Source organism: Mesorhizobium sp. M0571, from assembly GCF_040320985.1.
Taxonomy (GTDB): Bacteria; Pseudomonadota; Alphaproteobacteria; order Rhizobiales; family Rhizobiaceae; genus Mesorhizobium.
Window position 1 is genome coordinate 1 of sequence record NZ_JAMYQT010000035.1, and the last position, 52,188, is coordinate 52,188.

55 protein-coding genes and 2 pseudogenes are annotated in these 52,188 nt (G+C 63.2%); 34 read left to right on the plus strand and 23 right to left on the minus strand.

Features of this window, described 5'->3' with window-relative positions:
• Positions 1 to 252: 252 nt before the first annotated feature.
• The 3 genes from NKI85_RS28095 to NKI85_RS28105 form a co-directional block, all read right to left on the minus strand.
• Complete coding sequence (locus NKI85_RS28095; RefSeq protein ID WP_352779314.1) at positions 253 to 609, minus strand: DUF488 domain-containing protein; 357 nt, start codon at positions 607 to 609, stop codon at positions 253 to 255.
• Positions 610 to 667: 58 nt separating this feature from the next.
• On the minus strand, positions 668 to 1,924 hold the full coding sequence (locus tag NKI85_RS28100) for an aminopeptidase (protein WP_352529304.1): 1,257 nt from the start codon (positions 1,922 to 1,924) through the stop codon (positions 668 to 670).
• Positions 1,925 to 2,006: 82 nt separating this feature from the next.
• Positions 2,007 to 2,921, minus strand: coding sequence for a LysR substrate-binding domain-containing protein (locus NKI85_RS28105; RefSeq protein ID WP_352529302.1), 915 nt, complete (start codon positions 2,919 to 2,921; stop codon positions 2,007 to 2,009).
• A gap of 98 nt (positions 2,922 to 3,019) precedes the next feature.
• Here NKI85_RS28105 and NKI85_RS28110 point away from each other — a divergent pair, with 98 nt between their 5' ends.
• The 3 genes from NKI85_RS28110 (at position 3,020) to sbmA (ending at position 5,927) form a co-directional block, all read left to right on the plus strand.
• Positions 3,020 to 3,229 carry a hypothetical protein gene (locus NKI85_RS28110; RefSeq protein ID WP_502896026.1) on the plus strand — a complete coding sequence of 70 codons (210 nt, stop codon included), beginning with the start codon at positions 3,020 to 3,022 and terminating at the stop codon, positions 3,227 to 3,229.
• Positions 3,230 to 3,373: 144 nt separating this feature from the next.
• Positions 3,374 to 4,528 (plus strand): YbfB/YjiJ family MFS transporter, encoded by a 1,155-nt coding sequence (locus NKI85_RS28115; RefSeq protein ID WP_352529300.1) that lies wholly within the window; start codon positions 3,374 to 3,376, stop codon positions 4,526 to 4,528.
• Positions 4,529 to 4,649: 121 nt separating this feature from the next.
• Complete coding sequence (gene sbmA / locus NKI85_RS28120; RefSeq protein WP_352779319.1) at positions 4,650 to 5,927, plus strand: peptide antibiotic transporter SbmA; 1,278 nt, start codon at positions 4,650 to 4,652, stop codon at positions 5,925 to 5,927.
• Between the two features lie 26 nt (positions 5,928 to 5,953).
• Here sbmA and NKI85_RS28125 read toward each other — a convergent pair whose 3' ends face one another.
• Positions 5,954 to 6,952, minus strand: a complete 999-nt coding sequence (locus NKI85_RS28125) for a polysaccharide deacetylase family protein (protein WP_352529314.1) — start codon at positions 6,950 to 6,952, stop codon at positions 5,954 to 5,956.
• 204 nt (positions 6,953 to 7,156) lie between these two features.
• Between NKI85_RS28125 and NKI85_RS28130 the strand changes: the two genes are divergently transcribed.
• Positions 7,157 to 7,822, plus strand: coding sequence for a tetratricopeptide repeat protein (locus tag NKI85_RS28130; RefSeq protein WP_352779322.1), 666 nt, complete (start codon positions 7,157 to 7,159; stop codon positions 7,820 to 7,822).
• Between the two features lie 65 nt (positions 7,823 to 7,887).
• A complete protein-coding gene (der, locus tag NKI85_RS28135) occupies positions 7,888 to 9,321 on the plus strand; it encodes a ribosome biogenesis GTPase Der (protein ID WP_352529294.1) in 1,434 nt (477 codons plus the stop codon).
• Positions 9,322 to 9,573: 252 nt separating this feature from the next.
• Here the strand turns inward: der and NKI85_RS28140 are convergent, their stop codons facing one another.
• Positions 9,574 to 10,329, minus strand: a complete 756-nt coding sequence (locus tag NKI85_RS28140; RefSeq protein WP_352449941.1) for an SDR family NAD(P)-dependent oxidoreductase — start codon at positions 10,327 to 10,329, stop codon at positions 9,574 to 9,576.
• 190 nt (positions 10,330 to 10,519) lie between these two features.
• Between NKI85_RS28140 and NKI85_RS28145 the strand changes: the two genes are divergently transcribed.
• From NKI85_RS28145 to NKI85_RS28175, 7 genes and pseudogenes are all read left to right on the plus strand, one after another.
• Entirely contained in the window at positions 10,520 to 11,092 is a 573-nt protein-coding gene (locus tag NKI85_RS28145; protein ID WP_352449940.1) for a L,D-transpeptidase, read from the plus strand.
• 199 nt (positions 11,093 to 11,291) lie between these two features.
• Complete coding sequence (locus NKI85_RS28150) at positions 11,292 to 11,426, plus strand: ABC transporter (RefSeq protein WP_352449939.1); 135 nt, start codon at positions 11,292 to 11,294, stop codon at positions 11,424 to 11,426.
• Between the two features lie 148 nt (positions 11,427 to 11,574).
• Positions 11,575 to 12,147 carry a hypothetical protein gene (locus NKI85_RS28155; RefSeq protein ID WP_352529312.1) on the plus strand — a complete coding sequence of 191 codons (573 nt, stop codon included), beginning with the start codon at positions 11,575 to 11,577 and terminating at the stop codon, positions 12,145 to 12,147.
• A gap of 200 nt (positions 12,148 to 12,347) precedes the next feature.
• Entirely contained in the window at positions 12,348 to 12,935 is a 588-nt protein-coding gene (locus tag NKI85_RS28160; protein ID WP_352449963.1) for a protein-S-isoprenylcysteine O-methyltransferase, read from the plus strand.
• An 11-nt stretch (positions 12,936 to 12,946) separates the two neighbouring features.
• On the plus strand, positions 12,947 to 13,726 hold the full coding sequence (locus NKI85_RS28165) for a hypothetical protein (RefSeq protein WP_352449938.1): 780 nt from the start codon (positions 12,947 to 12,949) through the stop codon (positions 13,724 to 13,726).
• A complete protein-coding gene (locus NKI85_RS28170) occupies positions 13,723 to 14,613 on the plus strand; it encodes an SDR family NAD(P)-dependent oxidoreductase (RefSeq protein WP_352449937.1) in 891 nt (296 codons plus the stop codon). The genes NKI85_RS28165 and NKI85_RS28170 overlap by 4 nt, the downstream gene beginning before the upstream one ends.
• Positions 14,614 to 14,652: 39 nt before the next feature.
• A pseudogene (locus tag NKI85_RS28175) lies at positions 14,653 to 14,883 on the plus strand (ribosome biogenesis GTPase Der); the annotation flags it as partial.
• Between the two features lie 341 nt (positions 14,884 to 15,224).
• Here NKI85_RS28175 and NKI85_RS28180 read toward each other — a convergent pair.
• Entirely contained in the window at positions 15,225 to 16,145 is a 921-nt protein-coding gene (locus NKI85_RS28180; RefSeq protein ID WP_352529292.1) for a LysR substrate-binding domain-containing protein, read from the minus strand.
• A 120-nt stretch (positions 16,146 to 16,265) separates the two neighbouring features.
• Here NKI85_RS28180 and NKI85_RS28185 point away from each other — a divergent pair, with 120 nt between their 5' ends.
• The 8 genes and pseudogenes from NKI85_RS28185 to NKI85_RS28220 form a co-directional block, all read left to right on the plus strand.
• Entirely contained in the window at positions 16,266 to 17,576 is a 1,311-nt protein-coding gene (locus NKI85_RS28185) for an MFS transporter (protein ID WP_352529290.1), read from the plus strand.
• 107 nt (positions 17,577 to 17,683) lie between these two features.
• The gene (locus tag NKI85_RS28190) at positions 17,684 to 18,868 is read left to right on the plus strand and encodes a cell wall hydrolase (RefSeq protein WP_352529288.1); all 1,185 of its coding nucleotides are present in this window, start codon (positions 17,684 to 17,686) and stop codon (positions 18,866 to 18,868) included.
• Between the two features lie 256 nt (positions 18,869 to 19,124).
• The gene (locus NKI85_RS28195) at positions 19,125 to 19,523 is read left to right on the plus strand and encodes an AtpZ/AtpI family protein (RefSeq protein WP_352529286.1); all 399 of its coding nucleotides are present in this window, start codon (positions 19,125 to 19,127) and stop codon (positions 19,521 to 19,523) included.
• A 72-nt stretch (positions 19,524 to 19,595) separates the two neighbouring features.
• A complete protein-coding gene (locus NKI85_RS28200) occupies positions 19,596 to 20,354 on the plus strand; it encodes a F0F1 ATP synthase subunit A (protein WP_352529284.1) in 759 nt (252 codons plus the stop codon).
• Between the two features lie 67 nt (positions 20,355 to 20,421).
• Complete coding sequence (locus NKI85_RS28205) at positions 20,422 to 20,646, plus strand: F0F1 ATP synthase subunit C (RefSeq protein WP_006206606.1); 225 nt, start codon at positions 20,422 to 20,424, stop codon at positions 20,644 to 20,646.
• Between the two features lie 65 nt (positions 20,647 to 20,711).
• Positions 20,712 to 21,293, plus strand: coding sequence for a F0F1 ATP synthase subunit B (locus tag NKI85_RS28210; RefSeq protein ID WP_352529282.1), 582 nt, complete (start codon positions 20,712 to 20,714; stop codon positions 21,291 to 21,293).
• Between the two features lie 10 nt (positions 21,294 to 21,303).
• Positions 21,304 to 21,795: a F0F1 ATP synthase subunit B gene (locus NKI85_RS28215; RefSeq protein ID WP_352529280.1), complete on the plus strand. Its 492-nt coding sequence runs from the start codon at positions 21,304 to 21,306 to the stop codon at positions 21,793 to 21,795.
• Between the two features lie 539 nt (positions 21,796 to 22,334).
• Positions 22,335 to 22,490: pseudogene (locus NKI85_RS28220) on the plus strand (ATP F0F1 synthase subunit B); the annotation flags it as partial.
• Between the two features lie 184 nt (positions 22,491 to 22,674).
• Here NKI85_RS28220 and rnhB read toward each other — a convergent pair.
• Positions 22,675 to 23,370, minus strand: coding sequence for a ribonuclease HII (gene rnhB / locus NKI85_RS28225; protein WP_352779332.1), 696 nt, complete (start codon positions 23,368 to 23,370; stop codon positions 22,675 to 22,677).
• 210 nt (positions 23,371 to 23,580) lie between these two features.
• Positions 23,581 to 24,735, minus strand: coding sequence for a PA0069 family radical SAM protein (locus tag NKI85_RS28230; RefSeq protein ID WP_352529276.1), 1,155 nt, complete (start codon positions 24,733 to 24,735; stop codon positions 23,581 to 23,583).
• A gap of 152 nt (positions 24,736 to 24,887) precedes the next feature.
• Here NKI85_RS28230 and NKI85_RS28235 point away from each other — a divergent pair, with 152 nt between their 5' ends.
• Together NKI85_RS28235 and NKI85_RS28240 are read left to right on the plus strand one after the other, a co-directional pair.
• Positions 24,888 to 25,391 carry a glycosyltransferase gene (locus NKI85_RS28235; protein WP_352529274.1) on the plus strand — a complete coding sequence of 168 codons (504 nt, stop codon included), beginning with the start codon at positions 24,888 to 24,890 and terminating at the stop codon, positions 25,389 to 25,391.
• Between the two features lie 184 nt (positions 25,392 to 25,575).
• Entirely contained in the window at positions 25,576 to 26,550 is a 975-nt protein-coding gene (locus tag NKI85_RS28240; protein ID WP_352529272.1) for a phytanoyl-CoA dioxygenase family protein, read from the plus strand.
• 33 nt (positions 26,551 to 26,583) lie between these two features.
• Here the strand turns inward: NKI85_RS28240 and moaB are convergent, their stop codons facing one another.
• The 6 genes from moaB to NKI85_RS28270 all read right to left on the minus strand — a co-directional run bounded on the left by moaB (position 26,584) and on the right by NKI85_RS28270 (position 30,278).
• The gene (gene moaB, locus NKI85_RS28245; protein WP_352529270.1) at positions 26,584 to 27,126 is read right to left on the minus strand and encodes a molybdenum cofactor biosynthesis protein B; all 543 of its coding nucleotides are present in this window, start codon (positions 27,124 to 27,126) and stop codon (positions 26,584 to 26,586) included.
• Positions 27,113 to 28,015 carry a 4-(cytidine 5'-diphospho)-2-C-methyl-D-erythritol kinase gene (locus tag NKI85_RS28250; RefSeq protein WP_352529310.1) on the minus strand — a complete coding sequence of 301 codons (903 nt, stop codon included), beginning with the start codon at positions 28,013 to 28,015 and terminating at the stop codon, positions 27,113 to 27,115. The genes moaB and NKI85_RS28250 overlap by 14 nt, the downstream gene beginning before the upstream one ends.
• A gap of 26 nt (positions 28,016 to 28,041) precedes the next feature.
• Entirely contained in the window at positions 28,042 to 28,227 is a 186-nt protein-coding gene (locus NKI85_RS28255) for a hypothetical protein (protein ID WP_352529268.1), read from the minus strand.
• A gap of 81 nt (positions 28,228 to 28,308) precedes the next feature.
• The gene (locus NKI85_RS28260) at positions 28,309 to 29,166 is read right to left on the minus strand and encodes a S49 family peptidase (RefSeq protein ID WP_352529266.1); all 858 of its coding nucleotides are present in this window, start codon (positions 29,164 to 29,166) and stop codon (positions 28,309 to 28,311) included.
• 87 nt (positions 29,167 to 29,253) lie between these two features.
• Entirely contained in the window at positions 29,254 to 30,054 is an 801-nt protein-coding gene (locus NKI85_RS28265; protein WP_352529264.1) for a tRNA1(Val) (adenine(37)-N6)-methyltransferase, read from the minus strand.
• A complete protein-coding gene (locus tag NKI85_RS28270; RefSeq protein WP_023674082.1) occupies positions 30,054 to 30,278 on the minus strand; it encodes a putative signal transducing protein in 225 nt (74 codons plus the stop codon). The genes NKI85_RS28265 and NKI85_RS28270 overlap by 1 nt, the downstream gene beginning before the upstream one ends.
• A gap of 160 nt (positions 30,279 to 30,438) precedes the next feature.
• Here NKI85_RS28270 and NKI85_RS28275 point away from each other — a divergent pair, with 160 nt between their 5' ends.
• Positions 30,439 to 31,455, plus strand: coding sequence for a polyprenyl synthetase family protein (locus NKI85_RS28275; RefSeq protein ID WP_352529262.1), 1,017 nt, complete (start codon positions 30,439 to 30,441; stop codon positions 31,453 to 31,455).
• A 39-nt stretch (positions 31,456 to 31,494) separates the two neighbouring features.
• Here NKI85_RS28275 and NKI85_RS28280 read toward each other — a convergent pair whose 3' ends face one another.
• Both NKI85_RS28280 and NKI85_RS28285 read right to left on the minus strand, forming a co-directional pair.
• Positions 31,495 to 32,742: an MFS transporter gene (locus NKI85_RS28280; RefSeq protein ID WP_352529260.1), complete on the minus strand. Its 1,248-nt coding sequence runs from the start codon at positions 32,740 to 32,742 to the stop codon at positions 31,495 to 31,497.
• Positions 32,673 to 33,047 (minus strand): hypothetical protein, encoded by a 375-nt coding sequence (locus NKI85_RS28285; RefSeq protein WP_352779339.1) that lies wholly within the window; start codon positions 33,045 to 33,047, stop codon positions 32,673 to 32,675. The genes NKI85_RS28280 and NKI85_RS28285 overlap by 70 nt, the downstream gene beginning before the upstream one ends.
• Between NKI85_RS28285 and NKI85_RS28290 the strand changes: the two genes are divergently transcribed.
• From NKI85_RS28290 to NKI85_RS28300, 3 genes are all read left to right on the plus strand, one after another.
• Entirely contained in the window at positions 33,032 to 33,637 is a 606-nt protein-coding gene (locus NKI85_RS28290) for a TetR/AcrR family transcriptional regulator (protein WP_352779341.1), read from the plus strand. The two genes, NKI85_RS28285 and NKI85_RS28290, sit on opposite strands and share 16 nt — an antisense overlap.
• A 213-nt stretch (positions 33,638 to 33,850) precedes the next feature.
• Positions 33,851 to 35,626 carry a tetratricopeptide repeat protein gene (locus NKI85_RS28295; RefSeq protein WP_352529308.1) on the plus strand — a complete coding sequence of 592 codons (1,776 nt, stop codon included), beginning with the start codon at positions 33,851 to 33,853 and terminating at the stop codon, positions 35,624 to 35,626.
• 70 nt (positions 35,627 to 35,696) lie between these two features.
• Positions 35,697 to 36,764, plus strand: coding sequence for a glycine--tRNA ligase subunit alpha (locus NKI85_RS28300; RefSeq protein ID WP_352529254.1), 1,068 nt, complete (start codon positions 35,697 to 35,699; stop codon positions 36,762 to 36,764).
• On the opposite strand, the gene NKI85_RS28305 is transcribed toward NKI85_RS28300, so the two are convergent.
• Entirely contained in the window at positions 36,761 to 36,934 is a 174-nt protein-coding gene (locus tag NKI85_RS28305; RefSeq protein ID WP_352529252.1) for a hypothetical protein, read from the minus strand. The two genes, NKI85_RS28300 and NKI85_RS28305, sit on opposite strands and share 4 nt — an antisense overlap.
• A 224-nt stretch (positions 36,935 to 37,158) precedes the next feature.
• Here NKI85_RS28305 and glyS point away from each other — a divergent pair, with 224 nt between their 5' ends.
• Positions 37,159 to 39,771, plus strand: coding sequence for a glycine--tRNA ligase subunit beta (glyS, locus tag NKI85_RS28310; RefSeq protein ID WP_352529250.1), 2,613 nt, complete (start codon positions 37,159 to 37,161; stop codon positions 39,769 to 39,771).
• A 107-nt stretch (positions 39,772 to 39,878) separates the two neighbouring features.
• Positions 39,879 to 40,193: an ATPase gene (locus NKI85_RS28315; protein WP_352529248.1), complete on the plus strand. Its 315-nt coding sequence runs from the start codon at positions 39,879 to 39,881 to the stop codon at positions 40,191 to 40,193.
• A 92-nt stretch (positions 40,194 to 40,285) separates the two neighbouring features.
• Here NKI85_RS28315 and NKI85_RS28320 read toward each other — a convergent pair whose 3' ends face one another.
• Positions 40,286 to 40,612, minus strand: a complete 327-nt coding sequence (locus NKI85_RS28320; protein WP_352529246.1) for a hypothetical protein — start codon at positions 40,610 to 40,612, stop codon at positions 40,286 to 40,288.
• Between the two features lie 264 nt (positions 40,613 to 40,876).
• On the opposite strand from NKI85_RS28320, the gene NKI85_RS28325 reads away from it, so the two are divergent.
• The 3 genes from NKI85_RS28325 to NKI85_RS28335 all read left to right on the plus strand — a co-directional run bounded on the left by NKI85_RS28325 (position 40,877) and on the right by NKI85_RS28335 (position 44,040).
• Positions 40,877 to 41,848, plus strand: a complete 972-nt coding sequence (locus NKI85_RS28325; RefSeq protein WP_352529244.1) for an L-threonylcarbamoyladenylate synthase — start codon at positions 40,877 to 40,879, stop codon at positions 41,846 to 41,848.
• A 9-nt stretch (positions 41,849 to 41,857) separates the two neighbouring features.
• The gene (locus NKI85_RS28330) at positions 41,858 to 43,288 is read left to right on the plus strand and encodes an FAD-binding oxidoreductase (RefSeq protein ID WP_352529242.1); all 1,431 of its coding nucleotides are present in this window, start codon (positions 41,858 to 41,860) and stop codon (positions 43,286 to 43,288) included.
• 185 nt (positions 43,289 to 43,473) lie between these two features.
• The gene (locus tag NKI85_RS28335; protein ID WP_023674094.1) at positions 43,474 to 44,040 is read left to right on the plus strand and encodes a DUF6101 family protein; all 567 of its coding nucleotides are present in this window, start codon (positions 43,474 to 43,476) and stop codon (positions 44,038 to 44,040) included.
• Here the strand turns inward: NKI85_RS28335 and ubiA are convergent, their stop codons facing one another.
• Entirely contained in the window at positions 44,041 to 45,024 is a 984-nt protein-coding gene (gene ubiA / locus NKI85_RS28340; protein ID WP_352529240.1) for a 4-hydroxybenzoate octaprenyltransferase, read from the minus strand.
• Positions 45,025 to 45,180: 156 nt separating this feature from the next.
• Here ubiA and purD point away from each other — a divergent pair, with 156 nt between their 5' ends.
• Entirely contained in the window at positions 45,181 to 46,458 is a 1,278-nt protein-coding gene (gene purD / locus NKI85_RS28345) for a phosphoribosylamine--glycine ligase (protein WP_352779348.1), read from the plus strand.
• A gap of 21 nt (positions 46,459 to 46,479) precedes the next feature.
• Here purD and NKI85_RS28350 read toward each other — a convergent pair whose 3' ends face one another.
• Together NKI85_RS28350 and NKI85_RS28355 are read right to left on the minus strand one after the other, a co-directional pair.
• Positions 46,480 to 47,634: a glycoside hydrolase family 25 protein gene (locus NKI85_RS28350; RefSeq protein WP_352529236.1), complete on the minus strand. Its 1,155-nt coding sequence runs from the start codon at positions 47,632 to 47,634 to the stop codon at positions 46,480 to 46,482.
• A gap of 121 nt (positions 47,635 to 47,755) precedes the next feature.
• Complete coding sequence (locus NKI85_RS28355; protein WP_352529234.1) at positions 47,756 to 47,986, minus strand: hypothetical protein; 231 nt, start codon at positions 47,984 to 47,986, stop codon at positions 47,756 to 47,758.
• 237 nt (positions 47,987 to 48,223) lie between these two features.
• Here NKI85_RS28355 and NKI85_RS28360 point away from each other — a divergent pair, with 237 nt between their 5' ends.
• Together NKI85_RS28360 and NKI85_RS28365 are read left to right on the plus strand one after the other, a co-directional pair.
• On the plus strand, positions 48,224 to 49,987 hold the full coding sequence (locus NKI85_RS28360; RefSeq protein WP_352529232.1) for an acyl-CoA dehydrogenase family protein: 1,764 nt from the start codon (positions 48,224 to 48,226) through the stop codon (positions 49,985 to 49,987).
• Between the two features lie 37 nt (positions 49,988 to 50,024).
• Positions 50,025 to 50,780 (plus strand): crotonase/enoyl-CoA hydratase family protein, encoded by a 756-nt coding sequence (locus NKI85_RS28365; RefSeq protein WP_352529230.1) that lies wholly within the window; start codon positions 50,025 to 50,027, stop codon positions 50,778 to 50,780.
• Between the two features lie 70 nt (positions 50,781 to 50,850).
• Here NKI85_RS28365 and NKI85_RS28370 read toward each other — a convergent pair whose 3' ends face one another.
• Positions 50,851 to 51,126: a hypothetical protein gene (locus NKI85_RS28370; protein WP_352529228.1), complete on the minus strand. Its 276-nt coding sequence runs from the start codon at positions 51,124 to 51,126 to the stop codon at positions 50,851 to 50,853.
• A gap of 561 nt (positions 51,127 to 51,687) precedes the next feature.
• A partial coding sequence (locus NKI85_RS28375; protein ID WP_352532801.1) for a transposase occupies positions 51,688 to 52,188 on the minus strand: 501 nt, incomplete at its 5' end.

Here is a 52,188-nt window from a genome sequence, read left to right on the forward strand (position 1 = left end):
CCCCCCCCCCCCCCCCCCCCCCCCCCCCCCATTTTTTTTTTACACCCACACCCCGCAACCGCCTATTGCTGCCGGGCGCGGGGGCGCGGAGTTGTGTAAAAGCCACACACCGCCGGCCGCTGCGCGGCCACCTCTCCCCCGCTTCGCGGAGGGCGAGGAACCCAAGTCTTGAGGGGTCGGAGGGAAGCACCCCCTCTGGCCGCCGCTACGGCTTTCGCCAATCTCCAAAGTCACGGGACGCAGGCTCGCGCTTCAATCCGTCCCGCGCAGATACGCCGCAAGCGCCACCGCATTATTGTGGTTCTCGTCATGCGCGCCGTAGAGCAGCGTCACCCGGCCTTTGCCCAGCAGAACGCGCAGCTGCCCGACCGCCTCGCCATTCCGGTCGAGCTCATCGCGGTATCGCTCCTGGAATTCTTCCCAGCGCGCCGGCTCATGGCCGAACCATTTGCGCAACGCATTGCTTGGCGCGATCTCCTTAAGCCAGACCGTTAGCGCGGCGTCTTTTCCGCGGACGCCGCGAGGCCATATCCGGTCGACGAGCACACGCTGCCCGTCACCGGGCGCGGGCTGCTCGTAGATGCGCTTGACCGCGAGCTCCATTGCCAACTCCACATGGGCCAGCAGGCGCAGCTGCTTGCCGGCCCTATCTAGAGGCCCACTTGGCCTAGACCCACTCGCCCTTGCGCATCACCGGCACGCGGCTGCCATCCTTATGGACGCCGTCTATGTCGATCTTGTCCGAGCCGATCATCCAGTCGATGTGGATGAAACTCTTGTTGCCGCCGCGCGCCGCGATCTCGTCCTGGCTGAGCGAGGCGCCGTCGACGAAGCACTTCGAATAGCACTGGCCAAGTGCGATGTGGCAGGCGGCGTTCTCGTCGAACAGCGTGTTGAAAAACAGCAGCCCGCTCTTTGCGATCGGCGAGGAATGCGGCACCAGCGCCACCTCGCCGAGACGGCGCGAGCCCTCGTCTGTGTCCAGCACCTTCTGGAGCACATCCTCGCCCTTCGTGGCCTTGGCCTCGACAATGCGCCCCGCCTCGAAACGCACCGCAATGCCGTCGATCAGCGTGCCCTGGTAGGATAGAGGCTTTGTACTCGTGACATGACCTTCGACGCGCCTTGCATGCGGCGTGGTGAAAACCTCTTCGGTCGGGATGTTCGGATTGCAGGTAATGCCGTTCTTGGCGGTCGAGGCGCCGCCCATCCACTCGTGGCCATCGGCCAGCCCGACGGTCAGGTCGGTGCCGGGACCGGTAAAATGCAGCGCGTGGAAATTATGGCCGTTCAGCCATTCGGTGCGGCTCTTCAATGCCGCATTGTGTGCCGTCCAGTTACCGATCGGGTCGTCGACATCCACCCGCGAGGCGGCAAAGATGGCGTCGGCGAGCTTGGCCACGGCGACGTCTTCGGCATCGTCCGGAAATACCTGCTTGGCCCAGGCCTTATCGGGATACGCCACGATGTTCCAGTTGATGTCGAAGCCGGTGATCTTCTCCAGCGCCGGCTGGTAGGCCATCGAATTCGCCTTGTTGGCGCGCGTTACCTTTGTCGGGTCCTGCGCCGAAAGCAGCGAGGGATCCTCGCCGCGCACGGCAAGTCTCGCCGCATTGTTGGCGAAGGCTTTCGCCATGCCTTCATAGAGCCAGCCGGCGGCGCGGTCGAAGCCGGCGTCGGCGCCGTAGCGGAAGCGTGCCAATGTGATCTCGTCGTCGTTGAAGATCGGCGTCACCAGGCCCGCACCTGCCTTGTAGGCGTGCTCGACGATCCGCCGCGTCAAAGGCAGCGCCGCAATCGAGGAGGTCAGCACCAGATCCTGCCCCGGCTGCAATTGCAGCCCGACCTTGACGGCGACCTCCGCCAGCCTGTCGAGCTTCACCGGGTCGATGCTTGCGGAAACGCCGCGCGAATGTGTGGTCATGATCCTGCCTGCCGTGATTTGGGGACTGTTTCTTACATAGACCGGCATCGCGGCCCTTTCCACCGGTGATGTGTCGGCAGGCTTAGCCCGCGCTTTCGAGCGACCTGAACTGCGCCATCGTCGCCTCGATCTCTTCGCGGATCCAGATCTTGAAATCCCTGACCTTGCGGCTTTCGCTCTTGCTGGCCGAGGTCACCAGCCAGTAGCCGAGGCCGCTCTGCGCGCGCACGCCGAACGGCGCGACGAGACGGCCGTCGGCCAGTGCGTCGGCGGCCAGCAATTGCCAGCCGAGCATGACGCCGTGGCCGGCAATCGCCGATTCCAGGCACAGCATCGGATCGGTGAAGCGCGCGCCCTTCATGAAGGCGACCGGCTCGACCCCGGCTGCTTCGAACCAGCTTTCCCAGCTGATCATCGACCTTTCGTCGGTGATCGCACAGGTCAGAGCGAGGTCGTCGATCGTCTTCAGCCTGCTGGCGATCGCCGGCGAACAGACCGGGAAGATCTCCTGCGCGAGCAGCAATTCGGCCCGCCCGCCTGGCCATTTGCCGTCGCCGAGCCGGATGGCGACGTCGATGTCCGAACGATCGAGATCGGCAAGCCGCACCGAGGCATCGATGCGCAGGAGCACGTTCGGATGCCGGGCGAAATGCCGCGACAGCCGCGGCAACAACCATTTTGAGGCGAAAGCCGGCGCCACCGAAACCACCAGCGTGCATTCCGAAGTTTCGTCGGCAAGCGCCACCGCCTGCGCGAGTTCGCGAAACCCGGCACTGAGCCGCGCGGTGAAGACGGCGCCGAATTCGGTAAGCACGAGGCCGGCTGGCGTTCGTTCGAACAGCGCCCGGCCGAGCTGCTTTTCGGTCCGGTTGATCTGCTGGCTGACGGCGCTCATCGACACGTTGAGTTCGCCGGCCGCCGCCGCAAGCGAACCCAGGCGGGCGACGGTTTCGACGGCACGCAAGCCGTTGAGATGGACGCGGTTCAGCATAGCCATACAGTTTTTCTAAACTCGAACGGCTGAAATCTCAATTGCCAGACGCTGCCGAACGGCGGATTCTAGGCAGGCGATGCAAATTTGAGGAGGCGAAAGTGGTGAAGATTTTATCATGGCTCGGAGCCTTTTCCCCAATCGGAACGCAGCAGCGCCGACAAGATAGCCATGCCATCAGCTGGGTGGCCGATCCGCTGTCGCATCCGGTCCTCGATACCATGTCGGAACGCGAGCTCGCCGACATGCCGTTCCGGCTGACTGCCCGGCGAACAGCCTATGAGGAGACCTCGGCAGGAACCTGTTGCGGCTGAGCTTCGAGGAACGACGGCTCTCGGCTCGCCATCTTCTGCGCTTGGCGCCGCCGTCGAGCCCGACCGCCGACCGTGGTCGCGAACATTTCTGGCCCAACAAAAGGCGGATTGTCTCACAGGCGGGCGCACCTATTGTGCACTGCGATGAACATCGTTTCGCCTTTGCGCCTGGCAATCGCCGGCATGATTGCCCTGGCCGTCGCCATGGGCATCGGCCGCTTCGTTTATACGCCGATCCTACCCGGCATGATGGAAGAGCTTGGCCTGTCGCCGGCCGATGCCGGCTGGATCGCATCGGCAAACTATCTCGGCTATCTCATCGGCGCGCTTGCCGCCACCGGCGGCTGGGCGCAAGGCCGCGAGCGCCAGCTGATGCTGACCGGTCTGGCCGCCACTGCGATCCTCGCCGGATTGATGGGCCTGACCGGCACGATGGCCGCCTTTCTCGTGATCCGTTTTCTTGCCGGCCTCGCCAGCGCCTTCGTGCTGGTCTTCATGACCAGCATCGTCTTCGGCCACCTCGCAGCGGCCGGGCGAAACGACCTGCAGGCGCTGTATTTCGGCGGCGTCGGTCTCGGCATCGCGGCGTCCTCGGCCCTGTTGGCAGTCCTCGTCACCGAACATGCCGGCTGGGCGGCGGGCTGGCTGTGGTCCGCGGTGATTTCGGCCTGCGGCTTTGCCGCCGTTGCCTTGCTGGCAGGCAACACCTCGACCGCGAACAGCGCCACCGGCCGCGAGCCGGCGCTGCCGAAAGACAGCTCGCTGGTGAAGATCATCGTCGCCTACGGCCTGTTCGGCTTCGGCTATATCGTCACGGCAACGTTCCTGGTCGCCATCGTCCGCCAGGGCGGCGGCGGCCGCATCTTCGAGGCCGTGGTCTGGATGGTCACCGGACTTGCCGGTTTTCCCTCGGTCTGGCTCTGGCAAAAGCTCGCGGCCAGAATCGGGTTTTATGCCACCTATGCTTTGGGATGCCTGGTCGAGGTGGTCGGCGTCAGCGCCAGTGTCGCCATGGGCGGGCGCATCGGCCCGCTGCTCGGCGGTCTTCTCGTCGGCGGCACCTTCATGGCCATCACCGCGCTTGGTCTGCAGACCGGCAGACAGCTTGCTCCGCAAGCACCACGCCGGATGCTGGCGGTGATGACGGCCGCCTTCGGCCTTGGCCAGATCGTCGGCCCGATCGTCGCCGGGCTGCTTGCGCAGGCCTCGGGTAACTTTTTCCTCGCCTCGATCGTGGCTGCCGCCGTCCTGCTCGCGTCCGGTGCTATCGCCTGGTCGGCTGCGCCAAAATCGCCATGATTATGGTCTTGCTCGGTTGCGGGCATCGGGCACGGGCATTTTCTTTCCAGCTAATGTGTGACCTTATGCCCGCTGAACAGCAACGCCGCTGATTTGCGCACCGACCGAGGATTTCCCCACAGTGTTCGTATCCTTCTTCCCGCAGCCGAAGCTCTTTTTCACCTCGGCCGCCGTCTGGAGTGCGGTCATGGTGGCCGTGTGGTTTCTCGGCGGCGACCAGCTAGGCGCTTTGGTCGGATTGCCCCTTCCCGCAGTGGACGCGGCGCCGATCATTGGCGTTTCCGTTTTCTGGTCGCCTCCGTTCCTTTGGTTCTACATCTATTTTACCCTTGGTGTACTGCTCTTTTACGCCTTCTGGCATTGGTATTCCCCGCACCCGTGGGACCGCTGGTCAATCCTGGGTTCCTCGCTGATCTTGTTCACGACCTATTTTCAGGTTCAGGTGAGTGTAGCGATCAATGCCTGGTACGGGCCGTTCTGGGATCTGATCCAGGGCATTGTCAGCAAAAGTGTGAAGGCCATAGAGTATGATGTTTATGCGCAGTTAATAACTTTCCTCGGCATCGCTCTGGTGGCTGTTACTGTTTACGTTCTGACAAATTTCTTTGTGAGCCATTGGGTGTTTCGCTGGCGGACAGCGATGAACGACTACTACATGTCCTACTGGCCTAGGGTGCGGAGCATCGAGGGAGCTTCCCAGCGCGTGCAGGAAGACACGATGCGCTTTTCAAAGATCATGGAAGATCTTGGGACCAGCTTTATTGACTCGATAATGACTTTGATCGCCTTCATGCCGATTTTGCTTGCCTACTCAAAGCACATTACGGCATTGCCTTTCATCGGTCAGGTGCCGCAGCCGTTGGTTTTGGCTGCGATCTTTTGGGCAATTTTTGGGACGGTATGCATTGCCACCGCCGGCATAAAGCTGCCCGGTTTGCAATTTCGCAACCAGCGCGTCGAAGCCGCTTACCGCAAGGAACTTGTTTATGGTGAGGACGATCAGTCCCGAGCGCAGCCGCCGACCGTTTCCGAATTGTTCGGAAATGTGCGCCAGAATTACTTCCGGCTCTATTTCCACTACGTCTATTTCAATGTGGTCCGTTATCTCTACTTGCAACTAAATACCATATTCCCTCTTTTTTTGATGACTCCTTCGTTGATCGCCGGAACCTTGACGTTGGGTCTCGTCAACCAGGTCAGTTCCGCGTTCAGCCAAGTGACCAGCTCGTTCCAATATCTTGTTAATTCCTGGTCAACGATCGTTGAGCTCTTGTCAGTCCACAAGCGGCTGCGAGCGTTCGAAGCCACGATTAAGGGCGAACCGCTGCCGGAGATCGATCAGCACTATCTGGAACGGGAGCAAACTGGGCTACGGCCAGAGGACCAGCCGGCAAGCTGATGATGGCGGGCCGCGATCGCTGCGGCTCAGCCGCCCACCGCCGCTTGCTTTTCGTCTGCGCGGTGCCGCGAAATATAATCGCGAAAACTGATGCACTCGACGTCCGCCTTGACGCAGACCTCGCCGGCAAAGCGCTCCAGCGCGTTCCAGTAGGCGCCGTCGTTCATCAGCGTGAAGTGGAAGCCGAGCTCAAGCGGGATGCGCTTGCCCTGGTATTGCGCATCGAAGGCGGCGCGAAAGGCCTGATAGGTCCGGTCGGCGAACTCTTCTGCCATGCTCGGCCGCTCGAAGCCGCCGGAATGTCTGACATAGAGATTGTAATCCATGGCGATCACCCGCCTTGAACTCGGCCCTTCCGGGATCTGCGGCAGCGAAAAGCGCGTGATGCCGTTGACAGTCGGCGGCTCGACCGGCCCACGCGAAACGCCGCTTGCGTCGAGCAGGAAGCCGGCCACGGGCAGCGCCTCGTAAAGCGCCGTGTTTGCCGACAGATAGGGCGCGCGGAATCCGACCACTGCCTTGCCTGCGAAATCGCGCCAGCCCTTTGGTTCGGGTGCGATGCCGTTGATCGAATAGGCGTTTTCGAGAATGTGCTTGAACGAGCCGAACTCGCTCAGCCAGTCGGCCTTGCTCCAGTCCTTGCCATCGAAATGACCACAGCCATGGCTGCCGATGTCGTGGCCTTCCCTGGCGGCGAGGTTGATCTGCTCGAGCCGCTCGGCAACTTCCTGTTTGGAGGCGCCAAAGCCGATATTCGATTTGCCGGCCGTTTTGCCCGGCGCGGTGTATTCCTTGCGCGTCTCGGGTGACAGCAGGAACACGCAGGAGACGAAATAGGTGAAATGCGCGCCTGTGCGCTGGGCCAGCGCCCGGCTGCGCTGCCATTGCGAAATGTCGCGGGCGCTGTCGAACGAGATGATGACGGTCTGCTTCGGTTTTGCCGGCGCCGCCGGCGGGTCGGCAAAAGCCGCGCCGGTAGCAAGCGCGGCAATCGACAACGCAACAACGCGGGACAAACGGGGCAAAGGCATCTGACCGGATCAAGGAATATAGAAGCACCGCCTACCGGTGAAATATGGCACGGGTGCGATCGACCTGTGCGGCCGCCGTTGGCGGCGGCTGCCGCATGAATGGGCGATTTTCCTGCCGAACCCCTTCCATGCCGGCAAAATTTCGCTAAAACGCGGGCTCATCAACCGCCCCGCCCGGGGCATGAATGGTTTTGATCCATGTCGGACGACAGTTTTATCCGCGAAGTCAACGAAGAGATTCGTCGCGACCAGGCGCATGCGCTGTGGGACCGTTTCGGTCCCGCCTTGCTCGTGCTGGCTGTGCTGGTGGTGCTCGGCACTGCTGCCGTGGTCGGCTACCGCTATTGGGACGAGACCCGCGCCAACCGCTCGGGCGATGCTTTTTCGCAGGCGCTCAAGCTCGCCAATGACGGCAAGAACGACGAGGCGCTTGCCGCTCTGGAGGCGTTGGAGAAGGATGGCTACGGCGCCTATCCGCTGCTCGCCCGCATGCGCGCGGCAACCGTCAAGGCGGACAAGGGCGACGTCGACGCCGCCGTCAAGGATTTCGACGAGGTCGCCGCCGACACCAAGATCCCCTCCGGCATTCGCGACATGGCGCGCCTCAGGGCCGCGCTGCTTCTGGTCGATCACGGCTCTTTCGCCGATGTCTCCAGCCGCGTCGAGTCGCTCACCGCCGACACCAACACGCTGCGCCATACGGCGCGCGAGGCGCTCGGCCTTGCCGCCTGGAAGGAAGGCAAGGCGGCGGACGCGTTGAAGCTGTTCGACCAGATCGCCGCGGATGACGGCGCCCCGCGCAACACGCGCGAGCGGGCAACGTTGATGTCCGAGCTGATCCGCGGCTCGGGCGGTGTATCGTAATGCATGTCGCCCAAAAGTGCGCAGCGGTTTTGGGACAACGACATGCATAGCAGATGTAGGGCCGGATGACCTTCAAAGTCGCCATCATCGGCCGGCCTAACGTCGGCAAATCGACCCTTTTCAATCGGCTGGTGGGAAGGAAGCTGGCGCTTGTCGACGACACACCCGGCGTCACCCGCGATCGCCGTGTCCACGCCGCCAAGCTCTACGATCTGCATTTCGACGTTATCGACACCGCCGGCTTCGAAGATGCTGCTGCTTCGACGCTGCCCGGCCGCATGCGCGCCCAGACCGAGATCGCCATCCGCGAGGCCGACCTGATCTTTTTCACGATCGATGCCAAGTCCGGGCTGATGCCCGACGACAAGACCTTCGCCGAGATCGTGCGCAAATCCGGCAAGCCGGTTGTCGTCGTGGCCAACAAGGCCGAGGCGCGCGGCGCCCAAGGCGGCATGCTGGAGGCATGGGAACTCGGCCTTGGCGAGCCGATCCCGGTCTCGGCCGAACATGGCCAGGGCCTGCCCGATTTGCGCGATGCGGTGATCGCGGCACTGGGCGAGGCGCGCGCCTTCGGCGAGGACGAAGAGGCCGGCGAGGAGGAGATCGCCGCCAGCGAGGTGCTGATCGGCGAAGACATCACTGACCCGGACGCCGAGCCGAGCTATGACGATACCAAGCCGATGCGCATCGCCGTCGTCGGCCGTCCCAACGCCGGCAAGTCGACGCTGATCAACGCGCTGATCGGCGAGGAGCGGCTGTTGACCGGCCCCGAGGCCGGTATCACCCGCGATTCCATTTCTGTCGACTGGGACTGGCATGGCCGCCGGTTGAAACTGTTCGACACCGCAGGCATGCGCCGCAAGGCTAGGATCCACGAAAAGCTCGAGGTGATGTCGGTGCAGGACGGCTTGCGCGCCATCCGCTTTGCCGAGATCGTCATCATCGTGCTCGACGCGACTATTCCCTTCGAGAAGCAGGATCTGCAGATCGCCGACCTGATCATCCGCGAGGGCCGTGCCCCGGTGATCGCCTTCAACAAATGGGACCTGATCGACCATCCCCAGGAGTTGCTGGCCGAGCTGCGCGAAAAAACCGAGCGGCTGTTGCCGCAGGCGCGCGGCATGCAGGCGGTGCCGGTGTCAGCCGAGACCGGCCGCGGCCTCGACAAACTGATGGATGCGGTGATCAGGACGCACAAGGTCTGGAACAGCCGTGTCTCGACCGGCAAGCTCAACCGCTGGCTGGAAGGTATTTTGGCGCATCATCCGCCGCCCGCCGTCGCCGGACGCCGGCTGAAGATCAAATACGTCACGCAGGCCAAGACGCGGCCGCCGGGCTTCGTCGTCTCCTGCTCACGGCCGGACGCGATGCCGCAATCCTATGTCCGCTATCTCTCGAACAGCCTGCGCGAGGCTTTCGACATGCCTGGCGTGCCGATCCGCATCGCCTTGCGCACCTCGGAGAACCCGTTCGCCAGCAAGGCGAAGAAGCGCCGCTGAGCTGCGCGTCTTCTGGGCGCCAGCATCAGGCTACGCTCCGCAGGCCGCTCGCGGGCAGCGCCTGCACATTTTCGGGAAGGCGATTCCACCGACACCTGCAGCAGGATGTCGGCAAGTCGCGCCGCCACCGGGTCTGGCTCGGCCTTCCTTGCGATGCGGCAACAGGCCCATCTCAGGCAGTGCGGGCAGCCCGGCGATCTCCGGCGTCATCGCCCTGACGGTGGCCGGCGCGAGTGGGGGCAGCCTCTGCACCTAATGGGCGGTGTAAGCTCCGTCCACCAGATGGTAGCTCCCAGTGATAAAGCTGGCCTGGTCGGACAAGAGGAAGCATACAAGAGCCGCTACCTCTTCCGGTTTCCCGCGCCTGCCCATCGGCTGAAGACCTGCCATGCGCCGGCTGGCTAATGCCTCCATTTGCTCCGATAAAAGAGGCGTTTCGATCCAGCCGGGGCCGACTACATTGATCCGGATGCCCATCCTGGCATATTCGATCGCCGCAACTTTGGTTAGTCCAACGACTCCGTGTTTCGCTGCCGTGTATGCGGACGCAGTTGGCAAGCCGACGGAACCGAGAACGGAGGACATGTTCACGATGGCGCCTCCGCCTCGATCCAGCATCGCGGCGATTTCGTACTTCATGCTGTAGAAAACGCCATTAAGATTGACGTTTATCAGCTTGTGCCAGTTGTCGAGCGGATAGTCTGCCGTTGCTTTTCGAACGCCGTCGATACCTGCATTGTTTACCGCCATATCCAGTCCGCCGCATTTCTGGACAGTGAACTCGATCAGCTTTTCCACGGCTGCTGCATCCGTGACATCTACCGCAAAGTCGTAGGCCCTGCCTCCTTGCGAGCTTATTTCGGCGGCTTTGCACTGCGCGGCCTCGGCATCAAGGTCGGCGACAACAACCTCGGCTCCTCCTTGCGCGAGTTGCCGTGAAACAGCGGCTCCTATTCCGGAGCCTGCGCCGGTCACAATCGCGACTTTACTATGGAAGTCAGGCTTCATCGTCTCTGTCCTATGCCCATTTTGACATAACCGAAACAGAGGCAGACGGTTATCGCAAGAAGTTTCGCTCCAATTCGCTTGTCAATCCTGTGAATTCATTTTTGCCACCACACAGCGAGACTTGGCCCGCAGCCCTTGGAATGGTAGAGACGAGGGCGGCGGTAGATGACCAGTTTCCTAGCAGGTAGAAATGGAAGAACACCACATTGCGCGCCGGGGGCTCGTGCTGGGTAGTCTGGCTCTGATGGTCTCCGGATGTACGTCGATTTCATCCGCGTTCGGACCAAGGCGTGGCCTGAATCCTCGTTACCGACGGCAGCATGTGCGGTACGACGGAAACGAGCCGGCCGGAACAATCGTCGTCGATACTTCGCAACGTTTTCTCTATGCCGTCGAGACGGACGGGTGGGCGACGCGCTACGGCGTCGGCGTCGGCGAGCAGGGACTTTCGTTCAAGGGTACAGCGACCGTCGGCCGCAAGGCGGACTGGCCGTCGTGGACACCCACCGCCAGCATGATGAAGCGCAAGCCGCGCCTGGTGCAGTATGCAGGGGGGGTCCCTGGCGGACCAAACAACCCGCTTGGTGCGCGTGCCCTTTATCTCTATCGCGACGGGCACGACACCCACTTCCGGATACATGGTACAAACGAGCCATGGACGATAGGCACAGCGGTATCGAACGGGTGCATCCGTATGATAAATGACGACGTCATTGACCTCTACGACCGTACTCCTTTGGGCACGACGGTGGTGGTTGTTTGATGGTGGGCAGGCTTGATCTCCGTTGGATGGTGAACCCTGCCAGCACGTCACCGCAAAGGTGCCGCCGGCAACCGGGTGCCAACTGTGTCATTTCTGCACTAGGCGTTGGTGTAGATCGCAGCTAACTTGGTGGGGCTGCATATCGTTCTAGTTGTGGCGATTCTATAGGCTATTCCGCCCCCGGGGAAAGGATTGCTTGATGAACAGGATATTGATTGCAATGGTTACTGTGCTCGCCGTTGCCAGCCTGAGCGGCTGCGCGAACGACTGGATCGGCAAAGGAAAGGGTAAGGCTCCGGCACCCGCTCCGGTAGAGGAACCAGTGATTAAGTAAGGACCGGCTTGTATGGGGAAGGGGTGCCAAGCCCTTCCCCATATATACGCAGCCGGGGCTTTGGCCGGCTTCATAGCATACGGCGCGGTTGGCGGGCATAGGCCGTTATTAGGTCTGTGCTTCGTGAAGTTCGGGAATGGACGCGGCGATGACGCTTGTAAGTAGCCGTCTCTTGCTTGTGGCGTTGGTGGCCCTCCCGGCAGCGGCATGTCAGACGAAAGACCTGCCGCCCCAGCCGAATTTCGTATCTTATGCCGATGGCGGAGCTGCGCCTCAAAAAAACGACGAGCGGTACTTCATCGAGTTCCGCTCCCGCTACGCCCTAAGCTACGGCCACACCTACGCAGTTTTTGGGCGCCTGGACCGGGCCGGGAGAATGATCGATCCCCAAGTCGCGGGCCTTCACCCGGCTTCGAACAGTGCGGTTCCCTATGTTCTGGGCCATATCGTGCCGGTGCCAGCCGAAACCGGGTGGAGCGACGGTGATCTGGAAGAACCATACAGATCCGCAAGCTGGCAAATCATATTGACCCGGGCCGAATACGACAAAGTCGTTGCCTACATCCGCAAGCTGCAGGCGAGCTCGCATGTCTGGCAGGCGACGGTCTTGAACTGCAACGGCTTCGTGGCGGACATCGCTCATTCCATGGGATATAAGACTCCCGCCATTCAGCTCCGGCCGCAACAATTCATAACCGAGCTTCGGGAGATGAATACATAACCAAGATTCGAGGGATGAATGGGACCGAATGCGATCGGTACTGCCCCTCCGGCTTTCGCGTCTGCGGACTAACTCGGAGAGGATCGCTGCGCCTGAAGGTCGGCCGGTGACGAAATCGAGGCGATGGGTGAACTGGCCATACTCAGGGGCAACTGCTACAGTCGCGATCGCAGAAAGGGCGCTGGTGACCTGAAGTGAGCATTGCGGCAGCCTCACTTGGCGAGGTCATTTGGGTAATCGGCATCGTTGCTTGGTACGTGATCCGGTATCCCTTCGAGCGCCGGGCAAGGCGCGTGCGAATTGTAACTGGCTACCGCTCACGTTCCGACATCGTCGGGCTTGCATCTGCTCTGTTTGGCCTCGCAATCCTGCCTGCCTTCTATGTTGTCACCGGCATGCCCGCAGCGGCTGACCACCCGGCCAGCGCGTGGGCCGTGGCTCTCGGCACAATCATCTTCTGCTCCGCGCTATGGGTTTTTCGCAGGTCCCACAAGGAACTTGGCCGGAACTGGTCGATTACGCTGGAGATCCGCGAACGGCATGAACTGGTCAGCGCCGGGCCATACGCCTTGGTCCGTCACCCTATGTACACCTCTTTCCTGCTTATGGGGCTCGGCCAGGTCTTTCTGCTGCCGAACTGGATTGCGGGCATATCGGGTTTGATTGGGTTCGCAGTCCTTTTCCTGCTGAGAGTGGACGAGGAAGAGCGTATGATGCTGGAGAATTTCGGCCCGCAATACCGTGCCTATATGGAAAAGACCAAGCGAATATTCCCTTATCTTTATTAGAGGTACGTTTGATGCGAGGCCGAGCCCTCAAGCTTTCCGCGCCCCGGCGCCTTGTTGGCGATCTGATGAGGTTTTCGATCGGCGTGCCACGGGTCGCGGTGCAGCGTCAGATGAACCTCGGCCCACTCGTAAGGGCTAGGATGGCGCAGCAGGCCAGGCCCTCGTGGACCGCGATCTTCCTGAAAGGATATGCGCTTCTCGCCCTAGAGATGCCGGAGCTGCGGCGCGCCTATGTCAAGTTGCCCTGGCCGCAGCTTTACGAGTATCCGGCAAGCGTAGCCTCGATTGCCCACGAGCGCGAATATGATGGCGAGCCGGCCGTTCTGCTGAGCTGCATCAAGCGCCCGGAGCGCTACTCCATCACGGAACTTGAGGGATCCATCCACGCGGCTCGATCACGGCCGATCCTGGAGGTCCCGGAGTTCCGGCGTGCCTTGCGCATGGCAGGTGCGCCCGCGCCAGTCAGGTGGCTGCTTATGTGGCTAGGGTTGAACATCGCCCGGCAAAGGTCAAATTACTTCGGTACCTTCCAACTGTCCGTCTATTCTGGTCTCGGTGCGGAATCACTCAACCCGCTGACACCATTGACCACGCTTCTCAACTACGGTCCCATCGGCAAAGACGGATCGGTGAATGTCCGCATCCACTACGATCACCGGGTCATGGATGGAGCGAACGTTGCACGAGCACTGGAGAGATTCGAAAAGATCCTGAACGGCATTGTCGCCAATGAAGTGATGCTGCTCGATCAAAGTGTTGCCGCTCCTGCAGGACAGAGGAACGCGACATGATTTCGCGCTGTGAATTCCGGCCAGCCGTCGTCGTGATTGGCGGCTCGGGTGGAATTGGCCGGGCAATTGCGAGCGTCGCTGCACGGGAGCGCGGTGCGGTTGTGCTGGTTGCCCGCTCGCCCGAGGGTTTGGCCGCTGCGGCGTCTGAGGTTCGGGAGAGGGGTGGCGAGGCATTCACGCTCGAGTTGGATCTCGTGGCAGGCGATGCGCCAACGCGCCTGGAGGGCTTCCTGTCCGCACACGGCCTGGTCTGTGATGTCCTGGTCAACAGCGCCGGCTATGGCCTGCGGGGCGCGACGACGGCGCTGCCTATTGATGGTCAACTCGGCATCATCGATCTCAACATACATTCCCTCACAGAACTGACCCTCCATTTTCTGCCGGGAATGGTGGCGCGCCGACGGGGCGGGGTGCTCAATCTCAGTTCCGTGGCCGGGTTCGTTCCCGGGCCTTATATGGCTCTGTACTTCGCTAGCAAAGCTTTCGTGCGCTTCTTCTCAGAGGCGCTTCACCAGGAATTGCGCCGAACCGGTGTGACGGTCACATGCGTTGCACCAGGCCCGGTGTCGACGGAGTTTCTCGCAAGGTCAGGCGCCAATCAGACGGTGCTCTTCAACATCTTGCCCAAGGTGGATCCGGAGTATGTGGCTGAACGGGCGTGGCGAGGGTTCAAATCCGGTCGTCGCCTCGTCGTACCGGGAATCTCGGCCAAGTTGGCTGCCCTTGCGGCAGCGCTCCTGCCTTCCGCAGCGCTGCTGCCCCTGGTCGGCCGGCTGCAACGCGGCGGCAATGATCAATGTCCTTGCGGTTCAGGTATGAAGTTCAAGAAATGCTGCGGTACCCGCCAGATTCAGCTACGCCGGGGCCCTCGGGGAATTAGCCCCTGACCGCAGCACGCCACCGAAAAACCTCATTGAAGCAAGAGACCGCTCGCCGATGACGGGCGTCGGCTGAAGATCAAATATGTCACGCAGGCCAAGACGCGGCCGCCGGGCTTCGTCGTCTCCTGCTCTCGCCCCGATGCGATGCCGCAATCCTATGTCCGCTATCTCTCAAACAGCCTGCGCGAGGCTTTCGACATGCCCGGCGTGCCGATCCGCATCGCCTTGCGCACTTCGGACAACCCGTTCGCCGGCAGGGCCAAGAAGCGCCACTGAGGGGAGCTTTCAGGGGCGCTGCGCCTGCGCTCGGCTCGGGAGTAACGCAAGAGCGCCGTTGCGGTGCAGGATCTTTGCTAACGCTGGCGGGACAGCACCCCCTCTGTCCTGCCGGACATCTCCCCCGCAAGGGGGGAGATTGGATTTCGCGAATGCCTTCGCCAATCTCTAACGTTGCAAGAAAGGTGCCAAGAACGAAGCTGGCAATCTCCCCCCTTTGAGGGGGAGATGTCCGGCAGGACAGAGGGGGGTGTGAAGAAATTCGACGCAGGATGTGCGGTTCTGGATCGCTGTGCCTTCGGAAGTCCTGCGACGTCGCCTCAAAACTGTCTTGTCGAAACCTAAGCGACGTCTCTTAGCCCCTCATCCATCCGCGCACCTTGCGGCAACGCTTCCAGCGCTGCCTGCAGCAGGATGTCGCCAAGCCGCGCCGCGACCGCGTCGGGCTCGGCCTCCTTGCGATGCAGGAACAGCGCCATCTTGGGCAAGGCGGGCAGCCCGGCGATCTCCGGCGTCATCGCCCTGACGGTGGCCGGCAGGCCGATATCGGTGCGGATCGTCAGTCCGAGTCCGGCGGCGACGGCTGCCCAGATGCCGCCAAGGCTCGGGCTGGAGAAGGCCATCCGCCATGACAGGCCGGCACGGTCCAGCGTTTCAGTCGCCACGCTGCGCAGCAGGCACGGCGCCTCGAGCGCCACCAGCGCTAACGGCTCGCCTTCGCGCAGGCTGGTTTCGATCTGTCTTGCCGGGCCGATCCAGCGCATCTGGACGTCGGCGACATGCCGGCTGCAAGGCAGCGTCGCGCCATTGTGCCAGGCAAGCGCGATATCCAGGCTGCCCGAGGTGATCCGTTCGGCAAGCTCGTAGCTGCGCGCAATCCTGGCTTCGATCTTGACCTTGGGATGGGCGCGGGCGAAGCGCCCGAGCACTTCCGGCAGCACCGCCTCGCCGAAATCCTCCTGCAATCCAAGCCGTACCCAGCCCTCCAGCTCCACATCGTGGATGGCGGAGGCGGCCTCGTCATTGAGCTCGATCAGCCGGCGCGCATAGCCGAGCATGGTCTCGCCCGCCTCCGTCAGCGCCAGGCCGCGTCCCGATTTGCGGAAGATCGGCGTCACCGCCTGCTCCTCCAGTTTCTTCAATTGCGCGCTGATTGCCGAGGTCGAACGGCCGAGCCGGTCGGCGGCCTTGGCGAAACTGCCCAGCTCCATGCCGGTGACGAAGCTGCGCAGGACATCGAGATCGAATGTCACGCGTCGCATGGCAATAATCCTGATATTTGGGACATTACGTCAAAAATTTCCTGATATTCAGTACGAAGCTATGGCGGTAGAGACAGCGCGTCAAGACCGAATGCAGCCGGCCCATGCAGGAGCTGAACCATGTCCGCTGTCGCCACACGAGCAGATTGCAAACCGCTTCGCCCGGCCGCCGTTACCACCCCGTCAGAGGCGGCGGTGCTTCGAGCCAATCATCGCTGGAAGGTGCTGGGCATCGGCGTCGCCGCCAATGCCTGCTTTTCCGCGACCTTCTCCGGCATTCCGGCGACGGCGGTGTTCCTGCGCTCGGGCTACCATCTCTCCAATGGCGAACTCGGCCTGGCGCTTGGCCTTCTCGGCCTGGGCGTGGCGCTGAGCGAATTGCCGTGGGGGCTGCTGACCGATCGCTGGGGCGACCGCCGCGTGCTGCTGACCGGGGTCGGCGCAACCGCGGTGTGGCTGCTTGTCATGGCCGCGCTGGTCGTGCCGTCACCAGCCCATATTCCCAGCATCGCGCTTCTGGCCGCTGCTCTGCTGGTCACCGGATTGCTCGGCGGCAGCGTCAACGGCTCCAGCGGCCGCGCCATCATGGCCTGGTTCGGCGAAGGCGAGCGCGGCTTTGCCATGAGCATCAGGCAGACGGCGGTGCCGCTTGGCGGCGGGCTTGGCGCGCTGGTGCTGCCGTCGCTCGCCTCAGTCCATGGCTTCGCGGCGGTGTTCGGCCTGTTGGCGGCTGCATCCGTCGTCTCGACCTCGCTCGCCTGGCGTTGGCTGCATCAGCCGCCGGCGCATGACGATGCCAATTCGGGCAGCACGGCATTGCCGGCTGGCCCGGCGCCACTGCGCAACCTAGCCGTCTGGCGCATCGCAACAGCCATCGGCCTGCTGTGCTTTCCGCAGGTGGCGGTGCTCACCTTTGCTTCCGTTTTCCTGCATGATTTCGCCGGCAGGGGGACAGCCGTGATCAGCGCCAGCCTGGCTGCCGTGCAGGTCGGCGCCATGGTGATGCGCGTCTGGAGCGGCCGCTACACCGACCGTCACGGCAACCGCCGGTCGTTCCTGCGTCTCTGCAGTATGCTGAGCGTGATCGCCTTCACCGTGCTTGCGGGGATGGTTCTGTTGTCCGCCACCACACAAGCACCGATGCTGTCGCCGGCGATCGTCGCGGTGCTGGTCGTGGCCGGCGTCTGCGTCTCCTCCTGGCATGGCGTCGCCTATACCGAACTGGCGACGCTGGCCGGCGCAAGCCAGGCCGGAACGGCACTCGGCCTCGCCAACAGCCTGGTCTTCATCGCGTTTTTCCTGGTGCCGATCGCCATTCCCGGGCTTCTCGTGCTCTGCTCGTGGGCAGGCGTTTGGCTGGCTGCGGCCATTTGCGCACTGATCGCCTGGCCGATCTTTCTTCCGTCAAGCGATGGCCGCAAAAGCGCCTGACTTCGACATGAGATGGGAAAACAACGTGCTAAGCTGTTAACGCCCCATCAAGGTTAATGCATCATTGTAGCTCTCCAGTGGGGTCCGTTGCGTTTCTGGAGAGTTCCGTGCATCGACGTGTTTTGACGCGGCTTATCGCCGCCGCCGGTGAGAAAAAGCGTTCCTTCCTGTCTCCGTTCATTATTGGCCTTGGCATCTGGGTCGGCTTTCCGACCGTCACCGCCTATCAGGACATGACCAGCCTGGTCTCCGGCCTCGAGGCGCCGAGCGTCCGCTGGAACGCCTATGTCGAGAAATCCGTCGCCGGTTCCGTCCACGCCGCCGAAATGCCGTTCGTCGATTCCAGCAGCACCGGCTCGCTCTCCGGCTCCGGCGTCCAGTTGCCGGGCATCGGTGCCGTGTCGTTTCGCGGCAAGGGCAGCGTCGCCGGCACGACGCCGGACGAGGACCGCATCATCCGCGCCGACAAGAAGGGCCGCATCATCCAGGTCTCGCCCGTCTCGCCGCCGAAGAACTTCAACGCCGGGTCAATCTTCGAGCGCACCTCCTCACTGCTCCGCCCAAGCATGGACAGCGGCCTGAGGATGGCTTTCGCCAAGCCCGAGATCAAAGGCAAGGAAATCCAGATCGCCGCAGCCTTCCACACGCGCGCCGACAAGAAGCCGGATCCCGGCGTGCCGGCGATGCTTGCCGCGCTGGTCAACAACGATCATCCCGACGTGCTGGCGACCGCCTATGCCTCGTCGGCCCCCGATTACGCCAAGGCGTCGCCTTTCGAGGCCTTGCTGCAGGACGAGGACCCGAACGATGGCCGCTTCATTCCACCGCTGAGCAAGGGCGATCATTCGTGGATGCAGACGCCGCTGCCGGCGAGCGTCTTTTCCGAACCGGAGCAGGCTTGTCTCGCCAACGGCATCTATTTCGAGGCGCGCGGCGAATCCGTGCGTGGCCAGGCCGCCGTCGCTCAGGTCATCCTCAACCGCGTCCGCAACCCGGCCTATCCGAACTCGATCTGCGGCGTCGTCTACCAGAACGACAACTGGTTCAACCGCTGCCAGTTTTCCTTCGCCTGTGACGGCAGGAAGAAGCGCATCGACAATCCCGCCTCCTATAAGACCGCCCAGGATGTCGCCATGGCCGTCACAGCCGGCAAGATCTTCATTCCGGAAGTCGGCTCGTCGACCCATTATTACGCCAACTACGTCCACCCGGGCTGGGCGCGGACGATGCAGAAAATGACCAGGATCGGCCTGCACATCTTCTACCGCACCTATGGCGGCGGCTGGAGCTGAGTGCTCGGGTAGCCCTTGCATCTTTCGCGCGAGAGCGGCCGATCGAAGACCCGTCGCCGTGGGGATTCGGCCGCAGCATGCCGGGGACCCGTGTCGGGCACGATGTCGCACCCAAGCAAGTAGCTGATTTATAACAAAAAAATACTTGAGCTTGAACGTCCGCCCGTGGCTTGACGGGCGCGGACCCTCTAACTATGTTGCCGGCGACTTTAAGAAGCGGACGGACGGTGACGGTCTGACCGGGCAGGGGGGTTGCGTGGCCGACAAGAATGGGCCAGACGGAACCGGAAAAACCGGCCGCGGCAAGCAGCATGAAGCCGACAACCGCGACGACGATCTTGAGCGCCGCCGGCGCGACCTTGAAGCATCGCTTGCGACAAGGCGGCCGGATCGGCTCGAGGGGAAAGACGACGCGAAAGCGGGCAGTGCGGTCGGGTACGGCCAGGCGCTCAAGCTGTCCAGCGAGTTCATCGCCGGGATAGTGGTCGGTGCGGCTCTCGGCTGGTTTATCGATCGCGTGGCGGGGACATCGCCATGGGGTCTGATAGTCGGGCTGCTGCTGGGTTTTGGCGCAGGCGTGCTCAATGTCCTGCGTTCAGCCGGGCTTGTGTCGGAATTCGGAACGGGCGACAAGCCGCGCGATCCGAAAGAATGAATTGAGGCGCCGCATGCCGGCGCATTGAACAGGACGCTAAAGCCGCGTGCGGCTTTTGATGGGGATGTGAACGTGGCTGCTGACAAGGTCGATCCGATCCACCAGTTCCATATTACCAAGCTGATTCCGATCAATATCGGCGGTTACGACCTGTCCTTTACCAATTCGGCATTGTTCATGGTTGCGACGGTTGCTGTCGCATCGGCGTTTCTCTACCTCAGCACATCGAGCCGCAGCCTCGTTCCGGGCCGCCTTCAGTCGGTCTCGGAAATGGCCTATGAATTTGTCGGCAATATGCTGAGGGACGCCGCGGGAACGCAGGGCATGAAGTTCTTCCCCTTCGTGTTCTCGCTGTTCATGTTCGTGCTGGTCGGCAACCTGCTTGGGCTGTTCCCGTATTTCTTCACCGTCACCAGCCACATCATTGTCACCTTCGGCCTTGCGGCGCTGGTGATCGGAACGGTCGTCGCTTACGGCTTCACCAAGCACGGTTTTGGCTTCCTGAAGCTGTTCGTCCCGCATGGCGTGCCGGTTTACCTGCTGCCGCTGGTGGTGCTGATCGAAGTGATTTCCTTCGTCTCGCGCCCGGTCAGCCTCTCGGTTCGTCTGTTCGCCAACATGCTCGCCGGTCACATTACGCTGAAAGTGTTCTCGGGCTTTGTCGTCAGCCTGAGCGCGCTCGGCGCGGTCGGCGTGGCGGGCTCGGTTCTGCCGCTGGCGATGGCCGTGGCGCTGACGGCGCTGGAGCTGCTGGTCGCCTTCCTGCAGGCCTATGTCTTTGCCGTGCTGACCTGCATGTATCTCAACGACGCCCTGCATCCCGGGCACTAACAACGTTTCCGGCATTGCCGCCGGATGGAATTTGCAACGGAATTTTAGATCCAAAGGAGTTGAACAAATGGACGCAGAAGCAGCAAAGTACATCGGCGCCGGCATCGCATGCCTCGGCATGGGCGGCGCGGGCATTGGCCTCGGCAACATCTTCGGCAGCTACCTGGCGGGCGCGCTGCGCAACCCGTCGGCGGCCGACGGCCAGTTCGGCCGCTTGATTTTCGGCTTCGCCGTGACCGAAGCGCTGGGAATCTTCTCGCTTCTCATCGCGCTTCTCGCTCTGTTCGGCTGAATACTGCGAAGAATTGAACGGGCCGGCCGCGATCCTGCGGCGGGCCTGAATTTCGGGGATAGTCCATGTTCGTGACATCTGCCTTTGCGCAAGAGTCCGCGCCCACCGCAACGGAAGGCGACACGCATTCCGCCACCGGCGTGCCTGCCGAGGCGCATGGCACGTTTCCGCCATTCGATCCGGCGACGTTCCCCTCGCAGCTTCTGTGGCTGGCGATCACCTTCGGGCTGTTCTATCTCTTTTTAAAACGGGTAGTGATGCCGCGCGTCGGCGGCATCATCGACGTTCGCAACGACCGCATCACGCAGGATCTCGACCATGCTGCCCGGCTCAAAAGCGAGGCCGATGCCGCCGTTGCCGCCTATGAGCAGGAACTGGCGGAAGCCAAGGGCAAGGCCAATGCAATCGGCCAGCAGGCCAACGATGCCGCCAAGGCGGAAGCGGAGGCTGCCCGCAAGACGATCGAAGCAGCGCTTGACCAGAAGCTTGGCGAGGCCGAGGCGCGCATATCTTCCATCAAGGCCAATGCCATGAAGGAAGTCGGCACGATCGCCGAGGACACCGCTTCGGCCATCGTCGAGGCGCTTGTCGGCGGCAAGGCCAGCAAGGCCGAGATCGCGGCCGCGGTCAAATCCGTGGCCGGGTGAGGAGCGCATCATGGACGCAACATCTCTCGCGACGCTTTGGGCAACCGTTGCCCTGATTATTTTCCTCGGCATTGCCGTCTACATCAAAGTGCCGGGCATGATCGCCAAGGCGCTCGATGCCCGTGCCGACAAGATCAGCAGCGAGCTCGAGGAAGCGCGCCGGTTGCGCGAAGAGGCCCAGCAACTGCTCGGCCAATACCAGCGCAAGCGCAAGGAAGCCGAGCAGGAGGCCGCCGACATCGTCGCCGCCGCCAAGCGCGAGGCCGACATGCTTGCTGCCGAGGCGCACAAGAAGACCGAGGACTATGTCGCCCGGCGTACCGCCTTGGCCGAGCAGAAGATCGGCCAGGCCGAGCGCGAGGCGATCAGCGAAGTGCGCGCCAGCGCCGTCGACATCGCGGTGGAAGCGGCGCGCTCGCTGCTGGCCGGCAAGATCGACGCCAAGGCCGGCGCCGACCTGTTCAACGCCTCGCTGCAGGATTTGAAGTCGAAGCTGAACTAAGTGACTTCATCGAGAATTCATCGAAAGCCGCCTGGGAAACCTGGCGGCTTTTTTAGCGAAACCGGCTGAGCGCGTAATCTCCCCCCTCGAGGAGGAGATGTCGCCAAAGGCGACAGAGGGGGTCGGTACGTCCTGGCACGACATCAAAGCCAGATGTGGCGTGCCGGAATAAAAGACCATGAAGAAATTCTTGTTCTTACTGTTAGCCATCGCCACATTATTCGGAACGCTATCGTTTATATTTATATATAGCCCCGTATTGATTCGAATTGACAGAAACAATTTTATTGGAGGAACCCTTTCGTCGGAGATACGAACTTTGTGGAACAGCAAGGGTCAGGCAGAACGTTTCACGTTATTTATATTTCGTCGGATACGGACATTTCTGTCGCATGTGGAGATGGCGCGAATAAATCAATCGATCACGACGGACATCTAACTCCGCAAGCTCAATGGTATATGAGCGTGAAGCTCATCGATTGCTCTTTAGATGATTTTAAGTACATATTGTGATGCTGTGACGAAGACTTAAAAAAGTAGAGGCCGATTGTGAGGCGATCGGCGAAGTGTGCGCCAGCGCAGTCGACATCGCCGTCGAAGCCGTCCGCACACTGCTTGCCGGCAAGATCGACGCCAAGGCCGGCGCCGACCTGTTCAAATCCTCGCTGCAGGATTTGAAGTCAAAGTTGAATTAAGCGGAGCGTAATCTCCCCCCTCGAGGGGGAGATGGCCGGCAGGCCAGAGGGGGTAGCAGCGCGTGGAGCGCCAACCCTCTCCTTCGTCCCTCATGGCGTCGCGCCAGGACGTACCGACCCCCTCTGTCGCCTTCGGCGACATCTCCCCCTCGAGGGGGGAGATATACGGCTAGCCGCTTTCACCTCAATCCAGGCCCGAAAGGCTCTCTTCCTCCAGCACCTCAGTCCCGCCGAACCGGAACGGTGCGAAGGAGGCGCGGTGCAGCCGTGCCACCGGCCCATGCAGATCAATCGCCGTGCGATGGCGCACAGTGGCGTAGCCCATATGCAGCTCGAAGCCATAATGCGCATGATGGCTGCCGCAGCCGCACATCATGCGGTCACGCATCACCTTGGCGACGATCGAGGCTGCGGCGATCGACTGCGAGCGCTGGTCGCCCTTGATCAGCGCTCTGCCCTCGCAGGGCAGGCCGGGCGGCACGTCGCGGCCATCGGCCAGCGCCAGCTTCGGCCGGATTGACAGGCCGGCCAAGGCACGGCGCATCGCCTCTAGGCTGGCCTTGAGGATGTTGCTGGCATCGATGCCTTCCGCGCTGACCGACGCCATCGACACGGCCAAGGCCGAGCCGAGGATTTTCAGGAACAGCGCCTCGCGCTGCAAATGCGTCAGCCGCTTGGAATCGTCGAGCCCATCGGGGATGTTGGCAGGATCGAGCACCACCGCTGCCGCAACGACCGGCCCGGCGAGCGGGCCGCGACCGGCCTCGTCCATCCCCGCCACCGGCCACAGGCCTTCGGCCATCGCCTTCGTTTCGAAGGAGAAGTCGGGTTTCTCGACGATTTCGAAGAGAAGCGGAGAATCGGAACGCGCGCGAGCCATGGTGCGGCGAGGTTCGCATCGGCTCCGATTCTCCGCAAGTCCCTCTGGGTCGGGCGGGGCACCGGACCCGGAGGGTTACCGTCTGAAGCCCGGGGACAGGACAGGCCGGACGGGATTTTTCGCCCCAGCCAATGGCGGCCGGCGCCAACACTGCATGTCGCCCAAAAGTGTGTCGCGGTTTTGGGAAAACGACATGCATAAACAAAGACTTCACAGCAGCATCAGCTGCTCGGTTGCCTTGGCAGCGGGGATGAACTGGTCGGTCCGCAGCGAGCGCCGCTCGGCATTGAGGCCGAGCCGCTTGGCGGCGATCTCGAAGCGCCGTCCGATCTGCCAGGCATAGGGGCCGGAGCCTTTCATGCGCTTGCCCCATTCCGAATCGTAGTCCTTGCCGTCGCGCATCGAACGGATCAGCGACATGACGTGGCGATAGCGGTCAGGATAGTGGCGCAGCAGCCAGTCCTTGAAGATCGGCGCGACCTCCAGCGGCAGGCGCAGCAGCACATAGCCCGACTCGCGCGCGCCTGCGGCCCGCGCCGAATCGAGGATGCGCTCCATCTCCGGGTCGGTCAGTCCGGGGATGATCGGCGCGACCATGACCGAGGCCGGAATGCCGGCATCCGAAAGCTGCCGGATCGCCTCCAGCCGCTTGGTCGGCGTCGACGCGCGTGGCTCCATCGTTCTGGCCAACATCCGGTCCATTGTCGTCACCGACAATGCCACCTTAGCCAGCCCGCGCTCGGCCATGCGCGACAGGATGTCGATGTCGCGTGTCACCAGCGCCGATTTGGTGACGATGCCGACCGGATGCCCGCGCGCCTCCAGCACTTCGAGGATCTCGCGCATGATCCGGTATTGCTTCTCGATCGGCTGATAGGGATCGGTGTTGGTGCCGATGGCGATGGTGCGCGGCTGGTAATTATCCTTCGACAATTCCTTGTCGAGCAGCCGCGCCGCATCCGGCTTGGCGAACAGCTTCGATTCGAAATCCAGCCCCGCCGACAGGCCCATGAAGCTGTGCGTCGGCCGTGCGAAACAATAGACGCAGCCATGCTCGCAGCCGCGATAGGGGTTGATCGAGCGATCGAAGGAGATGTCGGGCGATTCGTTGCGGGTGATGATGGTGCGCGGCTTCTCGACCTGTACCTCGGTCTTGAAGGGCGGCAGCTCCTCCAGCGAATTCCAGCCGTCGTCGAACACATGCCGGCTGACCGGCTCGAAACGGCCGGACGGATTGATGCCCGCCGACCTGCCGCGATTGCGTTCCGGACGCACGCGCATGCCGCTCTGCTCGATCATCGCATTCGCCATCTCGGCCCTGCCAGCTCCGAAGGCTGCAATATCGGCACGCACGATCTGTTCCATTTTGGCCCTCTCCCAGGGACTGTCTGCCCGCTGTCGAATCGCTCTGCTCATGGAAACTATTCCTATTTGATTGGTGAGAACAAAGCAAGAACTTTTTAGCGGCACGCCGCAAAAACTGGCGCAGCCCAGCGCTTTCCGCTATTCGGCTAAAGATGCTCAGCGTTCTGATCGAAACCCTGAATGACGAGGAGGGCCTTGCCCGCACGCTCGCCTCGCTGATCGGCGGCGCGGTCGAGGGCGTGGTGCGCGACGTCGTCGTCTGCGACACCGGCTCGACCGACCAGACGCACCGCGTCGCCGAACATGCCGGCTGCCACTATGTCAGCGGCGGCATCGCTGCCGGCATCAGGCAGGCCAAAGGCGAGTGGCTGCTTTTGCTGGAGCCGGGAGCGCGGCTGGGGGAGGGCTGGATCGACGAGGTCGTCGCTCATACGGCGAGGCAAACCATGGCGGCGCGGTTTTCGCGGGCACGCGGCAGCCGCGCGCCGTTCCTGTCGCGCGTCTTTGCCGGAAATCGCGCTCTCGCCGAAGGCTTGGTGATCAGCAAGCGTCAGGCCGCGGCGCTGTCTAAGAGCGCCCGCAGCGCCGAAGCGATTGCCCGCGGCCTGGCGACAAGAAGGCTCGACGCCGAGATATGGGTGGCGCCGCGGAAGTGACGCCTTACCGTCTCGGTTCGGGGAACTGCCGAAGCGAATTTTTGCCGAGGTTTCATTTATTGTGCATTGCACAAAACGTGGCTGGGGGGTACCATTCCCGGCGAAACGGGCGAATAGGGTTTGGGATGTGCCGGAGCGGCGACGACTATCGTCGATGCTGTTCCCCAGACATTTGAGGACCCCGATGACCCTTTCAAGCCCTGACAAATCCGGCGCTGCAAGCCTCGAGGCGATCGCACGCAACGGCGGTACGCTGCGCCGCATCGCCGCCCGGATCCCGACCTACCTGTCCGACCTTCGCGAGAATCCGGCATGGTTGCCGATGTTCATGCTGGCGCGCACCATGCCGGCGCGGCGGCTGCACTGGCGCGGTGCAAAGCCCGTTCCGCCGGCGCGCAATGTCGGTGAAACGATGTTCGCCGGCGTCGACCGCGATGCCGTCGTCGGCGCGCTGCGCTCCGAGGGGCTCTATTCGGGCCTGACGCTGCCGGCCGCCATCCATGAGGAGATCGCCCGCTTCGCCGAGCGCACGCCATGCTTCGGCAATTTCGACCGCCGGCTCGAATTCCTGCCCGAAAAACACGCCGATGCCGAAAAGCATTTCGGCCGACCGCTGCTCAGCGGTCACTATTTCGAGCGGGTTCTCGACTGCAGCGCTGCGGTCGCCGTGCAGCGCGATCCGCTGCTTCTCGACGTCGCGGCACACTATCTCGGCAGCCAGGCCAAGCTGATCACGACCCGCGTCTGGTGGAGCTTTCCGACCGGTGGCGTCTCGGACGCCGACAAGAACATGGCCTCGCTCGGCAAATACCATTTCGACCTCGACGACTGGCGCATGCTGAAGTTCTTTTTCTACCTGGTGCCGGTCGACGCCGACACCGGGCCGCATGTCTATGTCCGCGGCTCCCACAACCGCCGCATCCTGAAGCATCAGCTGACGCTGCTGGTCGGCCACTCGGCGGAAGAGGTGCTGGGCGTCTACGGCGAGCAGAGCCCGGTCACGCTGACCGGGCCGGCCGGCCTCGGCTTTGTCGAGGATCCGTTCGGCTTCCATATGGGCACCGTGCCGACGCGCACGCCGCGGCTGATGATGGAAGTCGGCTTCGGCGTCTCGCCGCCGTCGCGCCGGCGCTTTCACGGCGAGCCGGTCATTCGCTGAGGCGGTGTCGTCCGGCCGATACCTCGCTCCGTCTCAGCCGCGCCGCAAATGCTCGTCCAACCGCGGCATGATCTCGACGAAGTTGCAGGGCATGTGCCGGTAGTCGAGCTGCGGCTTCAAGATGCCGTCCCAGGCGTCCTTGCAGGCGCCGGGCGAGCCCGGCAGCACAAAGACGAAGGTGGCGTTGACGACGCCGCCAGTTGCCCGGCTCTGGATCGTCGAGGTGCCGATCTTGTCGTAGGAGATGCGGTGGAACACTTGGGAAAAGCCGTCCATGCGCTTTTCGAAGATCGGCTCCAGCGCTTCAGGCGTCACATCGCGGCCGGTGAAGCCGGTCCCGCCGGTGGTGATGACGACATCGATCGCATCGTCCTTCGACCAGCCCAGGACTCTGTCGCGGATCTTTTCCAGGTCGTCGGTGACGATGTCGCGGGCGGCGAGAACGTGGCCGGCCTTCGTGATGCGGTCGGCCAGCGTCTGTCCGGATTTGTCGTCGGCGAGGCTGCGCGTATCGGAAACGGTCAGCACCGCGATGCGCACGGGAACGAAGGGGCGGCTCTCGTCAATCCTGGCCATGGGCCTCAGCCTCCGAGGTCAGGCTTCGCGTTGCTGCGACAAACCAGTCGGGATGGCGGCCGCGGATATCGACGGCCGCGCGCTTGGCCACATTGCCGGTCTCGAACAGCCCGAAGCAAGTGGCGCCGGAACCCGACATCCGGGCAAAACCGGCTCCGGCCTTGTTCAGCACGGAAAGCGCCTTGCCGATGGCCGGCTGGATTGCGCGCGCCGCAGGCTCGAGATCGTTGCGGGTGATCTCCAGCCAGTTGCGGATGCCGTGGAAGTCGACAATGCGCGGCAGCGGCGGCAGCCCCGCATTGTCGCGGCGGCCAAGCGCGTCGAACACTTCGGCCGTCGAGACGGCAGTGCCGGGATTGACGAGCACCAGACCCAGGGCCGGGAAACCCGGCACGAGCGTCAACTCGTCCCCGACGCCGCGCGCGATCAGCGGTTTGGCGGCGAGGCACATCGGCACGTCGGCGCCTAGCGACAGGCCGATCCGCGCCAGTTCGGCGTCGCCGACATCAAGTCCCCAGGTCTGGACCAGAGCGCGCAACACCGCCGCCGCGTCGCTCGACCCGCCGCCGACGCCGGACGCAACCGGCAGGTTCTTTTCGAGCCTGATGGCGACAGCCGGCGCATGCTGGGAACCGGCCTCGCGCCGCAGCGCGTCGCGCGCCCTCACCACCAGATTATTGTCGTCGGCCGGTACCGCGGCGGCGTATTTGCCGGACACGGAAAATCCGTCGCCGTCGGCAAGTTCCGTCTCGATCCGGTCGCCGAAGCGCGTGAATACAGCCAGGCTTTCGATCGTGTGATAACCGTCGGCGCGCCGGCCGGTGACATGCAGCGCCAGATTTATCTTGGCGTGCGCATGCGATGCCCGGATGCTGGCCTCGGAGTTCACTGGCTCGGCCGCGAGGGGGACGACGGTCAATCCTTGGCCAGACGGTATTCGCCGGTCTTCGGATCCTTGACCAGCGTTCCCATCGTGCCGTTGGCGGCCTGCTTTTCGGTACGTCGCACCTTGGCGGTCACCCGGTCGGCTTCCCTAACGAAGGAGCGGTAGCCGAAATAGGCGGCAATGCCGACGACGGCGAAGAAAATGATCTGCGGCATGTCAAACTCCTCCCTCGCAAGGCCGGCAAGGCGGCCGGTCGGGTCGGTTGATGATTTATGCTAGACGCTTTCACCGGCTTTTCAAAGCCCGAAGCGCGCCCAAAGTGCGCGCTCTTCCGCCGCATCGATGACGCCGCTTGCAGCCGCGGCGGCAATATCGGGCGCCGAAAAACTCGAGCCGAAAAGGCCGAACCGGCCGAACAGGCCGCGCGGCGCGGTGATCAGCTTGAGCTGGGTTTTCGGCCCGAAACGGCCCTTCAGCACGCTGCGCATGTCGCCGAGCGCATCGACGAGCCCGAGCTCGAGCCCCTTCTTGGCCGTCCAGAACAGGCCGGTGAACAGGTCTGGATCGTCCTTGAGCTTGGTGCCGCGCCTGTCTTTGACGACGTCGATGAACGTCTCGTGGACCTCGAGCTGCAGCGCCTTCAGGCGCTCGACGTCTTCCTTCTTTTCCGGCTTGAACGGGTCGAGCACCGCCTTGTTCTGGCCGGCGGTGTGGACGCGGCGCTCGACGCCGATCTTCTTCATCAGCTCCGGAAAGCCGAACGAGGCCGACACCACGCCGATCGAGCCGACGATGGAGGACGGGTCGGCAAAGATCTCGTCGCCGGCGACCGCGATCATGTAGCCGCCCGATGCCGCCACGTCCTCGACGAAAACCAGGACTTTCTTGTTCTTCTCCGTCGCCAGGTCGCGGATGCGCCTGAAGATCAGCCGCGACTGCACCGGCGAACCGCCTGGCGAATTGATCGAGATGGCGACCGCCGGCGCTTCGAAGGAAAACAGCTTTTCGATGAGGCCGGCGGTCGACGCTAGCGACAGGCTCGGCCGGAATTGACCGCTGCTGGCCATGATCGTGCCGTGCAGCCGGATGACCGGAATGGTGACGACGGTGGAGCGCCAGGATTTCGGCAGCAGGCGATTGAAAAGGCGTTTCACGAGGGGGCTGTCTCCGGTCGATTTGCTTGAGGCATGTAGGAATTCGCCGGCCAACGGCAATGCCGTCACGCCGGCAATCAAAATGGATCAGTCTCCGAACAGCGATGCCAGCCCGTTATTGATCAGCTCTGTCCGCTCCGAGGGGCCATTGCCTGAATATGCATGCAGCATCAGCGGCGGCTGGATCGACAGCTTTCCGCGTGCGCCGAGAATTGCTCTGACGACGATACGGATCGCCTTCGCCTCGGGGCGAGGGTGGACGGCCAGCATCTCGGCATCGCCGAAGCGGCCGGCGATGGCATCGAGGATGGCGCCGAGCTGTTCCGGCCTGGCGATGACGGCCAGCCCGCCGCCCGGCCTGACCACCGCGGCCGCGCTGCGGACCCAGCTGTCGAACAATCCATCCTCCGAGACGTGCGCGGCCTTTCTCAGCGGATCGGGCGTCGCGCGATCCTCGGCGGCATTGAACGGCGGGTTCATGATGACGAAATCGAAGTTGTTGTCCTCAAGGCCGGCGGCCGTTCGCGCCCGGCCCGACAGCGCGACATCGGCAACGAGCACGGAGGCGCGGTCGCTGAGATGCGCATTGCCGGGATGAGCAAGCGTCGTTGTGGCGAAGGCCGCCATTTCCGGGGAACGCTCGACGAGCACTGCCTCGGCGCCGGGGCAGCGCGATAGCACCGCCAGGCCGGCCGCACCGGCACCCGCGCCAAAGTCAGCAAGCCGCCCGGCGAAGGAGGACGGCACGGCAGCCGCCAGCATCATCGCATCCATGCCGGCGCGGTGGCCTGCCTTTCTCGGCTGCACCAGCCAGAAGCGACCGCGATGAAAGGCATCGACCGTATGAGCCGGCATGTCCGGGACAAGGGCAGCGGGCGACGCGGACATTATTTTTGGCGGATCTCGTTGGCGATGCCGGCATCCGTCAGGATGCGCCGTGCAGCATCGGCCTTGTCGGCGTCCACCATGACACGGCGGGGCAGGATGCCGATCGAGCCGTCGAGCACGCTCATGTTCTGGTCGGCGACGAAACAGCCGATACCGGCATCGCGCATCAGCGATTCGACAAACGAAATGATGACGGCGTCGTTGGTGCGGATGAGCTCTATCATCGGATGAAACTCGCAGTTTGCGGCGTTGATGTAAACGTGGACGTGATCATGTACCAGAGCCGCCGCGCCAATTCGCCTCTTGCCGCATCGGTGGGTGCCGCCCTAGAGTCTGTCCAGGGACCATGTTGCCGTCGTGCATATCGAGGTTGGGAGTTTTGCCGTGGGTGTCGTTCTCAACATTGAAAACGGGAAGCGGGAAGCCGCCTCGATCAAGGATCTCATCGACCTGACCGCAGCCGATATGGGACGCGTCAACGAACTGATCCTGTCGAAGGCCGGGTCCGACGTCGAGATGATCCCGGAGATCGCCAACCATTTGATCTCGTCCGGCGGCAAGCGGCTGCGGCCGATGCTGACGCTCGCCGCCGCCCAGATGTTCGGCTATTCCGGTGACGGCCATGTCAAGCTCGCCACATCGGTCGAATTCATGCATACCGCCACGCTTCTCCACGACGATGTCGTCGACGAAAGCGGCATGCGGCGCGGCAAGAAGACCGCCCGCATGATCTGGGGCAATCAGGCAAGCGTTTTGGTCGGCGATTTCCTGCTCGGCCAGGCTTTCCGCATGATGGTCGATGTCGGCTCGCTGGAGGCGCTCGACATCCTGTCGAGTGCGGCCTCGGTCATCGCCGAAGGCGAGGTGATGCAGCTCGCCGCGGCCAAAAACCTCGAGACCACCGAGGACGAGCATTTCGCCGTGATCAAGGCCAAGACCGCGGCGCTGTTCTCGGCCGCCGCCGAAGTCGGGCCGGTTATCGCGCTCGCGACGCGCAACGATCGCGCCGCGCTGCGCTCCTATGGCATGAATCTCGGCCTTGCCTTCCAGCTGATCGACGACGCGCTGGATTACGGCGGCACCAGCAAGGACCTCGGCAAGAATGTCGGCGACGATTTTCGCGAGGGCAAGGTGACGCTGCCGGTGATCCTCGCCTATCGGCGCGGCACCAAGGCCGAGCGCAGCTTCTGGAAACGCGCCATCGAGGACAATGCAGCCGACGATGCCGGGCTGGAAAAGGCAATCGGCCTGATGCTCCGCCACGGCGCGATTGCCGACACCATCGGGCGCGCCCGCCATTTCGGCGAAATCGCTCGTGACGCGCTGGCGCCGCTCGAGGCGACGCCGCAAAAGTCGGCGCTGATCGACGTCATCGATTTCTGCATCAGCCGGGTGAACTGAGAGACGTCGCCGGTATGTGGCCGGCATGGCGCCCGCCCGTCATTTTGGTTTCCCCGGAAGAACCATTGCAGCGAGCAGGCTGACGACGATACCTGCCGCGGCGAGCCAGAAGGCGACCTGGATGCCGTCGGCGACGGCGATCTTCAAGGCATCCCCTGTCAATCCACCGACATGGCGGTTGGCAATCGCGATCAACACCGCCATGCCGATCGCATTGCCGACATTGAGCATGGTGGAGGCCATTCCCGACGCGACACCTTGCTCGTCATGGGAAACACCCGAAGCGGCGGCGATCCACATGGCGGTCCAGACGATGCCTTGTCCGACACCGGAGATGATAAGGCCAGGCACGAGGGACAGATAGCTGCTGTCGGCGTTTGCACCGGATACCATCACGGCCGTTCCGATCGCGCCGCCAATCATGCCGCCGACCAGCGTGGCGCGTGTCGAAAAACGCGTTGCCAGACGTTCGCCGACCTGCGTGCCGGCCGCGATGGCGACCGATGGCACGAGAAACGCAAGGCCGGCCTGCAAGGCGGTGAAGCCATGCACGTTCTGTAAAAGCACGGTGAGGAAGTAGGGCAGGGCCCCGAACGTCCCCATGAAGAGGAAGGTGATCGTCATGCCGGCGACGAGGCTGCGGTTGTGGTACAGGCGCAGCGGCATCAGCGGGTCGGCGCTGCTTGCCTCTATCGCTGCGAAGGCGATCAGGAAGAATGCCGCCAGTGCGGCACTGACGATGATCGCGGTCGAACCCCAGCCATATTCAGGCCCCTGAACCAGCGTGAAGACGAGCAGCGTCGCGCCGGCGGTGACGGTCAGCGCGCCCGGCAGATCGAAGCTGCGATGTTCATGCCGCTGGCGGTCACGCGGAATGATGGCGAAAGCTGCGATGATGGCGACCCCGGCCAAAAGCACGTTGACATAGAACACGGAGGGCCAGCCGAAGGCGCTGGTGAGAAGCCCTCCCGCCAGCGAGCCGAGCGTCAGGCCACTTGCTCCGGCGCCGCCCCAGACGGCGAGCGCCCGGTTGCGTTCCGGCCCTTCGGCAAACAGGCGATTGATCAGCGACAGCGTGGCCGGGAACAGGAACGCAGCGCCGATACCTTGCACCGCACGGGCCGCGATGATCATTTCCGGCGACCAGGCGAGGCCGCCGACCAGCGACGAAAGCGCATAGAGCCAGAGCGCGAAAATGAAGACCCGGCGCTGGCCGATCAGGTCGGCGGCCCTGCCGCCGAACAGCAGGAAGCCACCGGTGAAGACGGTGTAGGCGCTGACCACCACTGCAGGGTTTGGCCCGAAAAGCCCAGCCCCGCGCCGATTTCCGGCAACGCCACGAAGACGATGTTGAGGTCGAGCGCGATGATAAGCTGCGCGAAGGAGAGCAGCGCCAGCGTTGCACCGCGCCTCGCTCCGACCCCTCCTGTTGCCGCGGCGCCGAACGGCGCGCTTTGATCCAGTGAACTCATGTCAATCTCCATTTGCAGTGATTCTTTATCGATCGACAAAGAATTAAATTTGCAATCCGAAGTCAAGCGGATTATTTGTTGATTGATAAAAAATGGAGGTCGCAATGGCAGGACGGCCAAGGGAGTTCGATCGGGATCAGGCGCTGGAGAAAGCGCGCGACGCCTTCTGGACGCGCGGCTATGAGGGGACCTCGATGGCCGATCTCGTGTCGGTGCTTGGACTGGCCTCGCCGCGCATCTATGCCGCGTTCGGCTCGAAGGAGAACCTGTTTCGGGAAGCTATCGTTCTGTACGAGACCAAAGAAGGAAGCTTTGCCAGCCGCGCGCTTGCCGAGGAGCCAACCGCCCGGCGGTTTGTCGAACGATTGCTGCGTGATGCAATCGAAATCTATGCCCGGCCGGGCCTGTCGCGGGGCTGCATGGTTGTCTCGGCCGCGACCAACTGCGCCGTTGAAAACGACGGTGTGCTGCGCTGGCTGGCCGAGCGTCGCCACGCGCGCAATGCACTGATTGTCGAGCGCCTGAGAAAGGGCGTTCGGGACGGCGAACTCAAACCGGGCACGGACCCGGAGGCCCTCGGCGATTACTACACCACGCTTTTGTTTGGTCTGTCGGTGCAGGCGCGCGACGGCGTGCCGAAAGAGCGGCTGCACGCTCTGGTCACCGTTTCGATGCAGGCGCTGGACGCACGTCTGTCGCTGGGGTCCTGAGTTTCGTGCGCGGAGCGGAAGCGCCGAAGCGGACGCCATGCGGTCGAGGGCCGCAGTTAGGCCCTTTCGGCATGGTTTATTAATTGCTTGACCCGATTGTGAATTCGGGCCGGGTTGAAGCCCGACCCCAAAAAGGCCATGCTTTACCTGGAAAGATCGAGTCTACGGCGATCCCGCTGACGCGGGACATCGCGTTTGGCTGAAAGGGATACGATGCGGCAAGGATGTGCGCGCTGGCTGACTGGGCTGGCAATAGTGACGGGCATGGCGATCTCGGCTCTGCCGGCTCATGCCAAACAGACCAGCGAGCCGGTCAGGATCACGTCCTTCTCGGGAGCCTATCTCGCCGCGCGGATTGCCGAAGGCGACAACGATCTCAACAGCGCCATCTCCTATTACAAGCAGGCGCTCGCCTTCGATCCGAACGATACGGGACTGCAGCAGAGCCTGATGCTGTCGCTGATCGCGCAGGGGCGCTTCGATGAGTCCCTGGTCTATGCCGACAAGCTCAAGGCGGTTCCCGACGTCGAGCGCTTCTCGCGCCTGGCGCTGGCCATCGATTCCTTCCACAAGAAGGATTTCTCGAAGGCCGAATACTGGCTCAAGCTTTCGCTGGAATCCGATCTTGACCGGCTGATCTCCGGCGTCATGACCGGCTGGGCCAAGCAGGGTGCGGGTGACGCCCGCGAGGCCATGGCTTCAATCGACAAGCTGCAGGGCCCCGACTGGTTCGGTCTGTTCAAGTCCTTCCACCGTGCGTTGATTGCCGACGCCTCCGGCCTGCCCGACAGGGCGGATGCGCTCTACACCGCCACCCTGCAGGACACGGCGGCCGGTGGCGCCGCTCCCGAAACATGGATGCGCAACGCGCAGGCCTATGCCTCTTTCCTCGCCCGCAAGGGCGACAAGGCCAAGGCGCTGTCGGTGCTCGACCAGGCCGAGACGTTTGCGCCCGGCAAGATCGAGATCGCAGCGCTTCGCAACAAGATCAACAAGGGCGAAAAGATCGAACCCTTCGTTGCCGGTCCGTCGGACGGCGCCTCGGAAATCCTGCTCGATCTCGCCACCGCGCTCAACCGCGGCGGCGGCGAGCCGTTCGTGCGGCTTTATCTGCAATATGCCCTGGCGCTGAGGCCCGACAACGACGCGGCGCTCGTTCAGCTTGCCGCCGTTGCCGAGCAGTTGAAGGACGGCGAGGGGGCTATCGCCCTCTATCGCCGCATTCCCGCCGGCTCGCCGCTGAAGGAGCTTTCGGACCTGCAGCTTGGCCTCAACCTTGCCGATCTCGACCGCAAGGACGAGGCGATCGCCTACCTCAAGGCCATCGTCGATGCGCATCCCGACGATATGCGGGCCTATCTGGCGCTCGGCGGCGTCTATTCCTCGAAGGAGGATTTCCGCTCCGCCGCCAACCTTTACGACAAGGCGGTCGAGGTGCTGAAGACCCCGACCAGCGCCAACTGGAACATCTTCTACCAGCGCGGCATCGCCTATGAGCGGCTGAAGGAATGGCCGAAGGCCGAGCCGAATTTCCGCAAGGCGCTGGAACTCTACCCCGACCAGCCGCAGGTTCTGAACTATCTCGGCTATTCCTGGGTCGACAAGAACATGAACCTCAAGGAAGGCCTCGCGATGATCCAGAAGGCCGTCGACCTGAGGCCGAGCGACGGCTACATCGTCGATTCGCTGGGCTGGGCTTATTACCGCCTGGGCCAGTTCGATGACGCGGTGCGCGAAATGGAACGCGCCGTTTCGTTGAAGCCGGAGGATCCGGTGCTCAACGATCACCTCGGCGACGTCTACTGGCGCGTTGGCCGCAAGCTGGAAGCCACCTTCCAATGGAACCAGGCCCGCGACCTGAAGCCGGACCCGGACGTGCTTGCCGCCTTGCAGCAAAAACTGATGAAGGGCCTGCCGCCGATCGAATCCAACACGGCGCAGGAAACCCCGAACGTGAAGCCCGAGCCGGCGCCCGCCCCGAAGGGATAACCCGTCGCCTTGACGGTCGCGGAGCGGCACTTTACGAGGTGCCGCATCCCGCCGCTCCGTCGAGGCCGCCGTGACCGCTGATATCCCTGCCCACATGCATCCCAGCCGCTCGTTCCAGGGGCTGATCCTGACTTTGCATAATTACTGGGCGGACTACGGCTGCGTCGTCCTCCAGCCTTACGACATGGAAGTCGGCGCCGGCACATTCCACCCGGCCACGACATTGCGCGCGCTCGGCCCAAAACGCTGGAACGCGGCCTATGTCCAGCCCTCTCGCCGGCCCAAGGACGGGCGCTATGGCGAGAATCCGAACCGGCTGCAGCATTATTACCAGTACCAGGTGATCCTGAAGCCCAATCCGCCCAATTTGCAGGAGCTTTATCTCGGCTCGCTGGCGGCGATCGGCATCGATCCGCTGCTGCACGACATCCGCTTCGTCGAGGACGACTGGGAAAGCCCGACACTGGGCGCTTGGGGGCTGGGCTGGGAGTGTTGGTGCGACGGCATGGAGGTGTCGCAGTTCACCTATTTCCAGCAGGTCTGCGGCATCGAATGCGCACCGGTGGCCGGCGAGCTCACTTATGGGCTGGAGCGGCTGGCCATGTATGTGCAGGGCGTCGACAATGTCTACGACCTCAACTTCAACGGCCGCGAAGGCGCCGACAAGGTGACCTATGGCGATGTCTTCCTGCAGGCCGAGCAGGAATATTCGCGCCACAATTTCGAATTCGCCAACACGGCAATGCTGCTGCGCCATTTCCAGGACGCCGAGGCCGAGTGCAAGGCGCTGCTAGAAGCCGGCGCGCCTATCTCCCCCCTTGAGGGGGAAATGCCCGCGAAGCGGGCAGAGGGGGTCATCTCTGAAGGCACCTCAAGCCAGGCATCGAGCACTGCGCGGGCGACCCCTCCCGGCCAGACTTTGTCTGGCCACCCTCCCCTCAAGGGGGAGGGATACCACCGCATGGTATTCCCCGCCTACGACCAGTGCATCAAGGCCAGCCACGTCTTCAACCTGCTCGATGCACGCGGCGTGATTTCCGTCACCGAGCGGCAGAGTTACATCTTGCGGGTGCGCAATCTGGCCAAAGCCTGCGGCGAGGCGTTTCTGCTGACGCAGGCGGGCGGGCTTGCGGCCTAGCTCCAGGCGATTTCGGCAGGAGCGCTGATTGGCAATACGCCCTGGCCGCTGGAGCCGGCCATTGTCCGCAGCGCTTGCCTGACGCCGGGCATCGAGAACGTGCCATGCACCTGCGCTGTAAAACAGGCGCTGAGCGCAAGGATCTGCAGGAATATCGATGCCGTTTTCATGGTCGTTCAGCCAATAGCTCTCTGCCTGAGCGTTGGTCGCTTCAGCGCTGCGTTCGGTTCATGGAAATCTTTGACCCAAGGACGGACGGGCCGGGCCGTGTCCGACAGGCGGCTGAATTTTTTCGGAAATCGCCGTTGGACGCGCCGATCTTGCAGGGAAGGGTGACAGCGGCCAGCCGAGTTGCTATGCCCCGCCCGGACCATTTGCCGCGTGAGCACAATCAATGCCCGACCTGCTTTTAGAACTCCGTTCGGAAGAGATTCCTGCTCGTATGCAGAGGAAAGCTGCCGGCGACCTGAAGAAGATGATGACCGACGGGCTGGTCGACGCCGGGCTGACCTATGAGGCGGCGCGCGAATATTGGACGCCGCGCCGGCTTGCGCTCGACATTCGCGGCCTGACCGCGCGCTCGAAGGACATCAGCGAGGAGATCAAAGGCCCCTCGACCAAGGCGCCCGAGCAGGCGGTGCAGGGCTTTCTGCGCAAGGCCGGGCTTGCCTCGATTGCCGAGGCGCATGTTCATTCCGATCCGAAGAAGGGCGACTTCTATGTTGCCCATATTGCGAAGCCGGCCAGGCCGGCGGAGCAGATCATCGCCGAGCTGGTGCCAGGTATCATCCGCAACTTCCCCTGGCCGAAATCGATGCGCTGGGGGCCGGCTTCGGCCAAGCCCGGCTCGTTGCGCTGGGTGCGGCCGCTGCAATCGATCCTGTGCACCTTCGGCCCCGAAACCGAGGAGCCGGTGGTGATCGATTTCGAGATCGACGGCATCCGCTCAGGCAACGTCACCTACGGCCACCGTTTTCAGGCGCCGGGCGCCATCACGGTGCGCCGCTTCGACGATTATGTCGCCAAGCTGGAAGCGGCGAAGGTCGTGCTCGATGCCGACAGGCGCAAAGAGATCATTCTTGCCGACGCCAGGAACCTCGCCTTCGCCAGTGGGCTCGATCTCGTCGAAGACGAGGGGCTGCTGGAGGAAGTGTCGGGCCTGGTCGAATGGCCCGTCGTGCTGATGGGCGAATTCGAGCAGGATTTCTTGGCCATTCCGGCCGAGGTGATCCGGCTCACCATCCGCGCCAACCAGAAGTGCTTCGTGACGCGGTCACACAGTGCCGGCGAAGAGCTCTCCAACCGTTTCATCCTGACCGCCAACATCGAGGCCAGGGATGGCGGCAAGGAGATCGCCCACGGCAACGGCAAGGTGGTGCGGGCCCGCCTGTCCGACGCGCTCTATTTCTGGAAGACCGATCAGGGTGACCTGCCGGATCTCGACCAGTTGCGGGGATCGGCGGAAAAGTTCGGGCTTGATCTGAAAAAACCGCTCGACCAGCGCATGGCCCGCCTCGACCATCTCGGCGTCACCTTCCACGCCAAGCTCGGCACCCAGGGCGAGCGGGTGAAGCGGATTGCGCAGCTGGCCGAAGAACTGGCGCCGATCGTGGCGCGCGCAATCTCCCCCCTTGAGGGGGAGATGGCCGGCAGGCCAGAGGGGGTCGCTTCGGCTGGCGCGACGCGATCTGGTCTTTCGAAGAAAGAGGAAGTCGGCACTCCACGCGAGACGACCCCCTCTGTCGCCTTCGGCGACATCTCCCCCTCAAGGGGGGAGATTGCCGCGCTGGCGCGACGCGCCGCCATCCTGGCCAAGGCCGATCTCACCACCGAAGTCGTCGGCGAATTCCCCGAGCTGCAAGGTCTCATGGGCCGCAAATATGCGCTGCTGCAGGGCGAGCATCCGTCCGTTGCCGCCGCGATCGAGGAACATTACAAGCCGCAGGGTCCGTCAGATCGCGTGCCGAGCGATCCGGTTTCGATTGCGGTGGCGCTCGCCGACAAGCTGGATACGCTGGTCGGCTTCTGGGCGATCGATGAAAAGCCGACGGGATCGAAGGACCCCTATGCGCTCAGAAGAGCGGCGCTGGGGGTGGTCAGGATTTTGGTCGAGAACGGGGTGAGTTTGGCCGGTAGCCCGATACTAATTCGGCTCTTCAACCGAGTACTGACAACCCTATACCTTCGCGGGAAGTCTGAATCCTTCTCTCAAATAGAGGCGCTACCGAAGTCGGGAATTTCAGACGATTTTGTTGAGGATTTGGAAGGACGTTTTGGCGGGTCAGTGAAGGCAGTAGACGATAGCGACGATCTGGGAGTTGCGGAATTTTATCCCGGTTGGTCGGAGGAAAAGTGTTCAGATCTCCTCGCCTTCTTCCACGATCGCCTAAAAGTCTATCTCCGCGATCAGGGCGCGCGGCATGATCTCATCGATGCTGTGTTGGCAAGCGGCGCTGCCCCCTCATCCGGCCCTTCGGGCCACCTTCTCCCCGCTGGGGAGAAGAGGCGGGCGCCGGCGTTGGCGACCTCTTCTCCCCTCGGGGAGAAGGTGGCCGCGAAGCGGCCGGATGAGGGGGCTTCGTCCAACGACGATCTCCTCCAGATCGTCCGCCGGGTCGAGGCGCTCGGCTCCTTCCTTGACACCGACGACGGCAAGAACCTGCTTGCCGGCACCAAGCGCGCGGCGAACATTCTGGCGGCCGAGGAGAAGAAGAAAACGACGATCGCCGAGCATGTAGAGCCGGCTCTATTTCGCGAGGATGCCGAGAAATCGCTGTTTGCGGCGGTCAATCAGGCCGAGAGGCAAGCCGGCGAAGCAATTCAAAACGAAGACTTTTCCGCCGCCATGCTGGCGCTTAGCGTGTTGCGCGAGCCGGTTGATTCATTCTTTGAGAAAGTCCTCGTAAACGACGAGGACCAGGCCGTGCGCGCCAATCGCCTGGCATTGCTCGCCCGCATCCGTGCGGCGACCGACCGGGTCGCGGACTTCTCGAAGATAGCCGGCTGACATCCGAGAAAAAATCATCGCTGCCGGCCATTCGAGCCGGCTTACAGTCATATGCCGATGATCTCTGCGTGGCAAAAGGGACATGTTCCCAACCCACGGAGGCTTTCATGAATTCCGCTCACGACATCCAAGTGACAGAAGAGACCGAGACGCTTGAACCCACCTCCGAAACGACGCTCGACAAGGCCGCTGCCGTTGCGGTCGAGGCCGCCGATCTGTCGGACGATGAGGACGGCGACGACGAAGACACCGACGACGAAGGTACCGAAGACGATAAGTCGGCTACCCTCTCGGACGACGACGAAGAAGACGAGGAAGACGACGACGACAGCGTGAAGGCCGAAAGCGCCGGCGAAAAAGACGCTGATGACGACGAAGAATCAGACGACGCCGACGATACGGACGAAGAAGAAGCAGCCTGAGATTTCAGGCGCTTCACTCCGCTTCAGTCAGTGAACCAGGGAACCAGGGCGGCGCACTCGCGCGGCCCTGGTCTCCAATGTTTCTTCAGGCGTTATTGGGGCTTGTCGGCGGCGGGGAGCGGCGCAGGCTGCGGTGTTGCGGCCTCGGGATTTTGGCTTGCCACCTTTGGATCGGCTTTGCTGTCCGCGGCGGGCGCGGCAGCAGTGGCCGGCGCGGCTTTGGGCGCGGGCGTTGCAAAGGCATCGCCGACGATACCGCCGCGAATGATCATCGGCTTTCCGGTGAAGCCATGGCTCGGCTGGCTCGGGATCGCCGCGACCTTTTCATCGGTGATGTTTTCATCGACGTTGGGCAGCGTCTCGCCGGACGCGATGATCGACGGTGTTTTCGCCCGTTCGAGCGCGCCGGCACTGACCACCGAGGGGGTCGCCGTCGTTTGCCCGAGAAAAACGAGCGACGAAGCCTGTGCCGTGCTGGTGATAGCCGCCAGACCAAGCGCTCCAAGGATACGCACCGAAAGCATGACAATTCCCCTTGCCCAAGACGACGGCACCCTAGCCGAGGGCAATTGATGCCGGCTTGCGAGGAAACATTGCATTTTAGCGATTTGCGATTCGCCGACGCCCGGACTTGCTCCGCCGGCGTCGCCGTATTAGGCACCCGCATCCGTGAGGTGACGACAGTGGCTGAAATTTGTGCCGTCGGCGAGGCGATGGAAAGGGCGTTGGCGCTGCTCGAGAGCGGCGATGTCGTCGCCATCCCGACCGAGACCGTTTATGGGCTGGCCGGCGACGCGACCAATGGCGTTGCCGTGGCTCGTATCTTCGAAGCCAAGGGCCGACCTCGCTTCAACCCGCTGATCGCCCATATAGCCGATCCGGCGATGGCCGAGCGCATCGCGCTGTTCGACCCGCTGTCGGAAAGATTGGCGCAGGCATTCTGGCCGGGGCCGCTGACGTTGGTGCTGCCGCAACGGCCCGGCAACGGCATTCATCCGCTGGTCACCGCCGGCCTGGAAACGATCGCGCTGCGCATGCCGAAAGGCTTTGGCGGCGAGCTGATCGCCAGGTTCGGCCGCGCGCTGGCAGCGCCCAGCGCCAATTCCTCGGGCAGGATCAGCGCCACGACGGCCGAAGCCGTGGCCGCCGATCTCGGTCCCCGGATCAAGCTTGTGGTCGACGGCGGCGCGGCGCCGGTCGGGCTGGAATCGACCATCGTCAAGGTCGAAGCTGGAAAGCTGCGGCTGCTGCGGCCGGGCGGGATTGCCGCCGAAGAGATCGAAGCAGTGGCCGGGACAAAGTTGCTGCGCGGCGCTTCGGGCATCGAGGCGCCCGGCATGCTCGCCTCGCACTATGCGCCAGGTGCGGCAGTGCGGCTCAATGCTGCGGAGGTCGCACCGGGCGAAGCCTTGCTGGCCTTCGGCCGCCGCCGTGCCGAAGGCTGGCGCGATGCAGCCGCCCTGCGCAACCTGTCGGAGACCGGCGACCTGCGTGAGGCGGCGAGCAATCTCTTTGCCTACATGCAGGATCTCGATGCCAGCGGTGCCAAAACCATCGCCGTCGAGCCGATCCCGTTCGACGGGCTGGGCGAGGCGATCAACGACCGGCTTTCGCGCGCCGCCGCCCCGCGTGACAAGATCGATCGAGCACCATAGTTTCCACCCATGAACGACATTTCGCCGGATATCGACCCCGCCCTCATCGAGCGCTTTGCAGCCATTGTCGGCGACAAATATGCGCTGCGCGACCAGCAGGACATCGCGCCTTACCTCGCCGAGCGCCGCGGACTTTGGCACGGCAGGACGGCGCTGGTGCTGAGGCCGGGCAGCGTTGACGAGGTTAGCCGCATCATGCGGCTGGCGACCGAAACGGGCACGCCCATCGTGCCGCAAAGCGGCAACACCGGGCTGGTCGGCGCCCAGGTGCCGGACGCTTCCGGCCGCGAGATCGTGCTGTCGCTGTCGCGGCTGAACCGCATTCGCGAGATCGATACCCTGTCCAACACGGTGACGGTCGAAACCGGCGTCATCCTGCAGACGCTGCAGGAAGCGGCCGACGCCGCCGACCGGCTGTTTCCGCTGTCGCTTGCCGCGCAAGGGTCCTGCCAGATCGGCGGCAATCTTTCTTCCAATGCCGGCGGCACCGGCGTGCTCGCCTATGGCAATACGCGTGAGCTCTGCCTCGGCGTCGAAGTGGTGCTGCCGACCGGCGAGGTCTTCGACGATCTGCGCAAGCTGAAAAAGGACAATACCGGTTACGATTTGAAGAACCTGTTCGTCGGCGCGGAGGGCACGCTCGGCATCATTACCGCCGCCGTGCTCAAGCTTTTCCCCAAGCCAAAGGGGCGCGAGGTGGCGTTTGCCGGCCTGTCATCGCCGCAGGCGGCACTCTCGCTGTTCAGCCTGGCGATGGATCGCGCCGGAGCAGCTCTCACCGCCTTCGAGCTGATCGCCCAGAGGCCTTACGACTTCACGCTTCGCCACGCGCAAGGCGTGGTGCGACCCCTGACCGGGGATTGGCCGTGGTATGTGCTGATGCAGATCTCGTCGGGGCGCTCGGCGGAGGATGCAAGGGCACTGATCGAGGAGGTGCTGTCGGCAGGCCTCGAGCAAGGGATCGTCGGCGATGCAGTGATCGCGGCAAGCATTGCCCAGGGCGACGCGTTCTGGAATTTCCGCGAAGTGCTGCCCGAGGCGCAGAAGCCGGAAGGTGCCTCGATCAAACACGACATCTCGGTGCCGGTGGCGTCAATCCCGCCGTTCATCGAAAAGGCCGCCGGCGCCGTGCAATCGGTCAGCCCCGGCGCACGCGTCGTCTGCTTCGGCCATATGGGCGACGGCAACCTGCACTACAACATATCACGGCCGGTCGGCGGCGATGACGAGGCGTTTCTCGGTCTGTACCACGCCATGAACAAGGCCGTGCACGACGTTGTGCGCTCGTTTCACGGCTCGATCTCGGCCGAGCACGGCATCGGCCAGTTGAAGCGGGACGAATTGATCGCGACGGCCCCGCCGATGGCGATCGAGCTGATGCGCAGAGTGAAGGCCGCTTTCGACCCGGCCGGCATTATGAATCCCGGTAAGGTTATCTGATCCTTTCGCTGGCTTGCGCCGGTTCGCATTCCGATAACCATCCGCCCCAGATCAGCAAAATTTAACCGACTTTCTTAAGCGCGGGGATAAGAAGCCCGCGCTAATGTTTCTCCACAACGAGGCTGGGAAAACCGGCCCGGAGAACCGGAAACACCGGCTCTCAGGAGAAACAGGAAAGGCACGATATGAACACTGGACTGAAGCCAGTCTGGGCCGGTCGCAATATGCGCCTCGACCCATTCCGCCTGCCGCAGGTGGTGAGCTACGCCACGCGCGACGACTATGGCGACGTTACCTTCACCATCGACCAGCGCGGCGCGGTTATCCGCCGCACGCTGGAGATGAGCGGCGTGCCGGCGATCATCGCTCTGCCCGCCAACGCATTTCGCGGCGTCGCCGCCCGCGCGATGGAGGATCCGGATGGCAATGTCACAGTGACGCTTGAGCTTCTGCACAACGACCCGATGCTGTCGGTGCCGCTGCTGGTGGCCGACGATCTCGACGATGTCGCCGCCGACTGGCGCGCCTGGGCCGATGCCTACCGCCTGCCGATGCTTCTGATCGAGGCCGACGGCATTGCCCGCACGCTGGAAGAATCGCTTGGCGCCGCCATCAAGGCGCTGCCGGCGCAGGACCGCCGCAAGGGCCGCGTCTCGACCATGCGCCGCCCACGCTTCCTGGCCCGCCGCCGCGCCGGCGACCTCGGCCTCAGGCTGGTCATCGGCGGCGAGGAGCTCATTTCGCGGGAATAGCTACACCAGCGGCTTCAGCGCCACCCAGACCGCGCCGCCGATCAGGCCGAGGAAGATCAGCCAGCCGACCTGGTTGTTCGATCTGAACAGCCTTAGGCACTGGTCCGGATCGTCGATGTCGAGCACGGCAATCTGCCGTGCCATATGGGCGCCGGCGGCGATCAGCCCGGCCAGTGCCGGCACCGGTGCCTGCGCCGAGGCAAAGGCGATGGCGAAGCAGACCAGCGCTCCGCCATAGAGCCCGACGAGCCAGGCCTTGGTATTGTCGCCGAACAGGCGTGCGGTCGAGCGCACGCCGACGATGGCATCGTCTTCCTTGTCCTGATGCGCATAGATCGTGTCGTAGCCGATCACCCACAGGATCGAGCCGATATAGAGCATGACGGCCGGGCCATCGAGATCGCCGAACTCGACCGCCCATCCCATCAGCGCACCCCAGGAAAAAGCAAGGCCGAGAACCAGTTGCGGCCAGTTGGTAAATCGCTTCATGAACGGGTAGATCGCGACGATGACCAGCGAGCCGATGCCGAGCAGGATGGCGAAGCTGTTGAACTGCAAAAGCACGGCGAGCCCGACCAGTGCCTGAACGACGACAAATATCCAGGCCTGCCGGCGCGTGACCTTGCCGGCCGGCAGCGGCCGTGAGCGTGTGCGTTCCACCTGATTGTCGATATCCTCGTCGACCAAATCATTGTAGGTGCAACCGGCACCGCGCATGGCGAACGCGCCAAGAAAAAACAGCAGCAGATACCACGGCGCCGGCAGCAGCGAGAGCAGCGGATCCGTAGTGCGCGGATAGGCGCTCGCGGCAAGTGCAGCCGACCACCAGCATGGCCACAGCAGCAATTGCCAGCCGATCGGCCGGTCCCACCGGGCAAGCTGCGCATAGGGCCACAATCCCCGCGGCAGCGCGCGATAGACCCAGTGGCCGCTCGGCGCATCGGCGACGCGGCCCTGGGCCGCTTTCGACTGGACGGTTTCCATTTTGCTGGAGTGGCAGCAGAGGCGAATGCCGTCAAGCGTGAAGCATGCCCGGCACGCTCGCCACGCGCAATCGCCGCAGGAGCATCCAAATGTCTTGACCCGTCGGGCGGGGCGCAATAGCGCAGTCTTGATCGTGGAACGGTGAGGAATCTGGGCATGCGTGTTTTGCTGATCGGCTCCGGCGGACGAGAACATGCGCTGGCATGGAAGATCGCGGCGTCGCCGCTGCTGACCAAACTCTACGCTGCCCCCGGCAATCCCGGCATCGGCCGCGAAGCCGAGCTGGTGCGGCTCGATATTGCGGATCACGCAGCGGTGGTCCGGTTTTGCCGCGAGAAAGAAATAGACCTCGTCGTGGTCGGGCCGGAAGGGCCGCTGGTCGCCGGCATTGCCGACGATCTGCGCGCCGAGGGCATCCGCGTCTTCGGCCCGTCAAAGGCAGCGGCACGGCTGGAAGGCTCGAAGGGTTTTACCAAGGACCTTTGCGCCAGATATGGCATTCCGACCGCCGCCTATGGCCGCTTCGGCGATCTGGCTTCGGCCAGGGCCTATGTCGAGAAGGCGGGCGCGCCGATCGTCATCAAGGCCGACGGCCTCGCTGCCGGCAAGGGCGTCACCGTCGCCATGATGCTTGACGAGGCGCTGGCCGCGCTCGATGCCTGTTTCGACGGCTCCTTCGGCCAGGCCGGCGCGGAAGTGGTGGTCGAGGAGTTTCTCACCGGCGAAGAGGCAAGTTTCTTCTGCCTTTGCGACGGCACCACCGCACTGCCCTTCGGCACCGCGCAGGACCACAAGCGCGTCGGAGACGGTGACACCGGCCCCAACACCGGCGGCATGGGCGCCTATTCGCCGGCTCCGGTAATGACGCCGGAGATCATTGACCGCACCATGCGCGAGATCGTCGAGCCGACCATGCGCGGCATGGCTGAAACAGGCGCACCGTTTTCCGGCGTGCTGTTTGCCGGGCTGATGATCACTGACAAGGGGCCGAAGCTGATCGAATACAACACCCGTTTCGGCGACCCGGAATGCCAGGTGCTGATGATGCGGCTGAAGGACGATCTCCTGGTCCTGCTCAACGCCGCCGCCGACGGCCAGCTGGCGCACACCTCGGTGCGCTGGCGCGACGAAGCGGCGCTCACCGTGGTGATGGCAGCCAGGGGTTATCCCGGCACGCCGGAAAAGGGCTCGGTCATTCGCGGCGTCGAGGCGGCGGCAGGTGACGGTGTCGAGATATTTCATGCCGGCACCGCCATCAACGGCGGCGCACTCGTCGCCAATGGCGGCCGCGTGCTCAACGTCACGGCGACCGGCCGCACCGTCGGCGAGGCGCAGAAGAAGGCTTACGCCGCGCTCGACCGGATCGACTGGCCACAAGGCTTTTGCCGCCGCGACATTGGCTGGCTGGCGGTGGCGCGCGAGCAGGCGAATTGACGCTTCAGGCGGCCCTCAGCCTCAGCGCAGGCCGCGGTCGAATCCGGTCGAGACGCTGCTGACCGCATCGGCGGTGGGGGCAATTCCAGACACCGATGCCAGGCGCTCTTCGTTTCGCGTCCAGGCAACATATTCGGCAATCCCGCGCGGAAGGCTCAGCGCCGCCTTCGCCGCAGGCATTTGAAAGCCGCTGCTGAACCTGGCCAGGCGCGCCCTGAATACCGCGACCATCTCCTCGAAGCTTGCTGGCGTCACGCTAGCATAAGTGATGGCGCCGCCGGCGAGCCCGGCTTCGCGTGAGAGCGGCACCGGTATCGAGGCGAGGTAATCCGGCTGCACGTCGATCAGGCCGCCGAACGGCCATTGCGCGAGCAATTCCGTCGCGTTCATCGGCGCGACGTTGACGTCGATGTCGTTGGGCGTGCCCGCAACCCTGTAAGGACAGCGGAACCGGCCACAATTTGCCCGCGCCGAAAACTGCCAAAGCGCATAGCCTTGCCAATTGCCCATTGGAAAATGCACGTCGATGTCGGGCTTGTAGCGCGCGTACCACAGCGGCAGCCGCGACAGCAGCCGGTATTTGTACTTGTTGTCGGCGATATGCCTGGCGGTTGTTCCATTGGTGTAGAGCACCGGGAAGCGGCCAAGCCGCCGATGCACCTGGCGGACGAATTCCTCGGCGTCGTCGAGCGACATCCACTGCGTCGGGTCGTCGTCCTCGATGTCGAGGGCAAGCAGGTCGTCCGGCCCGGGTTCGGCGAAATCGATGAAATGATTGGCCTGGCCGACCGGATTGCCGGGACGGGCGAGGTGATAGGCGCCCCATTTCAAGCCAAGCGCCTTGGCCACGACCTTGCGCGTCTGGAACAGCTCGCGCGCCACCGCATGGCGCTTCCAAAGCGTCTTGCAGAGCCGTACCTCGGTCTCGTCGCCGAAACAGAAATAGGGTGGCGGCATGCCGTCGGACGCCTTGTTGATGAAGCCGACAAGGCGCTTGTCGGTAGCAAGCTCTGCCCAGTCGATGGAATTGTATTCGTAGGCGTCGACGACCAGTGCCCGGTCGGCATCCTTCCACGGTTCGGAGAAATCCGAGGCCTTTGCCGGCGTCAGCGTCAAGGTCACGGCCGCGACGAGGAGAAGCGCTGAGCGGACAAGAGGGTGCGCCGGCGTTTTCAAACAGCAGGTCCTTGCTGGCCAAAGCCCAATCCTGAACCGCCATGGTTAAGGAAATGCTTTCGGCTGCGGCCCGCGGATGACACGGCTCGGACAGCTTCTCCGTCGATGGTTTTGATCGTCGTCAATGGCGAGAGGGGATTTGAAACGGGTCGGGCGCCGGCACTTGCGGCAGCGTCCCCTCGGCCTCGCGCTTGCGATGATGGGCCAGCGAGCATTGTGGCGAACACAGAATGCCGCGATCCGACCAATAGGATGCGCCGTTCTCGATCTTACCTTCATGATAGCAAAAACCGGCCGCCCGGTAGGGCAGGCCGCATTCGATGCAGCGATAGGCGTCAGGTCTGGCGAGCACGGGCGGTCCGATCCGGTATTCTTGATTCCGCCGGTCGAACGTGTCCGGCTTTGCCGAATTTAGCCTGCGTCGCAGCAATTGCAAAATCTGCGTGACAAAGTTTGACGTTTACGTAAAAAGAACATGGACAGGGAAGCCCGAAAGCAGATGGTTTTGCCTCGGCACGGGTCTTAAGTTGACCTGCCGGACTGCGGGGGGCCGGACTGAGGAGGGCCGGACTGAGGAGGAGCGAACGGCATGTATCGGGCACCGGTCGAGGAAATTGCCTTCACGCTGAAGCATGTCGCCGGCTTGAAGCCGGCGCTTGATGCCGGCACTTTTGGCGAATTCGGCGAAGACCTCGTCGATGCCATTCTGGCGGAAGCCGGGCGTTTCGCCGGTGAGGAGGTGGCGCCGCTCTACAAGATCGGCGACCAGCAAGGCGCGGTGCTCAACGGCGCTGCCGTCAAGACGCCACCCGGCTGGAAGGAACTTTATCGCCGCTGGATCGACGGCGGCTGGAATGCCCTGTCGGCGCCGGAAGCGTATGGCGGCCAGGCACTGCCGACCATGCTCGGCGTCGCCGCGCTCGAAATGTGGAACTCGGCTGCAATGGCATTCGGCATCGGTCCGACGCTGACGATGGGCGCGGTCGAAGCACTCGACAAGCATGGCTCGCAGGCGCTCAAAGCCAAATATCTGGAAAAGCTTGTCTCCGGCCAGTGGATGGGCACGATGAACCTGACCGAGCCTCAGGCCGGCTCGGACCTGAATGCGTTGCGCGCCCGTGCCGAGCCGGCCGGCGACGGCACCTACCGCATCTTTGGGCAAAAGATCTTCATCACCTATGGCGAGCACGATTTCACCGACAACATTATCCATCTGGTGCTGGCGCGGCTGCCGGACGCGCCGGCCGGCACGCGCGGCCTTTCGTTGTTCCTGGTGCCGAAATTCCTGGTCGGCGACGATGGCGCGCTGGGCGGGCGCAATGACGTCTTCTGCTCCGGGCTGGAGCACAAATTGGGCATCCACGCTTCGCCGACCTGCACGATGATCTATGGCGATGGGTTCGAAGGCACCACGCCCGGCGCGATTGGCTGGCTGGTCGGCGAGGAGAACAAAGGCCTCGCCTGCATGTTCACCATGATGAACAATGCGCGCCTTGCCGTCGGCATTCAGGGCGTCGCGGTTGCCGAGGCGGCGACGCAGAACGCGCTCGCCTATGCCAATGATCGCCGGCAAGGCAAGGCGGCAAGCTATCGCGGTGCCGGCATGGCGCCGATCGTGCATCACCCCGACATACAGCGCAGTCTCCTGACCATGAAGGCGCTGACCCAGATTGCCCGCGCCATCTGCTATTCCTGCGCCCACGCCATCGATCTCGCGTCGGAGAGCGAAGATGCAAAGCACTGGCAGGAGCGCGCCAATCTTTTGACGCCGCTGGCCAAGGCGTTTTCCACCGATGTCGGCGTCGAGGTCGCCTCGCTCGGCCTGCAGGTGCATGGCGGCATGGGTTTCATCGAGGAGACAGGGGCCGCAGCACTTTATCGCGACGCGCGCATTGCGCCCATTTACGAAGGCACCAATGGCATCCAGGCGATCGATCTGGTGATGCGCAAACTGCCGCTTGGCGGCGGTCAGCATGTGCATGGCTACATCGCCGAGCTCAAGGCCGTCGCCAATGCGGTGCGAACGTCGAATGTTGAGGGCTTCGGCCGCACCGCCGATCGCCTCGATCAGGCGCTCGACGACCTGTCACAGGCGACCCGTTTCCTGCAAGACCTGCTCGACCAAGGCCGTTCGGACGAGGCGCTGGCCGGCGCGACACCTTATCTCAGGCTGATCTCGCTTGCCGCGGGCGGCGTCTATCTGGCGCGCGGCGCGCTTGCCGATCAAAGCCGCATCGCGCTTTGCCGCTTCTTCGCCGAGAACCTGCTGGGCGAGGTGGATGCCCTGAGGGAGCGCGTCGTCGGCGGCGCCGAAAGCCTCGCGGTTGCCGGCAAGGCGCTGATTTCAGCCTGACGTTCGCAACGTGCCGAAATTCACAAAGGATCGATCCGTGACAGACCACATCCTCGTCGAGCGCCAGGGCGCCATCCAGATCATCCGCATCAACCGTCCGGAGAAGAAGAATGCGCTGACCCGCGCTATGTACGCGACCATGTCGGCGGCTCTTACCGGCGGCGACGCCGATCCGGCGATCCGCGTCCATGTCTTTCTCGGCGTGCCCGGCGCCTTTTCGTCCGGCAACGACCTTGCCGATTTCATGGTTGTTGCCTTAGGCGGCGACGGCGGCTCCGAAGTCTGGGATTTCCTGATGGCGCTGGCCAAAGTGGAAAAGCCGATGGTTTCCGGCGTCGACGGCATTGCGGTTGGCATCGGCACCACGCTCAACCTGCATTGCGACCTGACCTTCGCCACGCCGCGCACGGTGTTCCGGACACCCTTCGTCGATCTCGGCCTGGTGCCAGAGGCAGGTTCGAGCCTGCTCGCACCGCAGATCCTCGGCCGGCAAGGCGCCTTCGCGCTGCTTGGCCTTGGCGAGGGCTTTTCGGCCGAGCGCGCGAAGGCCGCCGGGCTGATCTACGAGATGGTCGAGGAAGAGGCCCTCGAAGCATCGGTGTTGGCGGCCGCCGGCCAGATCGCGGCCAAACCGCCGCAAGCCCTGAAGATTGCGCGCGATCTGATGCGTGGCTCGCGCGACGACCTTGTCGACCGCATCGGCCAGGAGAGCGAGCATTTCCGCGAGCGGCTAAAGTCCGACGAGGCCCGCGCAGCCTTGACCGCCTTCATGACCAGGAAAAAAGCCGGCTAGACCTTCTGGCCTTGTATCCCATCGTGGACCCGTCGGCAGCAGCCGGCGGGTTCTCACCACGATTTCTTTGTCACATCGCCATTTTTTTACATTCGGCCTGAGCCTTTGCCGAAGACGTATCGATCATGAATGTCTTGCCTTTGGCGTCGGTCATCAACATCATGCAATGCTTGATCGGTTTCGCCATTTTCATCATCTCGGCGCTCATCTTCGAGTCGGGCATCATGGTGCCCATATGCCCATCGGGCATGATCGCCATGACCTCCCCACCCTTCATCATCGTCATTGTCCCCATCGCGTCCTCCGCAAAGGCCTGCGAAGCAAAAAGGCCGACGAGACCGGCCATCGTGACCAACCTGAGTGAATGCATTGCGTCCTCCTGAATTTGCGCCTGCGGCGCGTTGAGCCCCTTTCATGGTTCGTCCCCGCAAGCTGGAACGTTTCACGCACACGAGATCGTGATAGTGAGGGTGGAAACGGAGGGATCTCCAGTCCATCGCCACTGTGATTTTGAGCGGTTAGCAGCGGCGCAGAATTACAGCTCTATAGTGATCCTTCGCGCCGGCCGGACATCTCCCCACTGGGGTGTCCCCACTCTCATGATTGCTGACAATGGCCTTTGACATAAGCTGCAGCCCGCCGATCCGATCGGCGGTCGAGGCACTTGTACGGCGGATATGAGGTGCAAGAGGCGGGACTTGAACGTCGGTCAACAATCTCTCATCCGCGGGTCGAGCCGCATGACCTGGTTTCGTTTGGGGCTGCCTCTGTCTAGGTGGCGAGCGTCGAGGCTCATAGTGGGGACGAGGGCTCCCCGGCATTGTCCCGCCTCCAGCGCCGCATATCGCGCCGAGGCTGATGTTTGGGTTTTTGCGATCTCCTCTGCTGGCTGTCTGTCAAATAGTGGTCACGCCGCCTTTGGCGCGGATTGAACTGTGCAGGCGATCGACCAGATGAAGCCCACCATCTCGCGTGCGATGGCGACATTGACGACGTTCGCATTCTTGCCGCGCGCGCTCAGCCGACGATATCGGGTGCACAGTCGAACTTGCGCTTTCCACCCGATATCGCGAACGACTTTTGGCAGCGCCTCGATCCGGTCGACCTTGTGCCGGCTGATGCGCGCTCTCATCCGGTAAGCCCAGGCGGCTTCGACCAGCGCGCGCCGGGCATGAGTGTTGCCGGTCTTGGTGATGCCGCCGCGCCAGACGGTCTCGCCACTCGATTGTTCTCCGGGGACCAGGCCGAAATAGGCCATGAGCTGGCGGGGGGTTGAGAAGCGTGTGAAGTCACCGACCTCCGCGACCAGCACCACGGCATTGATCAGCGCGATGCCGCGCATCGCCTGCAAGGCGTCAACGACCGGGCGCTGGTTCCATTCCGGGAGCAGGCTGAGTATCTGTTCCTC

Coding starts and splice junctions, on each gene's coding strand:
- NKI85_RS28330 (WP_352529242.1), top strand. CDS start 41,858: ATGAACGACATTTCGCCGGATATCGACCCCGCCCTCATCGAGCGCTTT.
- NKI85_RS28290 (WP_352779341.1), top strand. CDS start 33,032: ATGGCAGGACGGCCAAGGGAGTTCGATCGGGATCAGGCGCTGGAGAAA.
- NKI85_RS28205 (WP_006206606.1), top strand. CDS start 20,422: ATGGACGCAGAAGCAGCAAAGTACATCGGCGCCGGCATCGCATGCCTC.
- NKI85_RS28170 (WP_352449937.1), top strand. CDS start 13,723: ATGATTTCGCGCTGTGAATTCCGGCCAGCCGTCGTCGTGATTGGCGGC.
- NKI85_RS28255 (WP_352529268.1), bottom strand. CDS start 28,227: ATGCCGCAGATCATTTTCTTCGCCGTCGTCGGCATTGCCGCCTATTTC.
- NKI85_RS28100 (WP_352529304.1), bottom strand. CDS start 1,924: ATGACCACACATTCGCGCGGCGTTTCCGCAAGCATCGACCCGGTGAAG.
- purD (WP_352779348.1), top strand. CDS start 45,181: ATGCGTGTTTTGCTGATCGGCTCCGGCGGACGAGAACATGCGCTGGCA.
- NKI85_RS28155 (WP_352529312.1), top strand. CDS start 11,575: ATGACGCTTGTAAGTAGCCGTCTCTTGCTTGTGGCGTTGGTGGCCCTC.
- glyS (WP_352529250.1), top strand. CDS start 37,159: ATGCCCGACCTGCTTTTAGAACTCCGTTCGGAAGAGATTCCTGCTCGT.
- NKI85_RS28165 (WP_352449938.1), top strand. CDS start 12,947: ATGCGAGGCCGAGCCCTCAAGCTTTCCGCGCCCCGGCGCCTTGTTGGC.
- NKI85_RS28180 (WP_352529292.1), bottom strand. CDS start 16,145: ATGCGACGCGTGACATTCGATCTCGATGTCCTGCGCAGCTTCGTCACC.
- NKI85_RS28185 (WP_352529290.1), top strand. CDS start 16,266: ATGTCCGCTGTCGCCACACGAGCAGATTGCAAACCGCTTCGCCCGGCC.
- NKI85_RS28265 (WP_352529264.1), bottom strand. CDS start 30,054: ATGTCCGCGTCGCCCGCTGCCCTTGTCCCGGACATGCCGGCTCATACG.
- rnhB (WP_352779332.1), bottom strand. CDS start 23,370: ATGGCTCGCGCGCGTTCCGATTCTCCGCTTCTCTTCGAAATCGTCGAG.
- NKI85_RS28295 (WP_352529308.1), top strand. CDS start 33,851: ATGCGGCAAGGATGTGCGCGCTGGCTGACTGGGCTGGCAATAGTGACG.
- NKI85_RS28230 (WP_352529276.1), bottom strand. CDS start 24,735: ATGGAACAGATCGTGCGTGCCGATATTGCAGCCTTCGGAGCTGGCAGG.
- NKI85_RS28270 (WP_023674082.1), bottom strand. CDS start 30,278: ATGATAGAGCTCATCCGCACCAACGACGCCGTCATCATTTCGTTTGTC.
- NKI85_RS28235 (WP_352529274.1), top strand. CDS start 24,888: ATGCTCAGCGTTCTGATCGAAACCCTGAATGACGAGGAGGGCCTTGCC.
- NKI85_RS28150 (WP_352449939.1), top strand. CDS start 11,292: ATGAACAGGATATTGATTGCAATGGTTACTGTGCTCGCCGTTGCCAGC.
- NKI85_RS28305 (WP_352529252.1), bottom strand. CDS start 36,934: ATGAAAACGGCATCGATATTCCTGCAGATCCTTGCGCTCAGCGCCTGT.
- ubiA (WP_352529240.1), bottom strand. CDS start 45,024: ATGGAAACCGTCCAGTCGAAAGCGGCCCAGGGCCGCGTCGCCGATGCG.
- NKI85_RS28210 (WP_352529282.1), top strand. CDS start 20,712: ATGTTCGTGACATCTGCCTTTGCGCAAGAGTCCGCGCCCACCGCAACG.
- der (WP_352529294.1), top strand. CDS start 7,888: ATGACCTTCAAAGTCGCCATCATCGGCCGGCCTAACGTCGGCAAATCG.
- NKI85_RS28140 (WP_352449941.1), bottom strand. CDS start 10,329: ATGAAGCCTGACTTCCATAGTAAAGTCGCGATTGTGACCGGCGCAGGC.
- NKI85_RS28315 (WP_352529248.1), top strand. CDS start 39,879: ATGAATTCCGCTCACGACATCCAAGTGACAGAAGAGACCGAGACGCTT.
- NKI85_RS28335 (WP_023674094.1), top strand. CDS start 43,474: ATGAACACTGGACTGAAGCCAGTCTGGGCCGGTCGCAATATGCGCCTC.
- moaB (WP_352529270.1), bottom strand. CDS start 27,126: ATGGCCAGGATTGACGAGAGCCGCCCCTTCGTTCCCGTGCGCATCGCG.
- NKI85_RS28215 (WP_352529280.1), top strand. CDS start 21,304: ATGGACGCAACATCTCTCGCGACGCTTTGGGCAACCGTTGCCCTGATT.
- NKI85_RS28360 (WP_352529232.1), top strand. CDS start 48,224: ATGTATCGGGCACCGGTCGAGGAAATTGCCTTCACGCTGAAGCATGTC.
- NKI85_RS28370 (WP_352529228.1), bottom strand. CDS start 51,126: ATGGCCGGTCTCGTCGGCCTTTTTGCTTCGCAGGCCTTTGCGGAGGAC.
- NKI85_RS28145 (WP_352449940.1), top strand. CDS start 10,520: ATGGAAGAACACCACATTGCGCGCCGGGGGCTCGTGCTGGGTAGTCTG.
- NKI85_RS28115 (WP_352529300.1), top strand. CDS start 3,374: ATGAACATCGTTTCGCCTTTGCGCCTGGCAATCGCCGGCATGATTGCC.
- NKI85_RS28105 (WP_352529302.1), bottom strand. CDS start 2,921: ATGGCTATGCTGAACCGCGTCCATCTCAACGGCTTGCGTGCCGTCGAA.
- NKI85_RS28130 (WP_352779322.1), top strand. CDS start 7,157: ATGTCGGACGACAGTTTTATCCGCGAAGTCAACGAAGAGATTCGTCGC.
- NKI85_RS28240 (WP_352529272.1), top strand. CDS start 25,576: ATGACCCTTTCAAGCCCTGACAAATCCGGCGCTGCAAGCCTCGAGGCG.